Consider the following 44059-nt stretch of genomic DNA (forward strand, 5'->3'; position numbering starts at 1 on the left):
AGCGCAGCCACTAACACCGGAAACTGGAGCGCAGCCACTAACACCGGAGACCAGAGCGCAGCCGAAGTTGAAGGCCAGCACTCAGTTGCGATTGCAGTAGGCGCTGAAAGTAAAGCTCGCGCCTCTGAGGGTAGCGCCATTGTCCTCTGCTATCGAGATGACGAAGGAGAGCTGATTCACATTCGGGCAGCAATTGCAGGACACGGAGAAATCGAACCAAACAAATGGTATTCGCTGAACGAGAGTGGTGAGTTTGTTTGTGAGGAGTCTACAGAGGAATTGGAGCCGGCTTAAAAACTGGCACCCCTCTAATAACGGGAGTGAGCAAAATGTCTGAATCAAATCAAATAATGGTAAAGCCAGAGTCACAACCGGCTCCTGCTCAGCCAGCCTCTGAAGCCACACAAGTGCTCGCTGTTATCGAGCGTGTAGCAGCAAATCCAGAAGCAGATATCGACAAGCTAGAACGCCTTCTGGATATGCAAGAGCGGATTATGAACCGCAACGCAGAGCAAGCATTCAATACAGCAATGGCTCAGATGCAGGCAGAGTTACCAGTTATAGATAAGAACGGCGAAATTATTGTTAAAGGTACTCTCCGCAGCAAGTTTGCAAAACTTGACGATATCCAAGAGGCATGCAAACCATTCTTAAAGAAATACGGATTTGCAGTTAGTTTCAGGATAAAAAATACCGAGCGTGACGTTTGTATTTCTGGAATTTTAATGCACAGCCAGGGGCACAGGGAAGAAACCGAGATAACGCTGCCAGCAGATGGTAGCGGAAGTAAAAACAACGTCCAATCAATAGGTAGCTCCGTCTCATACGGGAAGCGTTATGTCTACGGCGCACTATTGGATATCACGATTAAAGGCGAGGATACAGACGGAGTGCCCCCCGCCAATGTAAACAACGTATCTCCCCAGCAAATCCAGCAGCTCCGCAACGCTATGCGAATGGCCGGAATTAATGAACAGCAATTTTGCAACTCAGCTGGGATTCAGAACATCAACCAACTGCCCGCGGACAGATTCAACCGCGCAATGAAATATCTTCAAGAAAACCGAGCACAAGGAGTGCAGCAATGATTATCTGCAAAGTCGAACAAGGCTCTAAGGAGTGGCACCGCGAGCGCGCCGGAGCCATCACCGCCAGTAACTTCTCTGAAGTCCGTAAGCGCTTAAAAAGCGGGAAAAACAAAGGTGACTTCACCGCAGCCGCTCACGACTACGCATTTCGCTTGGCTGTAGAGCGCATCAGCGGTGAACCCCTGGACGGAGGCTTCCAGACCTGGGCAATGAAACGCGGCAACGAATTAGAGCCAGAAGCCCGTGCGGCCCACGAAGACCAAATAGATACGTTTATCGAGCAGACCGGGCTGGTGCTAACTGATGACCGCAAATTTGGAGCCAGTGCAGACGGCTTAATCGGTGAGGATGGTGGCAGCGAGTATAAATGCTTGGTTTCTCCTGAGCGCCTTCGGACCATCTTGCTTGATGAAAATCTCGACGAATTCAAAGACCAGATTCAAGGCTGCATGTGGTTAACCGGGCGCAAATGGTGGCACTTTGTTTTGTACTGCCCTGCCCTGGAAAAAATCGGCAAGGCTCTAACGGTTCGAAAAATGGAGCGAGACGATAACTACATCGACGAGCTGGAAATTGATTTATTGAAGTTCGACAAACTGGTTGAGGAGTATCGCAGCAACCTAAGTAAAAAAGCCGCTTAGCAGGGATAGAAAAATGACCACGGAATTAATAACCACTCAAGATGTTCAACCAGTCCAGATTTTCGCAAGTAATGGATTAGATGCAGTTCTGGAAGAAATCACCAGTAAAGCAAAGTCCGTTGTTGCTGATGTCAGCACCGTAACAGGCCGAAAAACAATCGCCTCCATGGCTCATCAGGTAGCCCGCAGTAAAACCCATCTGGACGGTTTAGGGAAGGGTTTAGTAGCCGATCAGAAAGCCCAAATCAAAAAGGTCGATTCTGAGCGAAAGCGTATGCGCGACTATCTCGACAATTTGAAAACGGAGGTAAGGCAGCCTCTAACAGACTGGGAGGAGGCTGAGGAGAAGCGAATCAACGGACATAAGAGCAAGATTTCCCAAATGGAGCTTTACGCCTCCGAATGCTCTGACCTTGACTCTAACGAGCTATCACATTGCATTTCAATTATTGAATCCGTAGAGATTGGCGAGGGCTGGGAAGAATTCGAAGCTCAGGCCGCTCGTACAAAAGAAGCCTCACTGGCAACACTTCGCGAAGCCCTGGAAAAGCGCAAAGCCTATGAGGCAGAACAAGCCGAATTAGCTCAGCTCCGGATGGAGCGAGAACAGCGTGAACGCAAAGAGCGAGAGGAGCGAATCGCCCAGGAAGCGGCAGAACGTACACGCAAGGAGGCAGAGCAGGAAAAGCGGGCAGCCATTGAAGCCAAAGAGCGTGCGGAACGCGAAGCAAAAGAAGCGGCGGAAAGAGCTGAGCGGCAAGCCAGGGAAGCAGCCGAGCGAGCAGAAAGAGAGAAATGTGAAGCTGTGGAACGTGAGCGCCAGCGAGTTGAAGCTGAAAAGCGCGCAGCCGAGGAAGAGCAGCGCCGCAAGGAGGCAAACAAGTCTCACTGCCGCAAGATAAACAACGCTGCAAAGAAAGCCTTTATTGACAAAGGGTTCCAAGAAAAGGCCGCACAAAAGATTGTTGAGTTAATTGCTCGCGGCTCTATTCCTAATATTTCGATCAACTATTAACGCGTGAGGCTTGCGCCGCTGGTATAGGGCGCATTTTTTAGGAGAGAAATATGTTTTTAGGGAATGGTTTATCTACAACCACATTCGCACTAAGTCTTTTAGGTCGAGAGTGGGGCAGCATTAATCTACCTGCGCAGAATTTCGACGCAGGAAAGCCAAACAAGCTAAGCCAAAAGGCGAGGCGTAAGCGGGCAAAGTGGAAACAATAGTGGAGACAGGGCAAATGAACAGATTCGCCATATTTAGCGGTACTTACAACCTGTTAATGGGTGGGGCTAAAGACTTTAAGGAATCGCGCCCCACTAAAGAGGCAGCCATTAAAGGGGCACAAGATATTGCCAAAACCGAAACCTTTGTTCGCTGGGTGCAAATCTTCGATAAGAAAACCGAAGAATTGACCACTTATAGCGTCGTCGATGGCGAGCTGAAGAAAAGGGAGAGCTAGTAATGACACCAGAACAGGAAAGGCAACGGGAAAGGCAAATCGCAGCAATCAGGGCTCGCAGAGAATTTGTGCAAAAGCATTCGAGTCCATCTGCAGAGCAGCCTTGGTTTTCGTATTGCCCAGGAGGCGACTTCTTGTTTTTTTCCACTGAGGAAGAGGCCAAGGAGCATGCAGAGGGCGAGATTCCAGATTACTGCCAGGACACCTGGGATGAAGAGGTTGAAGGGGTTTTAGTTGGCAAGGTTTCTTTCGTGGCGACCAAAACCAATGTAAAGGAGCTTCCTCCTGGGAGTGAGTTTGATTACATATGTGACTACAAACTCCTCCCGCCAGCAAAAGAGGGGTACTAACGATGGCTAGAGGAATAAACAAAGTAATTCTGATCGGCAACCTGGGCAACGACCCAGAAACCAGGTACACACCCAGCGGCAGCGCCATAACCAACATCAGCCTAGCCACCAGCGAAAGCTGGAAGGATAAGCAGACCGGCCAACAGCAGGAACGTACAGAGTGGCACCGCGTGGTGTTCTTTAATCGCCTTGCAGAAATAGCCGGGGAATACCTGCGCAAAGGGGCGAAGGTTTATGTCGAGGGCTCACTGCGCACACGGAAGTGGCAAGACAAAAACAGTGGCCAGGACCGCTTCACCACCGAAATTGTCGCAGCTGAAATGCAAATGCTTGACGGTCAGCAGAATGGAGCACAGCAGGGCCATCAGCAGCCCTCCCCTATGGCATCACAGAACCAGCCGCAAAACCAAAGGTATCAGCAGAACCGGCAGGCTCCAAATGCTATGGGCGGGACAAATGACTTCAGTCAGCAGTTTGATGAGCCACCACCATTCTAATTACCAACCTGGGCCGCTAGTTCAGGGCCCCCAAGGGGGTTCAAATGGAAATCTCAAAATTTCCACTAAACAAACAAGCATCAGCAGTAATTGCAGAAGTTAAGAAGTTTGTTTCCGCATTCGAAAGGATAAAGAACAGAAAACCCACAGGCGTGGCAGTTGATACCGATAAATTCCAAATGGTTCAACGCGCAATAGTTGCTGAATTGAGAAGACAGAGAAAAGGGGCTGCATCTGCAAAGGAGATTACCCCCCCCCGATGAGCTGCATGTACAGGGAGTTTTTATTTATCCGTTTGCGGCTTGAGTAATGAAAGTAAATAAAGCGAGGGATATGCAATGGCACACCCAATATATAAAGACCTCCTGGAGCAGTGGAGAAAAAAGGCTACAGAAATAGCTGGAACCAGCGAAGGGTTTACTTTCTACGAACCAGAATTCAATGAATTCCTGCATTGGATGTTTTCGCAGTTTCAGGCGTTTGCTGAATCTGAGCAATCCGCTCCAGTCAACAGCGTAATTGAGTTTTTAAATAAAGTGGACGAGCTGAGGGATAAATACCCGCAGCTATGGGTGGATATCCATAGAACCAACGCTACGGGCTGGGTCGCAGCCCTGCATGATAAGTTCATGGCCACAAACGTATTAGCCTATGGACAAAACCTTACAGCCGAACTGGCATGCAAGGATGCGTTAGAACACCTAGCTAAAAACTCTGAGATTACGGGAACCTCCAATGACTAACCCAGCCATAGCAGAAAAACCAATCTTATTTAATGGGGATATGGTGCGTGCGATTCTGGATGGCCGTAAAACCCAAACGCGCCGGTTAATGAAACCTCAACCCGAGCTCTCACCTCATGGTGGCCACTGGTGGGCCTGCGACGCAGTGGAATCAATGGTTAAGGTGGAGGAGCAACTAAATAATGAGGGCGGCTGGGCAGGCTTTGCCGGCTCCGTGTGTCCCCATGGCCAACCCGGTGACCGTTTATGGGTGCGAGAAACACATCACCTTAGCCATCAAAACAAAGTCACCTATAGAGCCGATTACCCCTTCAATCCTTTCAGTGAAGACGAGTGCGGGGAAGACTGCTCTATGGTTGGCGAGGTGTGGAGACCCTCAATCCACATGCCCCGCTGGGCGAGCCGTATCACCTTAGAAATTACAGCTATTCGAATTCAACGTATTCAGGACATCAGCGAAGAAGACGCTATAGCTGAAGGAATTCTTAATTCAACCCTACAAACACCACTAACTAAAACTGCCATGTATCACTGTGAGCCGTGGCCCACGCCAATTTGCGGTGAGTCAGCCAGAGACGCATATGGGGCGCTTTGGGAATCTATCTACAGCAAAGACAGCTGGGACCAAAACCCCTGGGTATGGGTAGTTGAGTTCCGCAGGGTTGAGCAGGCTGAGGTGGCAGCATGAAAGCACAGACCGGAATTGTTGAGGGTGGGTGTAGAAGCGTGGAAATCAATAATGCAAAGCTGGGGTTGACAATGAATAACAGCTGGTGCCATGCTTTCCCCGCTCCTGCAAAATCAGGAGTCGGGATTGAGACCCCGAATTTCGAAGGCGCCAGGAAGACGCCTCTAGCTGTATGCGTCTTTTTTTATGCGCGAAATATCCCTTTTATGGTGGGGTATTCGGGGGGCACTTGTGCCCGCCGTATCCTTCGAGCGGTAGTCTCAACCCGTCTACCCCGCCACCCAATCGAGATTGAGACCTCTGCGGTGGCGGACAATACGCTATCGAAGGAGGCTCCCATGCCAAACCACGCCCAAGTTGCGCCTATCAGTCAGGCCAACAATTCCATTGCTCAATCTCTCAATATCGCAAGTCTCAGCCTGGATTCGCTGAGAAAGCTCCGCACCCTATTCCACAGTATCACCTGTATGCCGGAAAACGACCCAACCGCCCGTGAGTTAGCAGCCATAGGTGTTCAGCTTGCTGATGAATCGGCAAACATCATCGATTGTGAACGTGAAGACCTTGAAAACATGGAGGGCAAGCAATGAGCGAATTGGATATATCAGATTGGTTCAAAGAAGACTCGCATAGCGGGCAATATCTAATAAATGCTAAAGGGGCGTTACTCCTACTTCTGGAGACACACACTCAACAACCAAACAAAAAAGCCAGGGTCATGCTGAATTCAGTTTTAGCAATTGCCAAGCAGAATGGATATCAATGCGGGCAGAGGCTGAAGAAGTCAATCGCAACCAGGGATGTGGATGTGTCAGTACTAGCCGCCCATGTGCAAATGCTAAGCCTGTACATTGGGGATCAAACTGTTATCGACCTTTTGGAGGGGGTGCAGCAATGAACAACCTGATTCAAGTTGTAAACAACCAAGCCACCACCACCTCCCTGGCTATTGCCGAGGGGGTGCAGCGACCGCACGCATCTGTCATTAAGATAATTCGCCAACACAACGATGATTTTGAGGCGTTTGGTAGGGTGAGATTTGAAATCCAACCCTTTGAAACTGCCGGAGGCACCCAGCAACGCGAGGTAGCCATCCTCAACGAGCACCAGGCCACTACGCTAATCACTTTTATGCGCAATATCGGTGTGGTGAAAGAGTTCAAGAAGCGCCTAGTGAAAGCCTTCTTTGAGATGCGCGATGAGCTGACCCAGCAACGTCAGGCCCCCAGCGTGGAGAATTTGTCCCGGCTAGAGATACTACAGCTGGCCGTGCAATCCGAAGAGGAGCGCCTGCAGCTAGAGCAGGAGAAGCACCAACTGGAGCATCAGATCAAAGAGGAGGCGCCGCGTGTAGCCTTTGCCAAGCAGGTGGAGATAGCCCCGGACGCCATCAGCGTGGCCCAGACTGCCAAGATACTCGGCACTGGTCAGCGACGGCTCTTCGCCTTCCTGCGCCAGATTGGCTGGGTCTCACGGCGCAATGAGCCATACCAAGCCAAGATAGAGGCCGGCTGTCTGGATGTGAAGCTGAGTAAATGGGAGCACCCCGACCACGGCCTGCAGCAATCCGTCACCGCACTAGTGACCGGCAAAGGTCTCACCAAGCTGCAAAGGCTATGGAATCAGCACTAGCGTGACCATTCCAAGAGTAAACGGGTAATTGGCGCGGCTTCGGTCGCGCTATAGCTGACAGGAAAGGATTATGAGTGGAACATCATTAAATCCCCCGCCCCCCTGGCTCACAGACGCCCAGCTTGAAGAGTTAACCAAGAAGAAGCGGGCAAAGAGCCAGGCCGAGGAGCTAAGGAAAGCGGAGATACCATTCAGGATGATTGGGGGGCGCCCCGTAGTACTGGTTCAGAGTCTTGCACCCATGCAACAATCGGGTATTCCTCGCCCCACAGTTAAACGGTTATGAGAAAGGATAGTCAGGGACGACCTCTACCCCCTCGGGTATATGAGAAGCATGGGCGTTATTACTATGTCCAAAAAAATAAATGGAGACCATTGGCTAAGGAGTATCATCGCTCCCTGGCCATGGTCGCCGCTATCGAGTCTCCAACACCTCAGTGGAGTGAGTTGGTTAACCAGGTCTACGAGCGCTATGAACGCCGGCACGCGGACGGCAAGTTAGCGCTCAATACGCTCAAGCAATATCAGAGTATGCGCCCACGTATTGAATATGGGTTTTCAGAGTTCACCCCTGACATTGTGCGAACCAGTGATATAACCCAGTTTCTAGACCTGTACGAAGACACCCCCAATATAGCCAACCGGATGCTAACGGTTATTAAGGCCATTTTTGAGCGGGCTGTTCGCCAGGGTATGGCTGATATAAATCCCGCTTTTGGTATCAAGAGGTTCGAGGAGAAGAAGCGGGACCGCTATCTCACTGACGATGAATTCAAGGCAATCCGATCCAAGGCCAATCCCACAATAAAATTAGTAATGGATATGTGCTACTTGACCGCCCAGCGCATCTCGGATGTATTGGCAATTCAGCACAGCGATATAACCAAAGAGGGCATCAAGTTTCAGCAAGAGAAGACTGGCAAGCGGTTACTAGTCCAAATGGAACCCGAGCTGGAGCGGATTGTTGCTGAGGCCAAACAGCTGCATAAGGTCATGTGCCTCTATTTATTCCACCCTCGGGGCAAGAACACCCCATACAGTTATCGAGGCATTCGAGACGCCTACGACAGGGCCAGGACTAAGGCCGGAATTGAGGACACCACTATCCACGACATCCGAGCTAAATCGCTGACCGATGCCAAGCGCGCCGGCATTGATGCTCAAGTTCTGGCCGGGCACGTTAGCCCAGCAATGACAGAGCGGTACATCCGATTGCGCGAAACTGATAATGTAGCCGGCCCAAGTCTTAGACAGCTTTTAGACAAAAGGCAGAAAATTGACAAAAAGTGTAAGTAAATCAAAGACTTCAGAACACACTCCGATGATGCAACAATACATGCGCATCAAAGCCCAGCACCCCCAGGAGCTGGTGTTCTACCGCATGGGGGATTTTTACGAGCTGTTCTTTGACGATGCCAAGAAAGCGGCTGAGCTGTTGGATGTCACTCTTACCGCAAGGGGTAAATCCGGTGGAGAACCGATCCCCATGGCTGGTATTCCCTACCATGCAGCCGAAGGCTATCTCTCACGCTTGATAAAGGCCGGAGTATCTGTCGCGATATGTGAACAGATTGGTGATCCGGCTACCAGTAAAGGGCCGGTTGAGCGACAGGTTGTTCGCATTGTCACCCCCGGTACCGTCACCGATGAGGCTTTACTTAACGACCGCCGCGATAACCTGCTAGCTGCAATCTCCCATTTAGGGGATGTGTTCGGTTTGGCATTATTGGACTTGGCTACCGGCCGCTTTGTAGTACAGGAAACCGACACCCTGGAGGCCCTTGCCGAGCAAGTTCAACGCCATAATCCTGTAGAACTTCTGGCCCCAGAAGATCTCACTTTACCAGTGGAAATTGAACGCAATGCAGGCGTACGTCGCCGCGCACCCTGGGAATTCGAATTGGAAACTTCTCTGCGTCTGCTCAACCAGCAGTTTGGCACCATGAATCTGGAAGCCTTCGGTTGCAGCCATATGCATGGCGCTATCGTGGCCGCTGGTTGCCTGCTGCAGTACGCACGGGATACCCAACGTACCGAGCTTCCTCATATTCGCAGTCTGCTTACCGAAAGCGGAGATGAGACCGTCGCATTGGATGGTGCCAGCCGCCGCAACCTGGAAATTGATCTGAACCTGAACGGCGGTGATGACAATACCCTGCTGTCCGTTTTCGATAGCTGTAAAACCGCAATGGGTAGCCGCCTGCTGCGCCGCTGGTTGAACAATCCACTGCGTCAGCTTACCACCCTGCGCAACCGTCAGGATGTCATCGCAGCTCTGATTGCCGATTACGGTTTCGAGGCCTTGCGTGACGCCCTTAAGCCCGTGGGTGATATGGAGCGGATTCTAGGCCGCTTGGCATTGCGCTCTGCACGCCCCCGCGACTTGGCGCGCCTGGGCCAGTCTCTGGCACAGTTCCCCGAAATCCAACGGCAACTGGCGGAGTCAGATGCTGCCCTATTAAAAGAGTTATGCGACCAGATTGGTGAATGGCCTGAGACCGTAGACCTGCTGCAGAACGCCATTATTGAAAATCCACCTGTCGTAATACGCGATGGTGGAGTCATTGCTACCGGTTACGACGAAGAGTTAGATGAGTTGCGCGCTATCAGTGAGAACGCGGGCGATTACCTGGTGCAACTGGAACAGCGGGAAAAAGAACGCACCGGTATCCCCACCCTGAAAGTGGGTTACAACCGGGTGCACGGTTACTTTATTGAAATCAGCCGAGGCCAGAGCGATAAGGCGCCGGCCGAGTATATTCGCCGCCAGACCCTAAAAAATGCCGAGCGCTTTATTACTCCTGAGCTTAAGGAGTTCGAGGACAAGGCACTTTCAGCGAAGAGCCGCGCCTTGGCGCGGGAAAAAGCGCTTTATGAAGAGCTGATCAATCAGCTGAATCAGTCCTTGGCAGAGCTACAAGCCGCCGCAGCCGGTATTTCTGAATTGGACGTATTGGCCTGTTTGGCCGAACGTGCGGACGACCTGCGTCTCTGCCGCCCAGAGCTGGGGGCCGAGCCGGGGCTGCACATCAGTGGTGGACGCCACCCGGTAGTTGAGCAGGTCTTGGACGAGCCCTTTGTAGCCAACGATATCGAGCTGCGCGACGACCGCCGGATGCTGGTCATCACCGGTCCGAACATGGGTGGTAAATCTACCTATATGCGCCAAACCGCGTTGATCGCCCTGCTCGCCCACTGCGGCAGTTACGTGCCCGCAGACAGCGCCCAGATCGGCCTGCTCGACCGCATCTTCACCCGTATCGGCAGTGCCGATGACCTCGCCGGTGGCCGCTCGACCTTTATGGTGGAGATGACCGAGACCGCCAATATTCTACGCAATGCCAGCGAGCACAGCCTGGTTCTAATGGACGAGATCGGCCGTGGCACCAGCACTTACGACGGCCTATCTCTAGCCTGGGCCTGTGCCCACTACCTGGCCGAAGAAGTGCGCGCTTTCACCCTGTTCGCCACCCACTACTTTGAGCTGACCGACCTGCCCAATCAGTGTGCAGAAGTCGCCAATATACACCTGGATGCCACTGAACACGGTGAAGGTATTGTCTTCCTCCACCGCATTCAGGAAGGCCCGGCTTCCAAGAGTTACGGCCTGCAGGTGGCCAAGCTGGCGGGTATTCCCGGAGATGTCCTCACCGAGGCTCGTGTCCGTTTGGCAGCATTGGAGGCTGGAGCCCAGTCAGTGGATGTACCCGCCGCAGTTTCTGCTCCCATTTCCGCTCCGGAGCCAATACAGAAACCTGAAGCGATTACCGCCACAGTAGCTGTAGTCCCTGCGCAATCCCTTTCACCCCAGCAGGTTGACCTATTTGGCAGCCCTAGCCACCCTGCGGTGGATGCCCTGGAGGAACTGGACCCGGACGATATGACGCCACGCCAAGCCCTGGAAGCGCTCTATTCTTTGCGCAAGTTATTGAAGTAAAAGGCCGGCTGACTACGATCGGTCACTGAACCTGTTATAAACCGTGAACTAAATCGACTGAAAAGCCACTACAATTCGCGCCAGTAATTGATAAAATCCGCTGCACGAAGAATTCAGTGGCACTATCGAGGGACAAACATGACATTCGTAATTGGGGAAAACTGCATTAAGTGCAAATACACTGACTGTGTAGAGGTTTGCCCGGTAGACTGTTTTTACGAAGGCCCCAACTTCCTGGTTATTCACCCCGACGAGTGTATTGACTGCGCCCTGTGTGAACCGGAGTGTCCCGCCAATGCGATTTTCTCGGAGGATGAAGTTCCTGATGACCAGCAGGAATATATTGAGCTGAACGCTGAGCTCGCTGAAGTCTGGCCCAATATCACTGAGAAAAAAGACCCATTACCAGATGCCGAGGAATGGGATGGTAAGAAGGGTAAGCTCGAGCTTCTCGAGCGATAACAGCCTACAAAAAAGCCGTCACTGACGGCTTTTTTCATTTTTGAGCTTTAATAAAGCAGGATAGCTAAATGAGAATAATAATAACTGCGATTTCAATTATTTATTTAAGCTTTTCTCTAGCCACTTTGGCTAATACTGGGAAGGAAAAACAGATTGCCCTGGCCTTTGGCGAGGGCCCCGTACCCGGGGTAACAGAGTCCCTATTACAGCAACTCGATGCACTCCAAATCAAAGCCACCTTTTTTCCTGTCGGCATGCAAATGGAACAGTTTCCCGAACAAACTCGCGCCATTATTAATGCCGGTCACCAGCTGGGAAATCACGGTTACTCCCACATCAACTTGGCTGAACTACCCCTAAGCAGTGCTAAGGAGGAAATCAAAAAAACCTGTAAATTACTCCAAAGCCATGGCTACCAGGAACGCCCAATGATTATGCCGCCATTTGGCAATATATCCGTTGAGCTCAGTGATTTACTGGAAGAACAGGAGTTCCAGCTGGCTGAATGGGATCTTGAGCCCCGCCTTCATGTCGACATGAGTGAACCTGAGTCAATTGCCGACTATGTGGCAGAAAACGCTACCGATGGCAGTGTGGTGATGTTGCATCCCATGTATGAACACAGTGAGCAGATTATTGAGGCCCTCCCGCTGATCAGCACTCAACTCCACCAGCAAGGATTTCGTTTTGTTACTCTCGCCCAAATAGCAGAGAGCGAGAAAATCGAAAACTTGTAAGAGACAGCAGACGACATTATCAATAAGGCCAATGGGAGCCGGGTATTGAACTCTGCGGCCCACTCCCGTACTCACATTGGGAGCTATCGCCATGTTGCGCTGGGCCATACTCTTTCTGGTAATTGCCTTGATCGCCGCCTTCTTTGGCTTCAGTGGTATTGCCACCACGGCGACGGAAATCGCTAAAATTCTCTTCTTTATCTTTATTGTGCTGTTCGTACTGGCACTGATATTCGGTAAATCCAGGCCGCCCAAATAGTATTGCCTGACAAGTAGCTCAGGGATTCAGCCAGTCACCCCGGTATGTACCGGGGTTACTTTTGGTGTGGTGTGCGAGTCGGGACCAGACTTAGTACTTCTGCCAGGTGGTTAAAGCCCGAAACCAGTTCCATCACTCCCAATGCTTCAAGCAGCTCATCATCCCTGGCCCCTAGCTTTCGCGCTTCAGCGATCAAGTGCCGGCGATGATCATCGGGGGCACTGTTGGCATTGCGGGCCAGATCGAACAGAGCATGTTCTTTTTCTGAAAAATGCACGTTTTTGGGGTCGGTACGGATGCGCATAATCTCCGCAGCATCCACTCCCAGCATTTGCAAAGATGTACTGTGATGATAGATGCCATAGTCACAATGATTGTCCGCGGAAACAGCAAGCCCGATAGCTTCTTTCAGCTGGGCAGACAGGCAACCGTGCAGCATGACCGCCTTAAACTTGTCCCAATTGGCTTTAAGCAACCCCTCGTGGTGTGCATAAACGCGAAACAGGCTCGGTATGCCGCCCAGCTGATCCTGAATCTCTGCAAAAACCCTGGCCTCCTCGTCACCATCCGGGCTCTCCACCAAAGGGATGCTGCTCATCGTTCACCTACCTGTTAACCTGGCTGTTATTAACTGGCTCCGGCCCCAGCGACACAATTGACTTCCTGGCGCCCTAAAAGACTGTATATAATCACAGCATGCGAAAGATTATCCATTGCGACTGTGATTGTTTTTACGCGTCGGTTGAAATGCGAGACGATCCCAACCTGCGTGGGCGACCACTGGCTGTAGGAGGTAGCAGTGACCGCCGTGGGGTTATTTCCACCTGCAACTACGAAGCGCGCAGCTATGGGGTGCGCTCCGCTATGCCTACCGCCCAGGCCAAGAAACTCTGCCCTGACTTGATTGTAGTACCCGGTAACATGGCTAAATACCGGGAGGTTAGCGGGCAGATCCGCGAGATATTCCTCGACTACTGCGATGATATTGAACCCTTATCCCTTGATGAGGCCTTCCTGGATGTCACGAATAGTGCTCGCTGCCAGGGCAGCGCCACTCTCATTGCTGAAGAAATCCGCCAGAGGGTAAAAGACAACCTGGGTATCACCATCTCCGCTGGGGTGGCGCCAAACAAGTTCCTGGCCAAGATTGCCAGTGACTGGCGTAAGCCCGACGGCCTCACAGTTATTACCCCCGACGAAGTAGATCAATTTGTTGTGCGCCTGCCGGTTGGCAAAATCCATGGTGTCGGCCGGGTAACCGCTGAAAAAATGCATCGCCAAGGCATTCATACCTGCGCGGATCTGAGACGTTATTCTCAAATCGAGTTAAGTAAACTTTTTGGTAAATTTGGCCGCCGCCTTTATGAACTGAGCCGTGGTATCGACGAGCGCCCGGTTAGTGGTGACGGTGCACGTAAGAGCGTCAGTGTAGAACGTACCTTCAGTGAAGACCTGTGTGAATTTGAGGAATGGCTGGAGCAATTAAGCGCACTTTATATGCGCCTATTGGAACGGGTGGAAAAGCTCGGCGATCGCTACGAAGTTAATGGCGCCACCGTAAAAGTAAAATACGCGGACTTTACCCAGAGTACCCATGAGCGCAGTAGCCGCGCGGGAAGAATCTCTGAGTTTCGGCAGCTGCTACAAGAGTGCTGGGAAAAACGGCCGAACCCTATTCGTCTCCTAGGTGTCGGGCTCAGGCTGACCGACTTACGCGCAGGCAAAGGTCCTGAGCAGCTGCCTCTGCCACTACCAGAATTACTACTTCGATAATTTTTCCACCAGACATAATATTTCTTTTTGCGCCACCTCCCCTTTAAAAAAGGCTTAAAGCGACAATCAACCGCTCGTCAAAAACTGGCGTTGGCCGTTACCCGATGTAAAACCGGGTAAGAAACGGACATCTATACTTCGCAAGCCCAAAGACTCTTAGCCAACCTCTAAAAAACCAGAGTCCACCGGTGCCTGAGAAAATATGTAAGACGCTTAAACATACTACAATTTCCATTATCAACGCCGTATAAACCCAGGCTCCAGAAGCCACCAGAGCTCGGATTATCCGCGTACGGAGGCGCGACAACTTGTCCCGCAAAGCATTTCAACATCTGACAGACGAAGCGCTCCTCGATCACTACAAGGAAACGCGTAAAACTGTCGTATTTCACCAACTTTATACGCGCCACAAAGACGCCTTGTATCGCTATTCAATACAAATGGCGCCAGCCTCTTCCGCAAAAATATTACAAGAGCTCTGGCAAAAAATATTGGAAAACCCGCCACAGTTACATGGCAGGCTTTTTCGCAACTGGTTATTTATTCAAATCAACAAAGCTCTGCGTGAACAACAAGCATTGAACGAGCACAAGTCTACTGCAGTCGATTACCGAAAAAGTGCCGTGCTCGTAGCTATCCAGAAACTTCCCTCCTTGCAGCGCAACATTTTGCTTCTCCATATGGAGTGCAAGCTTTCCCTCGCCACTGTCGCAGATATTGAGCAGATATCCCTGAAAAAGTGTCGGGAATACTATCATCGGGCAAAGGAGCAAATTGAAACGCTGGTGTACGGAGTACAACCAAAACCCTGGCAAGTGGAGGTTATAGAAGAGTGATCGAGGTAGAAGCATGAGCAATTGGGAGCACCAATATCGCGAAGAGGTGTCAGCTTTTACCTCCCCGCAGCAACTGGATACCCAGGTGTTACAGCAAGCAAAAAGGCTACAGCCGAAAAAAGATATCGGCCGAATACTGTCCAGAGCCTCACTCGGCTGCGCCACCATCGCTGCCATCTTAATGTTGGTGCATCCAGCACAGCACCTGGGAGCCCTGACCCCAAGGATGACCCCAGAAAACGAAAGTCCTCAACCCGAATTGGAAATCGCCCGGTGGCAGCCTCCTCAAATAGAGTCTGAAACACAGGAAGACCCCTGGCAGGCATTGAGAAATCAGGTTACAGCGGGAAACTATATTGCTCTATGCCAAGAGTGGCGATTACAACAGAGGACCACAGCAAAACAACCCTTACCTCGTGAGCTGCGCAAATTCGCACAAAAGCGCTGTCGCATCCTGCACTAGCGACAGTCAGTTTTGTGTATTACCGCAGCTCCTATTTGAAATCCGGGTATCGGTTTACCAATCGACTCTACAGATGGAAGTCGTAATTAAGGCAAACCTTTCAAGTGCAGTTTGGTTTTACTGAAATGACCTTGATTGACGAAAAACTCCCCACCGAAAAACCAGGCAAAAATCCAGTATTAAAAAATAGCCTAGCCGTGGCTGGTATCTACGGTGCCGGTGGCCCAAGTGCGGGAGACAACCGAGCACTCAGCGCCCTGATCAATGAAATGGGTGGAAGCATGTTTGGCCCAGGCGAGAAGCGCCGGGCTCGAAAGTATCTTGTCCAAGAGGCTAGGCAGAAAAAAAGCCTGATGCTATTTGGCTATAGCCGCGGAGGTACCTCCGCAATTAAGCTTGCCAATATGCTCGGTCGTGTTGGGGTCACTCTAAATCACTTGGTGGTCTTTGATGCACACAGCATTTTTGATAGTAGGACTTTCCACCTTCTGTATGACAACGTCCTCCAGGCCCACAATTTTTTTCAGAGAAATCCGAGAAGCGCTGGACGTTATGGCTGGTGGGGAAGAAATCCTTACTGGGGGAGCCCGTTGATATCAAATTTTATTCAAGTACAGCAGGTCAACTTTACCGGTGCCTACTATAAGAAAGGGATTCCCGTTTCCCACTTGAATATTGTGCGCCAATCCCTGGCATCTCTATAAATAATGACTGCTGTCAATAAAGTATTGGAAGGCAGGGTCCTAACAGAGCGGACACGCTCACCCAAAGCAGGGCTGGATCTATATCTACTTCGTTTGAATGAACCGGTAATGTCGATGCAAAGTTGGGATCGCATTGCAACTGCCCGGAGTGATCGAAATGGCCGTTTTTCTTTTAATATCAGTGAAGCCGGCCCTTATGAGCTGCGCTGGAAACACGAAGCTGACGCGGTAGAACATGAGCTTCATATAGGTGATTTTGATACAAAAAAACAAATAGAAGTTATTTATTCCAACAAAGAAAGAAAGGTCTTCCCCTGGGCTAAAGACCTTTAATAAAGCTGAGCCCCTACCATTTGTTATTTGGTCAGCTGTAGAAACAAACACTCCGCCACGAATGCCGGCCTGACCTCTCCTTCGATATCCATAGTTGCCTGTAACCTGATCAAAAACTGGCCCTGCTTTTTCTCATTGATATCACAGATTTTTGCCCTTACAGCGACTCGGCTACCGACTTTAACTGGCCGAATAAATCGAACCTTTTCCAGTCCATAGTTTACTACCATATGCATTCCCTCAATCTGAATATCGAGCTTCTCTATAAAATGCGATAGCAGTGACAGAGTAAGGAATCCATGAGCGATAGTCCCCCCAAATGGTGTCTGCATTGCAGCTTCAGGGTCAACATGAATAAATTGCCGATCCAGAGTACATTCAGCAAAATTATTAACGCGCTGCTGATCTATCTCCAACCAGTGAGTGGGTTCAATTTCCAGTCCGATAAACTCACCAATTCTCTCTGGCGGAATTAGGGTAGGCATAGAAGGTTCCTTCTTCTGTGTTTTAGCGGGATTAACAAATCGGGGCAGCTGCAATGAGATTGCGGCTGCCCTCGATATTACTAGCACAAAGGAGCTAGTATGCCGATAAACCGCCATCCACCGCTAGTGCCTGGCCCGTAACATAAGTCATCTTCGGAGAGAGTAGCATCAACATAGCCGCTACCACTTCTTCAGGCTCGCCAAGACGCTTCATCGGACAACCCTCGGCGAGAAAAGCCTGTACCTCTTCCGGGCTGGCCCCAGGGGCCTCCACAGAGGTCACCATAGGCGTCAGGCAATAGAATGGGCAAATGGCATTGACCCGAATGCCATATTTGGCATTTTCCATCGCCGCAGTTTTGGTCAGCCCGATAACCCCATGCTTGGCGGCTGCATATGAGGCAATTTTGGGTGCGCCACCCAGTCCAGCCATAGAGGATACATTGAGCACTACACCGCCACGATCTTTCATTAATGGCAGCTGGTGCTTGAGTCCGAAAAATACGCCCTTCAGGTTTACATTGTACTGGTGGTCCATCATCGCTTCGTCAGTCTGCTTCAGAGACATCATCGGCGGAGCGATACCGGCATTATTTACCGCCATATCCAGGCCACCGAATTCGGACTCAGCCAGTTGCACGAGAGCAACACAATCCGCTTCAGAGGAAACATCACAGCGTTGAGCGCGCACCTGGATACCATCACTACCCAGGTCATCGGCGAGTTGCATCAGGCCCTCTTCATTGATATCTCCAAGCACCAGGCGCGCTCCACGAGATCCCAATTCTTTAGCCAGCAGCTTGCCAAAACCACTGGCGGCGCCAGTAATTAGGGCAACCTGGTTGCCGAAATCCAATATTGGATCTTGCATGTTAAATTCCCCCACAGGAAGTCATTCCGCCATCCACCACTACACATTCCCCCGTGGTGTAACTGGACGCATCAGAAACTAAGTAGAGCACAGTGCCCGCCATCTCCTCAGGCTCAGCGTGACGATGCATGGGGATATGGCCGATTGCAGTTTTATAAATATCCTCGTGAGTAAAAAGCGCCCCGGCAAACTTGGTTTTGGTCAGCCCAGGCAATAGGGCATTAACACGGATATTGAACTGGGCACATTCCTTGGCAAAGGCTTTGGTCATATTGACTACTGCCGCCTTGGTGATGGAGTAGATCCCCTGGCCCACGCCAGGCTGCAGGGCATTCACGGAGGCAGTATTCACAATCACACCACCACCTTGTTCGCGCATCAACTTGCCCGCCTCCACAGACATAAAGAAATAGCCGCGAATATTCACTTCAACCGTTTTTTCAAATGCCGCAAGATCGGTATCGAGGATATGACCAAAGTAGGGGTTGGTAGCCGCATTGTTGACCAGGATATCCAGCCGCCCGAAGCGCTCGCGAACATCGGAAAATACTTTCTGGATGTCTTCCATATTGCCTATATGGCAGGGCATCGCTTCTGCTTTACCACCGGCATCGACAATCGCATCAGCAACGGCTTGGCAGCCTTCGATTTTCCGGCTGGATACCAATACATGGGCGCCCTGCTCTGCCAGCAGTTTTGCAATTGCCTCACCAATGCCTCGGCTCGCACCGGTTACCAGAGCAATTTTTCCGGTGAGATCAAAAAGACTCTTTGCCATTTTTTATCCTTATCATTTTCCCAAAAGCGAAATAAATTGTATCGAGATGACCTTCTAACTAACTCGCCTCGCTGGCGATGCTCATTGCCGTTTGTGCCAGTGGCGCCACCAGCGCGCCAAGGCTCGCCGCATTGCGATTTGAGGCGTTTCCATCCTGTGCGCGCTTGGCTACTCCCTGGACTATCGCCGCCAGGCGGAAAAAACTAAACGCTAAATAAAAAGGCCAGTGATCAATGCCCTCAATCCCCATACGCTCACAATACTTGGCCACATAAGCCTGCTCCGAGGGAATACCCAGCGAAGCAATATCCAGCCCCAATAACCCGGACATCTTGTCGCCCCCAGCAGGCATACGCATTTGCATGCACTGATAGGCAAGATCCGCAAACGGGTGGCCCAAAGTAGAAAGCTCCCAGTCCAGCAGCGCGATAACTTTGGGTTCTTTAGGATGGAAAATCATATTGTCGAGGCGGTAATCACCGTGTACCAGAGCTACCCGACCATCGTCTTCCGGTAGCGCACTGCCAAGCCATTCGATCAACTCTTCCATCGCCGCAATAGACTGTGTCTCGGAAGCCCGATATTGCCCCGTCCAACGCTCCAGCTGCCGCTGAAAATAATTTCCTGGGCGGCCGTAATCAGATAACCCCAAAGAGTCGATGTCGAGACTATGTAAAGCAGCGAGTACTCGATTCATTTCATCGTACATAGCACTGCGCGCAGGGGCGTCCACTTCGGGAATTGAAGCATTCCAGAAGATCCGCCCCTCACAGTATTCCATCAGGTAAAACATGGAACCGATCAAATCCCGGTCTTCACATAAATGAAAAACCTTGGGTACCGGTACATCAGTATCAGCCAAAGCAGACATAACACGGTATTCACGATCCACAGCATGAGCGGATTTCAATAGTTTTCCCGGGGGCTGCCGGCGCAATACATAGGTATTTGAAGGGGTTTCCAGCTTAAAGGTGGGATTGGATTGACCCCCAGAGAATTTACTCACTTTCAGTGGCCCGGAAAAACCTTCAACATTTGCGCTGAGGTATTCGCGCAACTTTTCCAGTGGCAAAGCTTCCACCGAACTACGGGATTCCTTTACTGTTTCAGACATGCTCCTCTCCCTGTGCAGTCTCTATGGCATAACGCGCAGCCAGGTTGCGTCCCAACTGCATCATATGCACTTGGTCCGGTCCATCGGCTAAACGGATAGTGCGCGCGTAAGCATAATGGTGGGCCAAGCTATAGTCCTGGCTCAACCCTGCCGCACCGTGAATCTGGATAGCGCGGTCAATCACCTTGCAGGCCATTTGCGGTGCAACAATTTTAATCATGGCGATCAGGTCTTTGGCCGCTTTATTGCCAAGCCGATCCATTTGCGCTGCAGCTTTTAAAGTTAGCAGACGCGCCTGCTCAATTTCACAGGCAGACTTGGCAATATCCTCCCGCACAGATCCCTGTTTGCTCATGGGGCGACCAAACACAATACGTTTTTCCGCGCGGCTTGCCATCATTTCCAGGGCGCGCTGGGCCTGGCCAATCAGGCGCATGCAATGGTGAATTCTGCCCGGCCCCAAACGTCCCTGAGCTATTTCAAAACCACGCCCTTCTCCGCGAATCAGGTTAGACGCGGGCACCCGCACATTATCAAAGATCACCTCCGCATGACCTTCTGGGGCATCATCGTAACCAAATACCCGCATGGGCCGAATTATTTTTACCCCAGGGGTATCGGTGGGAACCAGGATTTGAGATTGCTGGCGGTGCCGATCCGGATTAGCGGGATCGGTCTTGCCCATCACAATCATGACCTTACAGCGCTTATTCATCAGGCCACTAATATAAAATTTATGACCATTAATCACATATTCATCGCCATCGCGCACGATGGAAGTTTCAATGTTCGTGGCGTCGGAAGAGGCTACCCTGGGTTCGGTCATGGCGAATGCCGAGCGAATATTGCCTTCCAGCAATGGCCTCAGCCAGGTTTCCCGTTGCGCTTCCGATCCGTACTGGGTCAGTACTTCCATATTCCCGGTATCCGGGGCGCTGCAATTAAAAACTTCTGAGGCAAATAAGACCTTCCCCATCTCTTCCGCCAAAGGCGCATATTCCAAGTTGGTAAGGCCGGCACCATAGCGGGAGTCGGGTAAGAATAAATTCCACAGCTCAGCCTCCCGGGCCTTTTCTTTTAAAACCTCCATAATAGGGGGCTCGCCCCAGGGATCATCCTGTAACTGCTGAATATAAGTACTCTCAGCAGGATATACATATTCCTGCATAAAGCTTTTGAGCCGCTCCAACAGGCCCTTTACCTTTTCTGAATATTCAAACTCCATGTCTTCTCACCTTTAATTGCGTTGTAGGTTTTAATTCAGCTGTAAGTCACGGAAGTGTGGCGCTCCTCTCTCTCCAAATGAGGCACGTGGTTAAAACTGTTCAAGCTAAGTCCCTGCCCTGCGCTAGAGAAAAAACGGGTAGTGCCGGTATTCTGTATCTGCATGTTGAGTTTGATCACCGACTCGGGAGGACCTCCCAATACCTGCCGCACCATCATGGCAATAGCCCCACCGGAACTGACTACCAGGGTTTTACTGCCTTTGGGGGTATCGCTGATGAAATTCAAAACTTCACGAATGCGATTTTCGAATGCCTGCCAACTCTCTGCAGGAGCAATTTCCCCTGCGGACCAGGCGAGCATGCCCTGCATCAAAAAACGGTAAAAATCGGCACGGGGTGCGTTGGGGCCGGGGGTAGCTGCGGAATTTTTTTCACTGTAAAGACGCGCCACCTCATGGAAATTAAATTCATCCAACTGGGAAACTACCGTCAAGTGGCTGTCTAAATCGATGCCAAGACCTTCGCAAATGCCCACGGTGGTCTGCCGGTGGCGGCGCAGGCTGCCACATAAAATCCGGTCAAATTTCTGGCCAGTCTTCCGCCAGTATTCTCCCAGCCAGCGGGATTGCTGCCAGCCAACATCGGAGAGATTGTCGTAATCATCGGCGCCGAAGGACGCCTGTCCATGGCGCACCACAATTGATTCGGCCACAGCGAGTTCCTCTTTTTATGGAGCTCCAACCCTAGCCCTCTCGTTTGAATCATCAAAGTTTATTATGCGAATATGTGATCATTCACAATGGTTATGAATGGGGCACTTATGCAGCTGCAAAAAATGGATATGAACCTGTTCCTGGTTCTGGAGGCCATTTATAGCGCGGGCAACCTCACCCGTGCGGCTGAACAGTTGCATATCACCCAACCTGCGGTGAGTAATGCTTTGGCACGACTGCGCCGTACCCTGGACGACCCACTATTTATTCGCGGCCCATCCGGCATGACTCCCACCCCCCTTACGGAATCCATTATGCCCAGGGTGCAGCAGGCCCTTTCCCTGCTTGGTACCAGCCTGAATGAACACCGCCAGTTCAACCCCGCCCTGGCACGCAAAACATTGCGACTGTCTATGAACGATATGGCAGAAACCCTGTTGCTACCGCCCCTCTTGGAACGCCTGGAAAAAGAGGCGCCGGGTGTAACAGTAGAGTCATTCCACGTGCCCAGGGATCAGCTGGCAAAAGAACTGGCCGCCAATACGTTGGATTTCGCCCTGGATATTCCTCTGGCAACAGCACCCCAGCTGCAGCAACAGCGCCTGCACCAAGACCGCTATCTCTGTATGTTGCGCAATGGGCACCCCTTGGCCGGGGAGTCAAGCCTGACACTGGATCAATATCTACAGCTGGAACATATCCATGTCTCCAGTAGGCGCACGGGTCCTGGGTTGGCAGATATAGCTCTGAACAAACTGGGGCGGCGACGCAATATCAAACTTCGAGTACAGCACTACCGAGTGGCGCCTTTGGTAGTGTTACGTACCGACTTGGCTCTAACAGTACCGGCGAGTCTGGCCAGTCAATATTCTGCCCGTCTATTCGAGCTGCCATTCCAAATACCCCTGATGGACTGGCACCTGTTGTGGCACAAAAATCTACACGAAGATCCCGCCAATCGCTGGCTGCGAGAGCAGCTTCTCGCGGTTTTGGCTGTGTAAATAAACAGATGAAAATCCCTTTAAAAACAGACATTTCCGCCAAATGAGAATGGGACGCAAATAGTTTAATAAAACGTCAGGAATTGATCACTGAATTCGACCGGAAAGGTCACTGTTTCACGTCAAAGGCTCTTGTTATCCTGCTGGGCAACGATATGCACTTTTTTGCATATATACATGAACCCCAAAGGTTACAAGAAGAGAATTTTGCCATGTCCCAAGCCTACCCTAATATGCTTGCCCCCCTGGACCTGGGCTTCACCACCCTAAAAAACCGGGTGCTGATGGGCTCCATGCACACCAACCTGGAAGAACACCCCGGTGGCTTTACCCGTTTGGCGGCATTCTACGCTGAGCGCGCCCGCGGTGGCGTTGGCCTGATTGTAACGGGGGGTATCGCGCCCAACGAAGAGAGTGGCGTATTTAAGGGTGCCTCTAAAATGAACACCCCGGAAGAGGCGCAACAGCACCGGGAAGTGACCGAGGCCGTTCACGCCGAAGGCGGCAAAATCTGTATGCAGATCCTGCATACAGGCCGCTACGCTTACAACGAAAACCTGATTGCTCCCTCCCCCATCCAGGCTCCGATCAACCCTTTCACTCCGCGCGAGCTGACCAGTGAGGAAATTGAAGGCCAGATCGACGATTACGTACGCTGCGCCACCCTGGCCCGCGAAGCCGGCTACGACGGCGTGGAGATCATGGGCTCCGAGGGTTACTTCATTAACCAGTTCATCGTAAAGCGCACCAACAAGCGTACCGATGAGTGGGGCGGCAGCTTCGAGAACCGTATCCGTCTGCCAATCGAAGTGGTTCGCCGTGTGCGCGAGGCTGTTGGCGAAGACTTTATTATTATCTACCGCCTGTCCATGCTGGACCTGGTGGAAGACGGCAGTGACTTCGACGAAGTAGTGGCCCTGGGCCAGGCTATCGAAAAAGCCGGCGCCACGATTATCAATACCGGTATCGGCTGGCACGAAGCGCGTGTTCCCACTATCGCCACCAATGTACCCCGCGCCGCATTTACCGATATTACTGCCAAGGTGAAACAGCACCTATCTATCCCGGTAGTTGCCAGTAACCGTATCAATGTACCGGAAGTGGCCGAAGAAGTTCTGGCCTCCGGACAGGCCGATATGATCTCCATGGCGCGCCCATTCCTGGCAGATTCCGATTTCGTCAACAAGGCCGCAGAGGGCCGCGCCGATGAAATCAACACCTGCATTGGCTGTAACCAGGCCTGCCTGGATCACACCTTCCAGCTGAAGCTCACCTCCTGCCTGGTCAACCCACGCGCTTGTCATGAGACTGAGCTGAACTACCTGCCTGCCGAAAACGTGAAAAAAGTTGCTGTTATCGGTGCCGGCCCCGCCGGTTTGGCTGCCTCCACTGTTGCCGCCGAGCGCGGACACCAGGTAACCCTGTTTGAAGGCAGCGACAGAGTCGGTGGCCAGTTTAATATCGCCAAGCAGATTCCCGGCAAGGCAGAATTCCAGGAGACCCTGCGCTACTTCAAACGCCACCTGGAAGTGACTGGCGTTGAGGTCAAGCTCAATACTATCGCTACCGAAGAAGACCTGCAGTCTTTTGATGAAGTGATTATCGCCACCGGTATCGAGCCGCGCACTCCACCGATCCCAGGTATTGAGAGCGAAAAGGTGCTGGGTTATCTGGACGTACTGAAGCACAAGAAACCAGTCGGCGAAAAAGTGGCCATTATCGGTGCGGGCGGTATCGGTTTCGACGTGGCGGAATACTTGACTCACGACGGGCCCCACTCCACTGAAGAGGAAGTAGTTGCCAGCGATAAAGAAGAGTTCTTTAGTGAATGGGGTGTGGATATTGAGCTGGAACAGCGCTCTGGCCTGAAACCCCGCGAAGCAGTAAGCACTCCGCGCCAGGTCTACCTGCTGCAACGCAAAACTACCAAAGTGGGTACGGGCCTGGGTAAAACCACTGGCTGGATTCACCGTGGCAGCCTGCAACACCGCAAGGTAGAGATGATTGCCGGTGCTCTTTATGACAAAATTGACGATAAAGGACTGCATGTTCGCATAGGTGAAGAAGAGCGACTGCTGGAAGTGGATAACATTATTATCTGCGCCGGCCAGGAACCCGCTCGTAAACTCTATGAAGCGCTACAGGAGCGCGGTGTGAAGACCCACCTGATCGGTGGGGCCGACGAAGCCGCAGAACTCGATGCCAAACGCGCTATTGACCAGGGCTCACGCCTCGCAGCAGAGATCTAAAAAATTCCCCGGCAATATTCTTGTCGGGGAATTTCTCTATCAAATCAGAACGGGAAGCTCCATCTGCTTATTACTGGATTTCCCGTTTTTTATGCCTCACAGATACCTTTCTATTTATATATCCGCAAACGTTTTAATTAGGGTGCCTTTTACTATCCAGTGGCTTTGGCACTTTCACCTGAAGAGATTGTCGGCTCTTCCCGTTCCGGCCAGTGTGGGCGGGAGAGGTAAGCTGTTGTGCGATAAAGCACGAATACTACACCGCAAAGCGCGAGCAACATCCAATAAAGCGTCGGTCCACCCCACCACTCTAAAACCACCCCTCCAGCCAGTGGGGCCAAGGCCCAACCGAGAGCGTAAAAGGAAGAGGCCCCAAAATAGGTACCGCGTAAATGCTCAGGCGCCAACCGGTCTATCTGTACGCTCATGGTTGGAAAGAGAATCGCTTCAGCCAAACTGAGGATAAAAGTCGCCCCCATCCAACCCCAAAACCAGTGCACCGGATTTAGGGCAAACCACATTTGTGCAGCGGCTAATATCACCAGCCCGATCATAATTCGCCCATTTATATCCAGGTTTCGCATCAATTGCATGAGTGGAAACTGCAATAATACGATGGTCATTGCGTTCACAAAAATCATGCTGGATATCAGCTCAACCAATCGCGGAGCCTCTGCCCGTGTCAGATATTGCACCAGACTGGAATCCATATGAGCATAGATAAACATCGTGAGGATATTGGCAACAATCACAACCATAAACACCTGATCCCTGCGCAATATCGACAGGGTACTGCCTAAATCGACAGAGCCATCACCATTGCTCTTTGCGAGCTGTCCCGTCTCTGTTTTTGCAAATCCCCAAATAAACGCCAGTGCCAAGAGCAAATAACTGAGAGAAGTTAAGCCAAAGGTGGACTGCTGCGCACTGAGCCCCGCCCATACACCAACAATAGGCCCTAATGCGGCTCCCGCATTAATAAGGAAATAACGCAGCTGCAGGGCCAACTCACGACTTGCCTGGTTATCAATTAAGTCACCAATCAAGGCGCTGGCTGGCGGCTCCCAAACAGCACGACCGATTGAGCAGAGGGTCATTGCCAGAATAAATCCTGGTAACGTTTGGGTTACTGCCAGTAGGGCAAAAGAACATAGGTTAATTACCGAACCTAACAACAGAATATTCCGGCGCCCATAGCGATCAGACAGGGCGCCCATAGCGATCAGACAGGGCGCCCACATAAAAGCCCAGCAGCGCCGCACCAACTGCCGAAGCACTGAGGATCAACCCTATTTCCGCTGCACCCAACTCAAACTTATTGAAGAGGAGAATGGCCAGAAAAGGCCAAACCATAAAGTAAGTGCCACGGCTAAAAAAACTGCCTATTAATATTATCCAGACCAGAGGAGGAAAACTCCTGAGGTTCTGCCACCAATTCCAGCGCATTGCCTAATACTCCGCATCAATTTCTTCCTTGTTCTCAAACAGTCCATTCAGACTCTTTGAACTCCGCGCCAAACAGCAAGACCTAAGCAAAAACCAGGGAGGACAGCCCTTCACACAGGCCTAATGCCCATGTATCGCCTTTAAAGTCGACAGGGTAATCAACCGCGAGGGCCAATATCTAATTGGTCGGTTAATAGTTTTCTGACAAAAAACCCGAAAGGATCGCCTTTCGGGTTTTAGGGATTGGCAAGTTTTTAACCTGCAAAATCATTCAACCTGGACATTAACCCCTAAGAGCATTCAGGGATTAATTAAAAGAACCTTTGGCACTTTGCGTGCTTTCCATCCTTTAGCGCGGCACCCCCATACTATCCAAGTGGATTCGTTTTGAAAACCTAATTTTCATTATTTATAAAAAATATTATTACAGATGATTTCGCCAGTCATGCTTTATCCCATGACGGCAAGATCTGTACGCAAGTCTATACTCCAGCAGGAATGTCCTCCGGTAGTTATCAAGGAAATAAAAGCTACAAATTCTGCCAATTCGGTATCCAGAGAGAACAATAGCGACATGTCCCTATCCAGTATGCTTATGCGGGCACGCCCCCTGGTAGAGCAGGCACTGCGCGAGCTTAGCCCTCCATACACACTTTTTTTTTCCATTAGTGACACCAAGCAACGTGCTGAGGTACGACATACCAATGCCCAGGACTTTACCAGTGCCTGGCAGGAACTCGCTACAAATATCCGCAAAGCTGCCCAGCAGGCAAAAATAGAACCCTGTTGGCTGAGAGTAGACTGGGTGACTCGCAAGAGCACAATGACCCTTGCAGGTCTTAATGAACTTCTGCAAGACACCAAGCGCTCATACTTCCGTTACGGCTTGGCCCTCGATATCGACTGTCGAATTGCTTTCCTTGAACAGGAACTCAATGGCAATGCCATGCTCTATGGCGGCAACAAAATCGACCATGCCTTCCTCAATGAGAAAAATTTTCTTTCATACAGTAAAAAGCGCTTTGGCCAACAGGGGGAACTGGATTTCTCCGATGAGCGCAGCATTGTCCTCCTGTCCACCGAGGGGCTCTTCTGTGAGATAGAGCAGGAACCAGTGTACTTGTATGGGGCGGGCCTGGATGCCGGGCGCCGTATTATCGATGTATTAGACTATCAGCAGGTTACGGAACTCATCAAAAGTGGCAGTCATTACCTGACCAGCCAAGTAAAAACCAATGGGCTTTTTCACTACGGCTGGCACGCCTGCTTTGATAGGGAGATCAACACCTACAACAACCTGCGCCACGCTAGCAGTACCTATGCGATGATTGAGGCCTGGGAGGTTACAGAAGATGCTTCCCTTTTATCTGCCATTCAGCGCTCACTAAATTTACTCACTAAAGAGCTCATCAAAACCATTCCTCTAAATACCGGAAAAGTGGGCGCTTTCCTGGTAGAGCCAAATGACGAAATCAAGCTCGGCGGCAATGCGGTCAGCCTCTTGGCGCTGGTAAAGTATTCCGAAGCACTGCAGACCCAGGAATATGCGGAGTTAATGGAGCAACTCGCCCAGGGCATAGAATCTATGCAGGACCCGAAAAGTGGTCAGTTCAACCATGTCCTCGAATACCCCACTCTTAATATCAAGGACCAGCACCGGGTTATCTACTACGACGGTGAGGCGGCATTTGGTCTTATGCGTCTATATGGCTGGAACAAGAATGCACGTTGGTTGGCGGTGGTGGAAAAGGCATTTGACTATTTCATTATTTCTGGTCACTGGCGTGCCCATGATCACTGGTTGAGCTATTGCGTCAATGAACTCACTATGTACCGGCCAGAGGAGAAGTACTATCAATTTGGCATCCGTAATTTTGCCAACTATCTAGACTTCGTGGAAAACCGCATCACCACCTTTCCCACCTTGCTTGAGCTTATGATGGCCGCGGAAAAGATGGTGGCTCGGCTGGGCCAGCACAGTGAATTCCGTTATTTACTCGATCAAATAGACTTGGAGCATTTCTATCGAGCATTGCATAAACGGGCTGCTTATCTATTAAATGGGCACTTCTGGCCTGAATATGCAATGTTTTTCAAAAACCCGGCAAAAATCCTGGGCAGCTTTTTTATCCGACACCATGCCTTCAGGATAAGAATTGATGATGTTGAACATTATTTATCAGGGTTAATTGCTTATCGTAATTTCCTCCTTGCCCAGGATAAGTTAGAGCCACCAGTTTCAAAAGCCACTCAAGCGGAGATGGAGAGTCTCACCAAAGAAAGCACTCTCCATCCCGAAGTAGAACCGAGGCCAGTGCTTGCCTGGGGGGGAGATGTCAACCTAGGCCGGCGCCAGCACTACCGCACCGCCCAACTAGGTGTAGAGCAAGTACTTGGAGGAATTTCCGCCCTAAAAGATGCCGATATCAGCATAGTTAACCTTGAGTGTGTTGTTGCCACAACGGGAGAGCAAGGAATATCCAAAGGCGAGAGATCACCCTATTACTACCGTGCCAGACCGGAAATGTTGAAGGTACTTGTTGCAGCAGGTGTTGATATAGTAACCACCGCAAATAACCACAGCGGAGACTATGGTCCCGTAGCGTTAATGGAACAGGAAGACTGGCTAAACACCACGGGCATAGGCTACGCAGGGTCCGGTGAGAACCTGAATGAAGCCTTACAACCAGCCTTCCGCTCCGCAGGGCCCATTAATGTAGCCCTATTCTCCCTGGATGCCACCCAAGCCCGTTTTGCCGCCGGCCCTACCACTGCTGGATGTGCACATCTCCCCCTTTCCATGCCTGAACTGTGGACAAACACTCTAAAACCCCGAATTATTGCTGCCCGGGCAAAAGCCCATGTGGTGCTAGTTGCCGTACATTGGGGCGCTAATATGGAATCTTTTCCCAGCTCGGAGCAGATCGCCACAGGGCATGCCATTATCGATGCAGGCGCTGATGGGGTCTTGGGAACCAGCGCTCACAATTTACAAGGTATTGAGGTCTATCGAGACCGTCCAATTATCCATGATGCCGGAGATCTGCTCTTTGATGCTGTCCGAGACAGTTTCGCCGATAGTGGCATATTTCGCCTTCAACTCAGTGTGCATGGTGTCGAGCAGATTACCTTTGTACCTGTAGGCGTAGGCTTTGGATTTAGTAAACAGTTAACTGGTGAAGCCGCAAGAAATCTGAGTGAGCGGTTTGCCAGCCAGTGCCTGCCGCTAGGAACCAGACTCGAGTTACACGAGGATGGCTTTTGTACTGTAAAATTGACACCTCCGCAACGTACTACAGGCAATCATTCAAGATTTCCCAAAACCCAATACCATCTTGATCACTTAAATAAACACCCCTTATTAAAACCACACTGGCACGTAGACTCAGTCCCAGCTGACGCCCGTATAACTCCAATGAAAATAGGACCACTGGAGTTGCTCGGAGTACGATTTTATCCTCGGGAAATTAAGTCCCGGCAGATACTATGGGTGGAATCCTTTTGGCGTAGCACAAACGAAATCCGAGAAGATTTTCGCCTGGATTTTCGCGCATTACCAGTGGAGAAAACCTCAATGCCCTACTGGGGGAAATCCATGGATCATGACCCTTGCGACTGGCAACTGCCCACGAGCCGCTGGAAACCAGGTAGTATTTACCGCGATCTTTATGGGCTAAGGGCCCCCGCCAAAAGGGATATCGCCGAGGTCGATCTTCAGTTGCATATAGGTTTGGTTTCCAATAGCACTAAAATCAAGCCGGTTCCCGTAGCAGGTATGATCACCCAACTGAATTTTTCAAAAAAGGACAACTCCTGCAAGCGTAAAGTACCTAAATACAGATCAGAGTTCCCATCCATTATTTATAACCATCCGCCAGGACAAACCTGGAACGCCAAGCAGATTACCGCGATTACTGGTGGAACTTGGCTGGTGCCTCCGCCGGAAGAGTGGTTTGTACGTAGCGTAATTTCTGGCAGCAGCTTTATCGAGGATTCCCTGGACCCTATTCTTTTCGTCGCTCATACCAATCTTGACCGTTCCTATCATGAACAAAGCTCCAAGCCCCCCGCAAAATTTTGGGATTTTCATCAAAAACTGCCCTCATTTGCCCATCGCATTGCCGGTGCAATAGTAGCCCGCCCTGTAGAGGGACTGCCGAAACAACTTCCGGTACTGAAGGTGGATGACCCCATTAAAGCCATTATTGAACTGGGTCTTGCCGCCCGTGAGCGCTTTGATGGCGAAGTAATTGCTCTAACTGGGACAGCCGGTAAGTCCACTACACTAAAAATGATCGGACAGATTCTTGGCCCAAGGGAAAAGGTGCTCACGAGCCTGGGAAACTATAACTCCCGTGTAGGGGCGCCATCCATGCTCGCAAGTCTTAGTAAGGATCACGAATTAGCTGTTATTGAAGTAGCGCAAAGTGCACTATGGATGAAACGTGGTCCAATCACCCATCGCATAAAACCAACTATTGCCCTAATTACAGAAATTGGTATATCCCAAACCAATCGTAGTGTTAAAACGGTTGAGGATACGGCCAAATGGAAATCCCGTATCTTTGATGGCCTCACCGGTTGCGCCATTGCCATTGTAGGCGAACACCTCCAATGCTTTAACTATGTACTACGCAAAGCTAGGAAACATGCGAAACGAGTGATTATTTTTGGTGAAAGCCCCGAAGCAGAGATTCGGGTGATGAATATCCGTGCCGATGAATCAGGCAGCTGGGTACAATTACAGCTGCCGAACCGCAAACTGGAACTACGAGTACCCGCCCCCAGTACGGGTATGTTACATAACGCCATAGCTGCGATTTGCGTGACCTACGCTCTTGATAGAGACCTGGATGAAGCCACTTTGCGCCTCCAAAAACTGCGATTGGATGAAGGGCACTTACAGCGCATGACACTGACAATTGAAGGACAGTCTATCAGACTGATTGATGACAGCTGGAACGCAACCATAAGCTCAATGTTGAATGCATTATCCGTATTTTCGCAATGTAAGGTGAAAGGCGATGGTAGAAAGGTTGCGGTGTTGGGTAGGATCGTACACCTCGGCAAAAAATCTCAGGAAATGCACGCAAGCTTGGCCAACCCATTACTGAAAAGTAAAGTCGACTGGGTGATCACCCACGGGGAGGACATGTTACATCTGCGCGAATGCCTACCCAGTGAGATATTGGGTCCACATTTCTCAGACGCCCAAACTCTCACAGATTATCTTGTGGGATTTTGCCTGGATGGCGATCTGATCCTAGTGAAGGGTTCACGAAGAGATTCAGATTTTGGAAAGATACCGAGCCTCCTGAAAAAAATTTCCGTAAAAAAATCAAACGAAGCCACTATAGAAAAATAGTGGGCATTTAATCTGAATCCACCACCCGATCCTCAGAGAACTTTACATCTCCGAGAGAGAGCATACTATCACTCCGTCGCTTAACAGTATTGGTCTCAAGTTTTACATTGAAAGCTACACATATACGTAATGAATTGTCTTCCACTGGATTTACATAATGCAACAACCAATTGGGGAAAAGTACCATTCTACCTCCTCGCGGCATAACTCTCACCCTTCCTCCAAAATTGCTATTTGGAAGCTCAGTGGTGATGCACAACATTCTTGGGTCCAGGAATTCAATGATACCACTGCTCTTGCTCTTTTCTTGTGACAATCTTGACCTAACATAATACACACCGGACCAAGTACAGGATTCATGGTTGTGTATCTTCCTATAACTGTCTGCACGAGAAACATTAGCCCAGGCGTGAGCAAACATATCCTGGGAGGCCGGACTATACTTACCTCGTGTCACCTTCATCGTCATTTCACGAGTTACGGCAACAATACGTTGTTTTAAGGTAGCTATTTCTTTGTGAGGCCACTCTAGAAAATCTTTCTGAGAATCCCAGCTACCAATATTGGATCTTTTCGCTGCTGGTGTTGAAGTCTCCTTCTCAAGAATAATTTCCGTTAAACGGGCATTGAATTCCTTGGAGTCCGGCCAATCCTTAACCAAAATTGGGGTCCCAAAAGCCGATTTAATCTTGTACATAGCATTTCACCTTGAGTGCAATCGTGATTTCAGACCATCTTGTACCTTAAATAAAAAATTGCTGTAGTTGCCTCCGTATTAAAGAGCGGTTCAAGCTACCCATTTTCTAACTTTATGCACGATGACAATTTTCTCATACAATCTGAAATTTATTTCCCATCACCAGGCTCCTACTAGTAAACTACCCAATCCATTGTCACCTTTGGCCTCACTCCATCTTCTCCAGCTCTCTTCGGAAATAAGTTAGACCAAACCCAAGTAAAGTCCCTGGTCAGGGTAATCTTGCTTATTCTTCCTATTCCAAATCCATAACCATACTGACTATCCAGGGCCAGATTTGGATCGACTGGTATCCACCTGCCATGCAAATAGACTTCAGCCGCATGATGATTTGGCTGTGAAAATTCTTTTCTTTCTGTAAATAAAAATTCCGAAGTAACTCTTGCTGGATAGCCCATTGACCTTGCCAACGCAACGAATAGAGAGGCATATTCTGTACAGTCACCAACTTTGGTTTTAAGTGCAGATAGAGCACCCTTTGTCGACTGAACCTGATATTTAAGAATTTCCTGGGGAACCTCAAATGCAGCCTTCAACTTCGATGCATCATCATTCCAGGCAGCCTCTATTTTTTGGGCCAGATTTCGTACTGACTCAGAATTCGACTCGATATATTTTCTTGGTTTTATATAGTGATCAGGGGGGCTTGGTACTCTTTTACCTGGTGCTTTTCGGTAATCAAATTCATAAAGCGTCAAATCGAAATTTACAATACGAGTAATCGTAGATCTTGCTGGAATATCCAACCTGAATTCAAGATACCTTGTACCACCCCTCCTATGCTTCAAATATTTCAGCATCTCCGGATATTCATAGCGAATTGCCACAAGCTTCTGCTGCAAGCCATCTTCAACTGGAATGGAAACCCTGTGGGTATACCCCTGTAAAGAAAATTCGGAATTATTTTCTACAGTAATGGTAGCGGCGAGAGTAACGTTTGTTGATTCATATGCCCGGCTGAATATCGACCAAAAGGAACCAAATAAAAATACTGAAAATAAGACAATATTTCTCCAAAACATATCGCACAACCTCTCAACATCTAACGCTCTCTCATCGCTTCCCCAGCCTTCGTGATCGGCTTAACCAAGTAATCAAATATTGTCTTGGTACCTGTCTTAATATCTACAGAAGCGATCATCCCAGGCACTATTGGAAACTCTTTTCCAACCTTGTTTTCTAGTGAATCTGAACGGGTTAAAATAAACACCTTGTAATAATATTCATTTGGCAAAATTTCATCTTGTATAGTATCAGGAGAGATCATTGTGACCTCTCCTGATAAACCGCCAAAAACAGCATAGTCGTAAGCGGTGATTTTAACCTTAGCTGCCTGGCCAGGGTGGATAAATGCAATATCTCTCGGGGAAATTTTTGCCTCAATTAGTAACTGATCATTCAAAGGCACTATTTCCATAAGTTTTCCATTTGGAGGAATTACTCCTCCTATGGTTGTCACCTCAATCGCTTTTACAATACCCCGTACTGGAGATCGATGTGTCAGTCTGACAAGGGTATCAGAGCGCCCTTCAAGCACAGAGGCCAATACCTCAACCTCAGCACTTACATTTGCCAATTCTTCACGCGCCCTGACCATATATTGCGAACGCATCTCCCGAATTTTTGTTTCCAACTCATTTTTTTGTCTACGCAATTTCAGCACATCAACACTACTGGCGGCTCCGGAGTCAACCAAACTACTGGTCATGGTTAATTCTTTTTTTATCAGCTCCAGAGACTCTTGCAAACCTTTAACTGATTCCAACAACCCCTGTTGACGGATATCAAATAATTTTTTCTCTTTAACTTGCAAATCTTTATATCCTGCAAGTTCATCAGGGAACTGAAGTGGTTGTCCGCTAACTTCCGCACTTAACCGAGCCACACTCGCTAAGGCGGCACGATACCTAGCTGAACTCTCTTCCATATTTGAGCGCACCTTTGTTGGGTCAAGCTGAGCTAGTACTTGTCCTTTTTCAACAATATCACCTTCAGTAACTTTTAGTTCTGCCAGGATTCCCCCATCGAGAGACTGGATGATTTGAGCACGTGATGTGGGTACTACCTTCCCACTTCCAGAGGATACTTCATCAACCTGAGCTAAATATGACCATATAATCAGAGCAACAATTAGGAGAAAAAATACCCATATCACTCGCCCAGAACGAATTAGTGACGATTCATCAACATCATCGCCGTACTGGTGCTCATGAACCTGATGTTCAATATCTAGGAGCGCAACCTGCCGTTGTGGTATAGAGGTAGGATTTACCTGTCTTAGATATGGGGCATCTTTCTCTTCCATACTTTAACTACTATGAGACCTGTTCATCCTGGAGCGACTTCTGCCTATGAGATTTAGTTAGAATTTCTAAAGCTTTATCTTTTGCTTCATCAAGCACTATTTGCCCATTACTGAGAACGATAATCCGAGTGGCAAATGCCAGGATATTAGTTCTATGCGTAGCTACAATAATTGTTCGATTGGCTGCCCATCCTTGCAGATTCTTGATAAATCTTTTCTCCGTAGACTCATCCAGTGCTGCAGTAGGCTCATCCAGCAGTAATACATTCGGCTGCCTTATCAGCAGCCGCGATAGAAGAAGGCATTGTTTCTGACCCCCAGATAAACCAAATCCACCTTCCTGTATCATGTAACCTAGCCCCTTAGGCAGCTTGTTTACAAAGCTGTCCGCGCCACTCATCCGCATTGCCCATAGAATTTCCTCATCACTGGCAGTGGGGGCACCCATGATAAGATTTTCATGAATGGTTCCATGAAATAAGCTTACTTCTTGGGCAAGGAGACCAACATCCCGCCGGATATCCGCAGGGTCAATATGATTAATGCCAATACATTCCAGTTGTAGCTGGCCACGTTTGGCCTTTAGTGCGCCTGCCATAGCATGCAACAGAGTGGACTTGCCCGAACCGTTTTTCCCAAGGACTGCAATACGTTCACCCGAACGGACTTTCAAATCCGGAATCACCAGGGCGGGTTCCTGTGCCTCCTCACCATATTGAAATACCGCGCTCTTGAAGTGAAAATCTCCCTTGATCACGGCTTTCTCAACCCGCTTTTCAGACTCGGGATTATCCACCGGCAACTGCATCAAGTGATCTATACCTTGTATCGCGGACTTTGCCTGCTGCCATCGACTCAAAACCCTAGTAATGTTCGCCATTGGCGTCATCATTCTTGAGCCTAATATTGAAGCCGCAACCAATGCGCCAGTGGTCATAGTCCCTTTCATTACCATTGGTGCTCCAAATAATACAACCAGTGCAAACACTGCAGATTGCACATTATGAGTCCAGGCTAGTAGCATGCCGACGAGGGACCGCAGCTTTAGACTCGCATCTGCGGTTACCGCATTGAAGTGGTTCCACTGTCCTTGGAATCGTTGTTCAGCCTGCATTGACTTGATATCTTCCACCCCCTGAATCGTTTCTATCAATATGGCGTTACGCAGGGAGGATTCTTTGATAGATTGCTGGGAGAGTTTTGCAAGTTTCGGCTGTAACAACAGTCCGGGAATGAGCAATAGGAAAATAGCACCTAAGGGCACGAGTGCTAGGGGTCCTGCAATCCACCACATCACAAATAGAAAAAGGAAAAAAAAAGGTAAGTCAGCAATTGCAAGCACTGTAGTAGAGGTAAATATATCTCTAACTTTTTCCAGCTCTCGAATTTGAGAAATAAAAGTTCCCGTGGATTTTGGCCTTGCCTGCCCCTGTATTCGTACCGCATGGCCAAACACCAAATCAGACATTCGAATATCCGCGCGTTTTCCTAACAGGTCAGTAATTTTTACCCGCATAGTGCGCATTATAAAATCAAATATAATGGCAAGGATCACGCCACTAAATAGAACGTAAAGCGTGGGAATAGATTCAGCAGGAATAACCCTGTCATAAACTTGCCTGGCGAAGATAATTCCAGTCAGTGCGAGTGTATTGGCTACCGTAGTGGCAACCATAATATGAGTATACGGCTTAATATCACGCAGAATAATATTGCGTAACCAGCGCTTATTGTCGGATTTGATATATTCATCAACCCTGGCATCGGTGGCTGTTTGCCTGGGCCTGAAAATTACCTGGGAGACTACTTCATCACTAATTTTAAAAAGAGGTAGCGTAATTTTTAATCCCTGATCACCACACATTAAAAGACTTACCTGGCGATCACTGGAAATCGACTCAATAACCGCGATTTGACCACCTTCAAACTGCACCACCACCGGTAAACGCCAAGGACTAATATCTGACTCCTTATATGTACAAAACTTTACCGTCATACCAGCTTGGCGCCCCATTCTTCTTAAAGTTTGATCGACTGGAGCTGTCGGGTCCCACTGCCCAGCAATACGAATGCTCTCAGGAGAACAATCCACCCGATAATGGCGAGCCACATGAATAATTGCTTCGCACCAAGGATTAAAATCAGCTAATTTATTTTTTTCTGTTGCTTCACTTTCCCCTCTTTGCCCGAACTCACTACTGCTCTCATTCAAGGCAATACCTCCACACCTTGGATCTGCCTACCGTTCAGGCTGAATGCATTGCGGAACCCACTCCTGCTATATAGGCAGTCAATTTTAAGGAGGTGCAAGTCATAAATGGTGTTATTTTTCTCAATGCGTGCCAGGTGCAATTCCTGTTCAGCATTTAAAAGGTCGATAAGAGTGCGAGTACCCAGTATTGAATACTGCTGCTTATACAGATCCCGTGTCTCAGCAATCGCGCTTTCCCTGGAGCTCAGAGTACCGAGACTCCTCATCAGACCCTCAGCTTCTTCCTGGGCTTCACGATACTTCTGTACAGTCTGCAATTGAGCAGTATCCTTTGCAGCATCTGCGGACAAAAGCGCATAACCCGCGCCTTCTTTTCCTGCTGATATCCTTCCACCCTGATATATGGGCATGGAAACATTGATAAATACACTGCTCTCCTGCTCATCAAAGACATTAGCATCAACATAAGCCTGGTCCAGATACTGGTTAACATTAGCATCAAGAGAAAATGTCGGCCAAGCGTTTGCTTTTGACTCATCAAGTTGGGCCATTGCTTCAGCCCTAGAAGCCTCAGCGATAAGTACCTCTGGAACTGCAGATAAATCAAAAGACTGCCCATCGCAAGCTTGCGCCACATCCTCAGGCACAGCCATAGACACCCTCAGAGGGGATTGCAAACCAGTTAGGTTTTGTAGCGTACTTCTCCATCTGCTCAAAAGCGCTTCTATCCGTTGTTTTGAAGCTTGGGCTGCAGCCATCCTTGACTGCGCTTGTAAAACGTCCGACCGAGAGCTGGCTCCACGTTCTTTTCGGATTTGCACAAGGTGTGTAATGGAAGATACACCCTCTATTTGTTCTTCCGAACTCTGGAGTAAGGCCTGGTAGCGCTGCACCTCAACCGTTGCCTTAGCTGTCTGGCGAGCGACTTCATCTATTGACTGCAAAACTTGTGCTTGTGAGCGGCGAACACTAGCCTTGGCTCGATTGACATTACTGGAGACTTTCCCAAAATCAAACAACAGCTGGGACACATTCAACTGTATCGCATGACCATCCCCTTCACGCTTATATTCCGTATCTTGTCCTGCAATAATCCCTGCACTTAATTGTGGGTAATAGGCAGACCGCGCAGCTTTAACTCCCTGTCTCTGTCGGTACAAGTTACCGATTGATTCCGCGATCAGAGGATGCCACCCAACAGCTCGGTGTACTGCATCGAACATACTGAGTTCACTTTGCTCAACATCATTTTTGTAGTCACGATAGGATACTTGTGCAGGAGGCTCTTCACCCTTAGGGCCTATGCCACTAAGACTAATTACTTCCGCAGAAGTGGAGCTGGTAAAAACTTCAGCTCCAATCAAATGAGTAGGAAAAATTATCAGAAAAAATAGTGTTATAAATTCCAGTCGCTTGAAGACATCCATGTTCATACGCCTGTCATGAAAGGATATTGTCAGCCTTGCGTTGAAACAAACAGCCCATCTTACGCAAGATTTATAAGGCGGCTAACTAAAGTCTAGCCCAAAAAGAACCGGGCCTTATGGCCCGGCTCCTCAGCTGGTTTACCGTTTACTTCACTAAATGTCACTAAAGCCGTTTTGCTGCCATAAATCTCCCAAGGGATCATCGATAACAGCCGAGTTATCATGGCCAGAGTGTGAACTCGCATCATCTACAGGCGAATGAGTTACCAGTACTTCGGATATCTCATCACCAAGACTGAGCTCAAAGAGTTGAATATCACGATCACCTGATTCAAGTAACTCGCCCAATGAGAGATCTCCGTCTGGATCAAACTGCTCATAGTCTCCGGCGATTTCCGCCAGCCCCTCTGCAGTTAGGACCTCCTGGTAGTAGTTATCAACTCCGCTATCGATGAAGTCAAGTTCAAGCTCTTCCAGCTGGAGCGCATCAACAGTTGTGGGGCTAGCCACTGCGCCGGCTATCTCAGAGGCATCGGTGGTGACGCCGCTTTCCGGTCCGGATTTGAGACCAACCTCATCCAAGTGCTCACTAAATACTCCAGGTAACTCCATAGTCTCCATTGAAATAATTTCGTCAATATCAAAATCTATTTCCAAATCCGGGAGTCCCGGTGGTAGCTGACTAGCATCCTCCCAATCTGCATCCGCATCACAATCCGCATCACAATCCGCATCACAATCCGCGTCGGCATCGGCATCCGCATCCGCATCCGCATCACAATCCGCGTCAGCATCCGCGTCAGCATCCGCATCAGCGTCCGCATCGGCATCGGCATCGGCATCGGCATCGGCATCGGCATCGGCATCGGCATCAGCGTCCGCATCCGCATCCGCATCGGCATCGGCATCGGCATCCGCATCAGCATCCGCATCCGCATCCGCATCCGCATCCGCATCCGCATCCGCATCAGCATCAGCATCAGCATCAGCATCAGCATCAGCATCAGCATCAGCGTCCGCATCACAATCCGCGTCAGCATCCGCGTCAGCATCTGCATCGGCATCGGCATCGGCATCGGCATCGGCATCGGCATCGGCATCAGCGTCCGCATCGGCATCGGCATCGGCATCGGCATCGGCATCCGCATCGGCATCCGCATCGGCGTCCGCATCCGCATCCGCATCCGCATCCGCATCAGCATCCGCATCGGCATCGGCATCGGCATCGGCATCCGCATCGGCGTCTGCATCCGCATCCGCATCAGCATCGGCATCGGCATCGGCATCGGCATCGGCGTCGGCGTCGGCATCCGCATCGGCGTCCGCATCTGCATCGGCGTCTGCATCGGCGTCCGCATCAGCATCCGCATCAGCATCAGCATCAGCATCGGCATCGGCATCGGCGTCGGCATCAGCATCGGCGTCCGCATCGGCATCGGCGTCCGCATCGGCATCCGCATCGGCATCGGCGTCTGCATCGGCATCAGCGTCGGCATCAGCGTCGGCATCCGCATCTGCATCTGCATCTGCATCGGCATCCGCATCGGCATCCGCATCAGCATCAGCGTCGGCATCCGCGTCGGCATCCGCATCGGCGTCCGCGTCGGCATCCGCGTCGGCATCCGCGTCGGCATCCGCATCGGCGTCCGCGTCGGCATCCGCGTCGGCATCCGCATCGGCGTCCGCGTCGGCATCCGCGTCGGCATCCGCATCGGCGTCCGCGTCGGCATCCGCGTCGGCATCCGCATCGGCGTCCGCGTCGGCATCCGCGTCGGCATCCGCATCGGCATCGGCATCGGCATCGGCATCGGCATCGGCATCGGCATCAGCGTCTGCGTCGGCATCCGCATCGGCATCCGCATCGGCGTCGGCGTCGGCGTCGGCATCCGCATCCGCATCCGCATCCGCATCGGCGTCCGCATCGGCATCCGCATCCGCATCCGCATCCGCATCCGCATCCGCATCCGAATCAGCATCTGCATCGGTGTCTGGCGGCACAAAACCTCCACCGCCGTTGTCATCATCGTGTGCAGCCACACCGACAGCGATAACGCCGAGAGTAATCAAGGCGGGAACATACCAACCAACTGTTGTAGCTGCAGGGAGCAGTGGCACACCGGCTGGACCGCCTGCCACTGTAAATGCGGGGATCAAACTCCCCGAAGCCGCCAGAAATAGGGGGTCAGACCCTCCCGTTACCGCAAGCTCACTATGGTCTCCATCTTCGTCTTCAAAATAAAAACCAGCAAGAGTAAAAATGTGACCGGATTTTAGGACGATTACAAGGTCTTCCCCTTCCTGCGAGAAAGAGGCTATTTCCTCAGGATTTACGGGTAATTCAACCAGTCCGGTAGAGGTTAACTTCAAATCACCTAGAGGCTCTTCACTGATCAAGCCTGTGGACTTATCCAAAATTTTCGTGATCATGCTCTCACCAACTTCAAACGGTGCAACTTCCTAAATACACTGTTCATGGCCTGAGCTAAAAGACGGCAAATACCCCACCTTGAGCCCATCCGTGACTAGATTCACTAATGCATTGCCTTGCTTGGATCCCGCCAAAAAATAACTGCGCCAAACTTTTTTCATGCACCCTTTTTGTATGGACGTAATTCAAAATGATTTCAAGGGGGATGCAACCGACAGTCAGTTGAATTTAAACCAAACATTAACTTTCAGAGGAACAAAGGAAGTCACCAATGACCACTGACCCTGGCATGGGAAAACATTTAAGTAATAATCTTACGCCAATGATTGATACACCTGCCGGACCTATCATCGGGTCAACAGATCTGGCAACTGGCACATACAAGTTCCTTGGGATACCGTACGCCCGTCCGCCAACAGGGAGGCTACGCTGGCTTCCGCCTCAAGATTTGTCGGCCTGGAAGACCCCTTTCCATGCAGAGAAATTTGGTATGCCGGCCGCACAGAACCCATCAAACTTAATGGAAGTTCGTGGACAAAATGGAGAACCTCCGGAAAGAGAGGAGTGCCTGCACCTTAATATCTTCTCACCAGCCATAAAGCCCGGCAAAAAGTTACCAGTGATGTTCTGGATACATGGTGGATCTTTCTATATGGGTTCGGGCTGCCAGACAATTTACAATGGACGTTATTTGGCATCCAGTGGCAGGGCTATTGTCGTTACATTTAATTATCGATTAGGTGCGCTTGGTTTCTTACGCCTTAAGGATATTAGTGACATTCCTTCTACTGGCAATGAGGGGCTTCTCGACCAAATTGCAGCGCTTAAGTGGGTAAAATACAACATTTCTGAATTTGGCGGAGACCCCAATAACATCACTATTTTTGGTGAATCCGCGGGCGCCATGAGTATCGTTACGCTACTGGAAATATCTGAATTCCGAGGACTTTACTCCCGCGCAATTGCCCAAAGCGGCCACCCAGGCGCAGTCCATACAGTAGGCCGAGCAAATCTAATGGCCGAGGCATTCATTAAGCACCTGGAAATAATTAGCAATGGAGCAGCGCCACAAGAATGTTCCACAAATATGCTACTTAAAGCTCAAAAAGCCATCCTCGACAACCCAGACATGACAAAAAATTGGGGACAACTTCCCTTTAAGCCAGTTTATGATAGCGAACTTTTAAATTGTAATACGGATCATATAATCGAAACAAAGAAAAACACAGGAACTTCACTTCTTCTTGGGAATAATTTGGAAGAGTGGAATCTATTTAGTGCAGCAAATCCAGACACCTACAACCTGGATCACAAAAAAATTTGCCAGCAATTAGAGTGGTTAATACCTGAGCGAACGTTATACCCTATAATTGAATATTACCATCGACAGGCCATCTCAATAACAGATAGTCCCTGGCCGGAGTGGAGTAGAACATGGAACCTATTGTTAACAGATTTAGTTTTCACACTACCGGGACTCAGGCATCTGAAAGCTTACGAAGGAAAGAGTTTCCATTACCACTTTACTCAACCACTTGCCGCCCAACCTCTCCTGGGTGCCTGTCATGCTGCTGAACTAGCCTATATCTTTGGTACTCATAGGGAGGAATCCCTTCAAACTCTCTACGGCGGAGAAACTGATGCACATATTCTATGCGCCACAATGCAGGAAGCTTGGCTCAGTTATGCAGAAAGCGGAAATCCAGGTAATGACTGGCCACTTTTCACAGGAATGCAAAGTAAGCGATTTGGTAATCATCCCAGAGCACGTGGATTTAATGCGGCAGAATTACTATCTGTATGGCAAGATATACCAGATGAAACACTAAATAAGTATCTGTAGCCTAGAAAACATGACCAGAATTTTTCTTGTACGCCATGGCGAAGCTGAAAAAGGAGCCAATATCCATGACCCAACCCTCACCAAACTTGGACAGCAGCAAGCCACTGCACTAGCGCAAAGTTATTCAAATATAAAACCCCTAAAGTTAATCAGCAGTCCCAAATTACGTGCCCAGCAAACTGCCCAACCTCTGGCAAACACATGGAATGTACCGATAATCATTGAAGAATCGATGACTGAAATCCCTACACCCTGTGGATTGGCGCTACAACAACGCATACCTTGGGTCAGAGATCTCATAAATCAAGAGTGGAACAAAAATGACAAACAACAAACCGAATGGAGGGAGAGAATTAATAATTATTTATTAAGTCTTACTGAAGATAGCATAATTTTTTGTCATTTCATGGTGATTAACTCAGTTATTGCTACTATTCGACAAGACTGCAAAGTTCAGCAATTTAGACCCGACTATACATCAATGACCAAAATCCAAATAGTGGAATCTGGATTAGTTTTAATGGAACTTGGAAACGACAAAGAAAGCGCCATCATATAACCGAATTACTAAAAAGTGAGAAGGAAATGATACACTGTGCTCGGGACCATATGAGGCATGGATGCCGATTACGAGCTTACAGGAATGTATTTACAACGCGTCTCGAGTGCGGTGTATTCTTTCCTTCTGACCCAGCAGTAAAATAATGAATTCATATCAGGATTTACATAACACTATATTGAATACTTTATTTATAATAGAGCCATGCCCATGAAACTTAAACTCATCAACTACCTGAAAGCCAGATTGCATGATTCCCTCTAATACCTCAGACTTACCATAGAGTTTAAAATCATGTAGTACAAAAGACAGATTTTCCATAAAGGAACGATCGCCGTAAGCAATAATAAGCAACCCGCCCGCCTGAAGTACACGATAAACCTCCAATAAGTGCGTCGTCAACCCCCCAAAGTAAATAGCACTAACCGTAATTACTTTATCGAACTCATCCGAACCTCAGGGGGGGCGCAGTGCATTTCCTTGATAAAAATTTATCCGACCTTCTTCAATATATGACGCATTAATAAACTATGCTTATAAAATCGTTTCTTATGAGCAACCTAGTGGTCCATGCGGAAAGTAATGTAACTAATGGAGAATTGTCCGTATAATGTATCTTCTATGCGTACACCTAAACCTTTTCAAGTTTCTGATAATGAAGCGTCCATTCTGAACGA

At 49.6% G+C, this 44059-nt stretch carries 44 protein-coding genes; 29 read left to right on the plus strand and 15 right to left on the minus strand.

From position 1 onward, the window contains the following. From ACCI49_RS16105 to ACCI49_RS16195, 19 genes are all read left to right on the plus strand, one after another. Positions 1-294, plus strand: a 294-nt coding sequence (locus ACCI49_RS16105; RefSeq protein ID WP_371840109.1) for a YdhT family protein, incomplete at its 5' end; no start/stop codon positions are given. Between the two features lie 35 nt (positions 295-329). Further along, complete coding sequence (locus ACCI49_RS16110; RefSeq protein WP_371840110.1) at positions 330-1088, plus strand: ERF family protein; 759 nt, start codon at positions 330-332, stop codon at positions 1086-1088. Next, a complete protein-coding gene (locus ACCI49_RS16115) occupies positions 1085-1729 on the plus strand; it encodes a lambda exonuclease family protein (protein WP_371840112.1) in 645 nt (214 codons plus the stop codon). The genes ACCI49_RS16110 and ACCI49_RS16115 overlap by 4 nt, the downstream gene beginning before the upstream one ends. A 13-nt stretch (positions 1730-1742) precedes the next feature. Then, positions 1743-2744, plus strand: coding sequence for a hypothetical protein (locus tag ACCI49_RS16120; protein ID WP_371840113.1), 1002 nt, complete (start codon positions 1743-1745; stop codon positions 2742-2744). 223 nt (positions 2745-2967) lie between these two features. Next, positions 2968-3189 carry a hypothetical protein gene (locus ACCI49_RS16125; RefSeq protein WP_371840114.1) on the plus strand — a complete coding sequence of 74 codons (222 nt, stop codon included), beginning with the start codon at positions 2968-2970 and terminating at the stop codon, positions 3187-3189. A 134-nt stretch (positions 3190-3323) separates the two neighbouring features. Further along, positions 3324-3539, plus strand: coding sequence for a hypothetical protein (locus tag ACCI49_RS16130; protein WP_371840115.1), 216 nt, complete (start codon positions 3324-3326; stop codon positions 3537-3539). A 2-nt stretch (positions 3540-3541) separates the two neighbouring features. After that, complete coding sequence (gene ssb, locus ACCI49_RS16135) at positions 3542-4036, plus strand: single-stranded DNA-binding protein (RefSeq protein ID WP_371840117.1); 495 nt, start codon at positions 3542-3544, stop codon at positions 4034-4036. A gap of 44 nt (positions 4037-4080) precedes the next feature. Continuing rightward, positions 4081-4299, plus strand: coding sequence for a hypothetical protein (locus tag ACCI49_RS16140; RefSeq protein ID WP_371840118.1), 219 nt, complete (start codon positions 4081-4083; stop codon positions 4297-4299). A gap of 75 nt (positions 4300-4374) precedes the next feature. Then, entirely contained in the window at positions 4375-4779 is a 405-nt protein-coding gene (locus ACCI49_RS16145; protein ID WP_371840119.1) for a hypothetical protein, read from the plus strand. Beyond that, positions 4772-5467, plus strand: coding sequence for a hypothetical protein (locus ACCI49_RS16150; RefSeq protein WP_371840120.1), 696 nt, complete (start codon positions 4772-4774; stop codon positions 5465-5467). The genes ACCI49_RS16145 and ACCI49_RS16150 overlap by 8 nt, the downstream gene beginning before the upstream one ends. Further along, the gene (locus tag ACCI49_RS16155; protein ID WP_371840121.1) at positions 5464-6057 is read left to right on the plus strand and encodes a hypothetical protein; all 594 of its coding nucleotides are present in this window, start codon (positions 5464-5466) and stop codon (positions 6055-6057) included. The genes ACCI49_RS16150 and ACCI49_RS16155 overlap by 4 nt, the downstream gene beginning before the upstream one ends. Beyond that, complete coding sequence (locus ACCI49_RS16160) at positions 6054-6365, plus strand: hypothetical protein (protein ID WP_371840122.1); 312 nt, start codon at positions 6054-6056, stop codon at positions 6363-6365. The genes ACCI49_RS16155 and ACCI49_RS16160 overlap by 4 nt, the downstream gene beginning before the upstream one ends. Next, entirely contained in the window at positions 6362-7099 is a 738-nt protein-coding gene (locus tag ACCI49_RS16165) for a phage antirepressor KilAC domain-containing protein (protein ID WP_371840123.1), read from the plus strand. The genes ACCI49_RS16160 and ACCI49_RS16165 overlap by 4 nt, the downstream gene beginning before the upstream one ends. Positions 7100-7169: 70 nt before the next feature. Further along, positions 7170-7385: a DUF4224 domain-containing protein gene (locus ACCI49_RS16170; protein ID WP_371840124.1), complete on the plus strand. Its 216-nt coding sequence runs from the start codon at positions 7170-7172 to the stop codon at positions 7383-7385. 89 nt (positions 7386-7474) lie between these two features. Next, a complete protein-coding gene (locus tag ACCI49_RS16175) occupies positions 7475-8395 on the plus strand; it encodes a tyrosine-type recombinase/integrase (RefSeq protein WP_371840125.1) in 921 nt (306 codons plus the stop codon). Between the two features lie 25 nt (positions 8396-8420). Then, positions 8421-11036, plus strand: a complete 2616-nt coding sequence (mutS, locus tag ACCI49_RS16180; RefSeq protein ID WP_371840126.1) for a DNA mismatch repair protein MutS — start codon at positions 8421-8423, stop codon at positions 11034-11036. 138 nt (positions 11037-11174) lie between these two features. Further along, a complete protein-coding gene (gene fdxA / locus ACCI49_RS16185; RefSeq protein ID WP_020411359.1) occupies positions 11175-11498 on the plus strand; it encodes a ferredoxin FdxA in 324 nt (107 codons plus the stop codon). A gap of 68 nt (positions 11499-11566) precedes the next feature. Beyond that, complete coding sequence (locus ACCI49_RS16190; protein WP_371840127.1) at positions 11567-12235, plus strand: polysaccharide deacetylase family protein; 669 nt, start codon at positions 11567-11569, stop codon at positions 12233-12235. Between the two features lie 91 nt (positions 12236-12326). Further along, positions 12327-12494 (plus strand): DUF1328 domain-containing protein, encoded by a 168-nt coding sequence (locus tag ACCI49_RS16195; RefSeq protein ID WP_020411361.1) that lies wholly within the window; start codon positions 12327-12329, stop codon positions 12492-12494. 55 nt (positions 12495-12549) lie between these two features. Here the strand turns inward: ACCI49_RS16195 and ACCI49_RS16200 are convergent, their stop codons facing one another. Beyond that, on the minus strand, positions 12550-13092 hold the full coding sequence (locus tag ACCI49_RS16200) for a carboxymuconolactone decarboxylase family protein (protein ID WP_020411362.1): 543 nt from the start codon (positions 13090-13092) through the stop codon (positions 12550-12552). A gap of 98 nt (positions 13093-13190) precedes the next feature. Between ACCI49_RS16200 and dinB the strand changes: the two genes are divergently transcribed. The 5 genes from dinB to ACCI49_RS16225 all read left to right on the plus strand — a co-directional run bounded on the left by dinB (position 13191) and on the right by ACCI49_RS16225 (position 16603). Continuing rightward, complete coding sequence (dinB, locus tag ACCI49_RS16205; RefSeq protein WP_026304883.1) at positions 13191-14267, plus strand: DNA polymerase IV; 1077 nt, start codon at positions 13191-13193, stop codon at positions 14265-14267. 308 nt (positions 14268-14575) lie between these two features. Further along, a complete protein-coding gene (locus ACCI49_RS16210; RefSeq protein WP_020411364.1) occupies positions 14576-15103 on the plus strand; it encodes an RNA polymerase sigma factor in 528 nt (175 codons plus the stop codon). 13 nt (positions 15104-15116) lie between these two features. Next, a complete protein-coding gene (locus ACCI49_RS16215; protein WP_371840128.1) occupies positions 15117-15566 on the plus strand; it encodes a hypothetical protein in 450 nt (149 codons plus the stop codon). 104 nt (positions 15567-15670) lie between these two features. Continuing rightward, positions 15671-16270, plus strand: a complete 600-nt coding sequence (locus ACCI49_RS16220) for a hypothetical protein (protein ID WP_020411366.1) — start codon at positions 15671-15673, stop codon at positions 16268-16270. A 3-nt stretch (positions 16271-16273) separates the two neighbouring features. Next, positions 16274-16603: a hypothetical protein gene (locus tag ACCI49_RS16225; protein ID WP_020411367.1), complete on the plus strand. Its 330-nt coding sequence runs from the start codon at positions 16274-16276 to the stop codon at positions 16601-16603. Between the two features lie 23 nt (positions 16604-16626). Here ACCI49_RS16225 and ACCI49_RS16230 read toward each other — a convergent pair whose 3' ends face one another. The 6 genes from ACCI49_RS16230 to ACCI49_RS16255 all read right to left on the minus strand — a co-directional run bounded on the left by ACCI49_RS16230 (position 16627) and on the right by ACCI49_RS16255 (position 21789). Next, entirely contained in the window at positions 16627-17088 is a 462-nt protein-coding gene (locus ACCI49_RS16230; RefSeq protein ID WP_020411368.1) for a MaoC family dehydratase, read from the minus strand. 94 nt (positions 17089-17182) lie between these two features. After that, the gene (locus ACCI49_RS16235) at positions 17183-17959 is read right to left on the minus strand and encodes an SDR family NAD(P)-dependent oxidoreductase (protein WP_020411369.1); all 777 of its coding nucleotides are present in this window, start codon (positions 17957-17959) and stop codon (positions 17183-17185) included. 1 nt (position 17960) lies between these two features. Beyond that, entirely contained in the window at positions 17961-18737 is a 777-nt protein-coding gene (locus ACCI49_RS16240; RefSeq protein WP_020411370.1) for an SDR family oxidoreductase, read from the minus strand. Positions 18738-18795: 58 nt separating this feature from the next. Further along, positions 18796-19851: a phosphotransferase gene (locus tag ACCI49_RS16245; protein WP_371840129.1), complete on the minus strand. Its 1056-nt coding sequence runs from the start codon at positions 19849-19851 to the stop codon at positions 18796-18798. Beyond that, a complete protein-coding gene (locus tag ACCI49_RS16250; RefSeq protein WP_020411372.1) occupies positions 19844-21076 on the minus strand; it encodes an acyl-CoA dehydrogenase family protein in 1233 nt (410 codons plus the stop codon). Before ACCI49_RS16250 ends, ACCI49_RS16245 begins: the two co-directional genes overlap by 8 nt. Before the next feature lie 35 nt (positions 21077-21111). Then, positions 21112-21789 carry a histidine phosphatase family protein gene (locus ACCI49_RS16255; RefSeq protein WP_371840131.1) on the minus strand — a complete coding sequence of 226 codons (678 nt, stop codon included), beginning with the start codon at positions 21787-21789 and terminating at the stop codon, positions 21112-21114. 108 nt (positions 21790-21897) lie between these two features. Between ACCI49_RS16255 and ACCI49_RS16260 the strand changes: the two genes are divergently transcribed. Together ACCI49_RS16260 and ACCI49_RS16265 are read left to right on the plus strand one after the other, a co-directional pair. Further along, positions 21898-22791, plus strand: coding sequence for a LysR family transcriptional regulator (locus ACCI49_RS16260; protein ID WP_020411374.1), 894 nt, complete (start codon positions 21898-21900; stop codon positions 22789-22791). 212 nt (positions 22792-23003) lie between these two features. Then, the gene (locus ACCI49_RS16265; RefSeq protein ID WP_371840132.1) at positions 23004-25040 is read left to right on the plus strand and encodes an oxidoreductase; all 2037 of its coding nucleotides are present in this window, start codon (positions 23004-23006) and stop codon (positions 25038-25040) included. Positions 25041-25192: 152 nt separating this feature from the next. Here ACCI49_RS16265 and ACCI49_RS16270 read toward each other — a convergent pair whose 3' ends face one another. Together ACCI49_RS16270 and ACCI49_RS16275 are read right to left on the minus strand one after the other, a co-directional pair. Beyond that, entirely contained in the window at positions 25193-26281 is a 1089-nt protein-coding gene (locus tag ACCI49_RS16270; protein ID WP_371840133.1) for an MFS transporter, read from the minus strand. Next, a complete protein-coding gene (locus ACCI49_RS16275) occupies positions 26241-26486 on the minus strand; it encodes an MFS transporter (protein ID WP_371840134.1) in 246 nt (81 codons plus the stop codon). Before ACCI49_RS16275 ends, ACCI49_RS16270 begins: the two co-directional genes overlap by 41 nt. A gap of 574 nt (positions 26487-27060) precedes the next feature. Here ACCI49_RS16275 and ACCI49_RS16280 point away from each other — a divergent pair. After that, complete coding sequence (locus ACCI49_RS16280) at positions 27061-31851, plus strand: CapA family protein (RefSeq protein ID WP_371840135.1); 4791 nt, start codon at positions 27061-27063, stop codon at positions 31849-31851. Positions 31852-31858: 7 nt separating this feature from the next. Here ACCI49_RS16280 and ACCI49_RS16285 read toward each other — a convergent pair whose 3' ends face one another. The 6 genes from ACCI49_RS16285 to ACCI49_RS16310 form a co-directional block, all read right to left on the minus strand. Continuing rightward, positions 31859-32548: a TIGR02466 family protein gene (locus ACCI49_RS16285; RefSeq protein WP_371840136.1), complete on the minus strand. Its 690-nt coding sequence runs from the start codon at positions 32546-32548 to the stop codon at positions 31859-31861. Between the two features lie 173 nt (positions 32549-32721). After that, positions 32722-33630, minus strand: a complete 909-nt coding sequence (locus ACCI49_RS16290; RefSeq protein ID WP_371840138.1) for a transglutaminase-like domain-containing protein — start codon at positions 33628-33630, stop codon at positions 32722-32724. Positions 33631-33650: 20 nt separating this feature from the next. Next, positions 33651-34913 (minus strand): beta-barrel domain-containing protein, encoded by a 1263-nt coding sequence (locus tag ACCI49_RS16295; protein WP_371840139.1) that lies wholly within the window; start codon positions 34911-34913, stop codon positions 33651-33653. Between the two features lie 10 nt (positions 34914-34923). Continuing rightward, complete coding sequence (locus tag ACCI49_RS16300; RefSeq protein WP_371840140.1) at positions 34924-37125, minus strand: type I secretion system permease/ATPase; 2202 nt, start codon at positions 37123-37125, stop codon at positions 34924-34926. Continuing rightward, entirely contained in the window at positions 37122-38552 is a 1431-nt protein-coding gene (locus ACCI49_RS16305; RefSeq protein ID WP_371840141.1) for a TolC family outer membrane protein, read from the minus strand. The genes ACCI49_RS16300 and ACCI49_RS16305 overlap by 4 nt, the downstream gene beginning before the upstream one ends. A gap of 153 nt (positions 38553-38705) precedes the next feature. Further along, on the minus strand, positions 38706-40979 hold the full coding sequence (locus ACCI49_RS16310) for a BapA/Bap/LapF family prefix-like domain-containing protein (RefSeq protein WP_371840143.1): 2274 nt from the start codon (positions 40977-40979) through the stop codon (positions 38706-38708). Between the two features lie 272 nt (positions 40980-41251). Between ACCI49_RS16310 and ACCI49_RS16315 the strand changes: the two genes are divergently transcribed. Together ACCI49_RS16315 and ACCI49_RS16320 are read left to right on the plus strand one after the other, a co-directional pair. Next, on the plus strand, positions 41252-42823 hold the full coding sequence (locus ACCI49_RS16315; protein WP_371840144.1) for a carboxylesterase/lipase family protein: 1572 nt from the start codon (positions 41252-41254) through the stop codon (positions 42821-42823). A 10-nt stretch (positions 42824-42833) separates the two neighbouring features. Further along, positions 42834-43382, plus strand: coding sequence for a histidine phosphatase family protein (locus ACCI49_RS16320; protein ID WP_371840145.1), 549 nt, complete (start codon positions 42834-42836; stop codon positions 43380-43382). The last annotated feature ends 677 nt before the right edge of the window (positions 43383-44059 follow it).

Origin of the sequence: Microbulbifer epialgicus (genome assembly GCF_041447265.1) — a bacterium.
In the GTDB taxonomy this organism is placed as follows: Bacteria; Pseudomonadota; Gammaproteobacteria; order Pseudomonadales; family Cellvibrionaceae; genus Microbulbifer; species Microbulbifer epialgicus.

Excerpts from the sequence above, each read along its gene's own strand:
- ACCI49_RS16110 (WP_371840110.1), top strand. The coding sequence starts at position 330 with ATGTCTGAATCAAATCAAATAATGGTAAAGCCAGAGTCACAACCGGCT.
- ACCI49_RS16115 (WP_371840112.1), top strand. The coding sequence starts at position 1,085 with ATGATTATCTGCAAAGTCGAACAAGGCTCTAAGGAGTGGCACCGCGAG.
- ACCI49_RS16120 (WP_371840113.1), top strand. The coding sequence starts at position 1,743 with ATGACCACGGAATTAATAACCACTCAAGATGTTCAACCAGTCCAGATT.
- ACCI49_RS16125 (WP_371840114.1), top strand. The coding sequence starts at position 2,968 with ATGAACAGATTCGCCATATTTAGCGGTACTTACAACCTGTTAATGGGT.
- ssb (WP_371840117.1), top strand. The coding sequence starts at position 3,542 with ATGGCTAGAGGAATAAACAAAGTAATTCTGATCGGCAACCTGGGCAAC.
- ACCI49_RS16140 (WP_371840118.1), top strand. The coding sequence starts at position 4,081 with ATGGAAATCTCAAAATTTCCACTAAACAAACAAGCATCAGCAGTAATT.
- ACCI49_RS16145 (WP_371840119.1), top strand. The coding sequence starts at position 4,375 with ATGGCACACCCAATATATAAAGACCTCCTGGAGCAGTGGAGAAAAAAG.
- ACCI49_RS16150 (WP_371840120.1), top strand. The coding sequence starts at position 4,772 with ATGACTAACCCAGCCATAGCAGAAAAACCAATCTTATTTAATGGGGAT.
- ACCI49_RS16155 (WP_371840121.1), top strand. The coding sequence starts at position 5,464 with ATGAAAGCACAGACCGGAATTGTTGAGGGTGGGTGTAGAAGCGTGGAA.
- ACCI49_RS16160 (WP_371840122.1), top strand. The coding sequence starts at position 6,054 with ATGAGCGAATTGGATATATCAGATTGGTTCAAAGAAGACTCGCATAGC.
- ACCI49_RS16165 (WP_371840123.1), top strand. The coding sequence starts at position 6,362 with ATGAACAACCTGATTCAAGTTGTAAACAACCAAGCCACCACCACCTCC.
- ACCI49_RS16170 (WP_371840124.1), top strand. The coding sequence starts at position 7,170 with ATGAGTGGAACATCATTAAATCCCCCGCCCCCCTGGCTCACAGACGCC.
- mutS (WP_371840126.1), top strand. The coding sequence starts at position 8,421 with ATGATGCAACAATACATGCGCATCAAAGCCCAGCACCCCCAGGAGCTG.
- fdxA (WP_020411359.1), top strand. The coding sequence starts at position 11,175 with ATGACATTCGTAATTGGGGAAAACTGCATTAAGTGCAAATACACTGAC.
- ACCI49_RS16190 (WP_371840127.1), top strand. The coding sequence starts at position 11,567 with ATGAGAATAATAATAACTGCGATTTCAATTATTTATTTAAGCTTTTCT.
- ACCI49_RS16195 (WP_020411361.1), top strand. The coding sequence starts at position 12,327 with ATGTTGCGCTGGGCCATACTCTTTCTGGTAATTGCCTTGATCGCCGCC.
- ACCI49_RS16200 (WP_020411362.1), bottom strand. The coding sequence starts at position 13,092 with ATGAGCAGCATCCCTTTGGTGGAGAGCCCGGATGGTGACGAGGAGGCC.
- dinB (WP_026304883.1), top strand. The coding sequence starts at position 13,191 with ATGCGAAAGATTATCCATTGCGACTGTGATTGTTTTTACGCGTCGGTT.
- ACCI49_RS16215 (WP_371840128.1), top strand. The coding sequence starts at position 15,117 with ATGAGCAATTGGGAGCACCAATATCGCGAAGAGGTGTCAGCTTTTACC.
- ACCI49_RS16225 (WP_020411367.1), top strand. The coding sequence starts at position 16,274 with ATGACTGCTGTCAATAAAGTATTGGAAGGCAGGGTCCTAACAGAGCGG.
- ACCI49_RS16230 (WP_020411368.1), bottom strand. The coding sequence starts at position 17,088 with ATGCCTACCCTAATTCCGCCAGAGAGAATTGGTGAGTTTATCGGACTG.
- ACCI49_RS16235 (WP_020411369.1), bottom strand. The coding sequence starts at position 17,959 with ATGCAAGATCCAATATTGGATTTCGGCAACCAGGTTGCCCTAATTACT.
- ACCI49_RS16240 (WP_020411370.1), bottom strand. The coding sequence starts at position 18,737 with ATGGCAAAGAGTCTTTTTGATCTCACCGGAAAAATTGCTCTGGTAACC.
- ACCI49_RS16245 (WP_371840129.1), bottom strand. The coding sequence starts at position 19,851 with ATGTCTGAAACAGTAAAGGAATCCCGTAGTTCGGTGGAAGCTTTGCCA.
- ACCI49_RS16250 (WP_020411372.1), bottom strand. The coding sequence starts at position 21,076 with ATGGAGTTTGAATATTCAGAAAAGGTAAAGGGCCTGTTGGAGCGGCTC.
- ACCI49_RS16260 (WP_020411374.1), top strand. The coding sequence starts at position 21,898 with ATGCAGCTGCAAAAAATGGATATGAACCTGTTCCTGGTTCTGGAGGCC.
- ACCI49_RS16265 (WP_371840132.1), top strand. The coding sequence starts at position 23,004 with ATGTCCCAAGCCTACCCTAATATGCTTGCCCCCCTGGACCTGGGCTTC.
- ACCI49_RS16270 (WP_371840133.1), bottom strand. The coding sequence starts at position 26,281 with ATGTGGGCGCCCTGTCTGATCGCTATGGGCGCCCTGTCTGATCGCTAT.
- ACCI49_RS16275 (WP_371840134.1), bottom strand. The coding sequence starts at position 26,486 with ATGCGCTGGAATTGGTGGCAGAACCTCAGGAGTTTTCCTCCTCTGGTC.
- ACCI49_RS16280 (WP_371840135.1), top strand. The coding sequence starts at position 27,061 with ATGTCCCTATCCAGTATGCTTATGCGGGCACGCCCCCTGGTAGAGCAG.
- ACCI49_RS16285 (WP_371840136.1), bottom strand. The coding sequence starts at position 32,548 with ATGTACAAGATTAAATCGGCTTTTGGGACCCCAATTTTGGTTAAGGAT.
- ACCI49_RS16290 (WP_371840138.1), bottom strand. The coding sequence starts at position 33,630 with ATGTTTTGGAGAAATATTGTCTTATTTTCAGTATTTTTATTTGGTTCC.
- ACCI49_RS16295 (WP_371840139.1), bottom strand. The coding sequence starts at position 34,913 with ATGGAAGAGAAAGATGCCCCATATCTAAGACAGGTAAATCCTACCTCT.
- ACCI49_RS16305 (WP_371840141.1), bottom strand. The coding sequence starts at position 38,552 with ATGGATGTCTTCAAGCGACTGGAATTTATAACACTATTTTTTCTGATA.
- ACCI49_RS16310 (WP_371840143.1), bottom strand. The coding sequence starts at position 40,979 with ATGATCACGAAAATTTTGGATAAGTCCACAGGCTTGATCAGTGAAGAG.
- ACCI49_RS16315 (WP_371840144.1), top strand. The coding sequence starts at position 41,252 with ATGACCACTGACCCTGGCATGGGAAAACATTTAAGTAATAATCTTACG.
- ACCI49_RS16320 (WP_371840145.1), top strand. The coding sequence starts at position 42,834 with ATGACCAGAATTTTTCTTGTACGCCATGGCGAAGCTGAAAAAGGAGCC.